Genomic DNA, 57,671 nt, shown 5'->3' on the forward strand with positions numbered 1-57,671 from the left:
AATTCTGGTGGGTCTGGGTGGACTTGAACCACCGACCTCACCCTTATCAGGGGTGCGCTCTAACCACCTGAGCTACAGACCCGGTTTTGCTTGTCCTACAACAAGCCAAGTCGGGTCCGAAAGACCCTTTTGCTCTCTTTATTAGCCAACCAAGTAATTCGTGTGGACTCTGACCGAAGCATTCGGCTTCGTTTAAGGAGGTGATCCAGCCGCAGGTTCCCCTACGGCTACCTTGTTACGACTTCACCCCAGTCATGAACCACACCGTGGTGATCGTCCTCCCGAAGGTTAGACTAACCACTTCTGGTGCAATCCACTCCCATGGTGTGACGGGCGGTGTGTACAAGGCCCGGGAACGTATTCACCGTGACATTCTGATTCACGATTACTAGCGATTCCGACTTCACGGAGTCGAGTTGCAGACTCCGATCCGGACTACGATGCGTTTTGTGAGATTAGCTCCCCCTCGCGGGTTTGCAGCCCTCTGTGCGCACCATTGTAGCACGTGTGTAGCCCTGGCCGTAAGGGCCATGATGACCTGACGTCATCCCCACCTTCCTCCGGTTTGTCACCGGCAGTCTCCCTAGAGTTCTCAGCCGAACTGCTAGCAACTAGGGATAGGGGTTGCGCTCGTTACGGGACTTAACCCAACATCTCACGACACGAGCTGACGACGGCCATGCAGCACCTGTGTCAGAGTTCCCGAAGGCACCAATCCATCTCTGGAAAGTTCTCTGCATGTCAAGGCCAGGTAAGGTTCTTCGCGTTGCGTCGAATTAAACCACATGCTCCACCGCTTGTGCGGGCCCCCGTCAATTCATTTGAGTTTTAACCTTGCGGCCGTACTCCCCAGGCGGTCTACTTAGTGCGTTAGCTGCGCCACTAAGACTTCAAGAGTCCCAACGGCTAGTAGACATCGTTTACGGCGTGGACTACCAGGGTATCTAATCCTGTTTGCTCCCCACGCTTTCGCACCTCAGTGTCAGTGTTGGTCCAGGTAGCCGCCTTCGCCACTGGTGTTCCTTCCTATATCTACGCATTTCACCGCTACACAGGAAATTCCACTACCCTCTACCACACTCGAGCCTGACAGTTCGAAATGCCGTTCCCAGGTTAAGCCCGGGGCTTTCACATCTCGCTTATCAAACCACCTACGCGCGCTTTACGCCCAGTAATTCCGATTAACGCTTGCACCCTCCGTATTACCGCGGCTGCTGGCACGGAGTTAGCCGGTGCTTCTTCTGTGAGTAACGTCAAGCCTCATGGGTATTAGCCATAAGGTTTTCCTCCTCACTGAAAGTGCTTTACAACCCGAAAGCCTTCTTCACACACGCGGCATGGCTGGATCAGGGTTGCCCCCATTGTCCAATATTCCCCACTGCTGCCTCCCGTAGGAGTTCGGGCCGTGTCTCAGTCCCGATGTGGCTGATCATCCTCTCAGACCAGCTACGGATCGTCGCCTTGGTAGGCTCTTACCCCACCAACTAGCTAATCCGACTTAGGCACATCCAATAGCGCAAGGTCCGAAGATCCCCTGCTTTCCCCCGAAGGGCGTACGCGGTATTAATCCGGGTTTCCCCGGGCTATCCCCCACTACTGGGCAGTTTCCTAAGCATTACTCACCCGTCCGCCGCTCGTCAGCGGGGAGCAAGCTCCCCCTGTTACCGCTCGACTTGCATGTGTTAAGCCTGCCGCCAGCGTTCAATCTGAGCCATGATCAAACTCTTCAGTTTAAATCATACAAGAATCCGAAGATTCTCTATTCTTGCTCAAGACAAAACTCAATTTCGACGAGTCACTGTCCTGATATTTCGTATCCGAAATACCTCGGCCAGCGCCCACACGAATTACTTGGTTAACTTTTTAAAGAGCGTTCGGGGCTTGCCCGATCAAGGTGGCGTATTCTACATCGCTCCGCCGCCTTGTCAACCGTTTATTTCTCGTTGTCTCCGTCTCCGGAAACCGCCGAAAAATGAACCGGCTTACTGCTGTATCGAGGCGCGCATTCTACACTGAACCGCCACCTTGTCAACTGCTTTCTGAAGAAATTTGAAACTCGCTTTCTTCAATACTTTCAAACAGTTGCCTTCCGAATCCGGAGCCGCCTAAGTGGCTTACCCCTCGAAAGAGATGCGCATTCTACAGAGCTCAGGCGAGGTGTCAACGAGCTTTTCAAACTATTTGGGAGATATTTCGGTTTCCCCCTACCCACTTGCTCAGAATACGCCCAAACTGATCAATCAACCAACAGAACAGGCCGTATCCCCGGGATTTCCGGCCCGATCACTCGGGCCAGAAGATGCCCACTCAGGCGGCGCCGCCTGACTTTCGGCGGGCTTTGCGCGTCAGCGCCAGAAAGGGACCGGACAACCCATAAACCAGGAACCCGGTAAAGAGTACGGTGGCAGGATCCAGAGCGACCACCACAAAGATCAGCACTACCAGCAAGATCGCCGCGAAAGGCACCCGACCCCGCAGGTCCAGATCCTTGAAGCTGCGATACAGGATATTGCTGACCATCAGCACACCACTGCCGCCGACTACTACGATCGTCATGAGCGTCAGCCACGTGGCCGGATCCACATCATGGAAGCACCACACCAGCCCGGCCAAACACGCCGCAGCAGCCGGACTCGGCAACCCGACAAAGAACTTCTTGTCTACGGAACCAATCTGCGTGTTGAACCGCGCCAGGCGCAGAGCAGCCCCGGCCACGTAGATAAAGGTTATTGCCCAACCGACCTGACCCAACTCATTAAGCGACCAAAAGAACGCGACCAGTCCGGGCGCCACGCCAAAGGCCACCATATCCGCCAGGCTGTCGTACTCCTCACCAAACTTGCTCTGGGTGTTGGTCATTCTGGCAACCCGACCGTCCAGACCGTCCAGTATCATGGAGACGAAAATCGCAATCGCGGCATTATCGAACATGCCATTGGCAGCGGACACAATCGCATAGAAACCCGAAAACAATGACGCAGTCGTCAACGCATTCGGCAATAGATAAATGCCTTTGCGCCTCACCGGTGCGCCCTCCACAAGCTCTTCCTCTACAACCTCACCCGGCTCGAACTCATTCACCGAGGAGGCATTGGAAGGTTTGCCGGCCTTTTCGGATTCTTTCGATTCCGGGATTTTCCTGTCTTCAGTCATTCCACTCACTCCGGAAAGCATTTATGCGGAGTATATACGAAAAACGCGGCCACCCGGGCCGCGTTTTCAGAACTTACCGGAAACCCGATTTAGTTCTTGTCCTTGTCCACGATCTTGTTCGCGGTGATCCACGGCATCATACCGCGCAACTTCTCACCAACGGTTTCAATCTCATGGGCCGCATTCTGACGACGACGGGCCGTCATGGACGGGTAGTTCAGAGCCCCTTCGGAGATGAACATCTTCGCGTACTCACCACTCTGGATGCGCTTCAGTGCGTTGCGCATGGCTTCGCGGGACTGCTCGTTGATTACTTCTGGCCCGGTCACGTACTCACCATACTCCGCGTTGTTGGAGATGGAGTAGTTCATGTTGGCGATGCCGCCTTCGTACATCAGGTCAACGATCAACTTGAGCTCATGCAGACACTCGAAGTAGGCCATTTCCGGCGCGTAACCGGCTTCAGTCAGAGTCTCGAAGCCCGCTTTAACCAGCTCAACTGCACCGCCACACAGAACTGCCTGCTCACCGAACAGATCGGTTTCAGTCTCATCCTTGAAGGTGGTTTCGATGATGCCGGTACGACCGCCGCCGATTCCGCTGGCGTAGGACAGGGCCAGGTTCTTGGCGGTACCGGAAGCGTCCTGGAAGATCGCGATCAGGTCAGGAATGCCGCCGCCACGGGTGAACTCGGTGCGAACGGTGTGGCCCGGCGCTTTAGGAGCGACCATGATGACGTCCAGATCCTTGCGCGGAACAATCTGGTTATAGTGGATAGCGAAGCCATGAGCAAATGCCAGGGTAGCGCCCTGCTTCAGGTTCGGCTCGATTTCCGCGGCGTACAGCTGAGCCTGGAACTCGTCAGGAGTCAGGACCATCACCACGTCAGCGGCGGCAACGGCAGACGGTACATCGCTGGTCTTCAGGCCGTAGGCTTCCGCCTTGGCAATGGAAGAAGAACCGGGGCGCAGACCAACGGTGACGTCAACGCCGGACTCTTTCAGGTTGCACGCGTGGGCATGGCCCTGGGAACCGAAACCGATGATGGCCACTTTCTTGCCCTGGATGAGAGAAAGATCGCAATCCTTATCGTAATAAACCTGCATGGGATAACCTCTGTATTGTAACGACCCCGCTTCCGGGGTCATGATTTAAAAATGAACGGGTACCGGTCAGAGACTCAGCACCTTTTCGCCGCGGGCGATACCGGATACACCGGTACGAACAACCTCAAGCACGCCTGACGTGCCCACCGCCTGAATGAAACCATCCAGCTTCTCGCTGTCACCCGCCAGCTGAACCGTATAGACCGAACTGGTCACGTCCACGATCTGACCACGGAAAATATCAACGGTGCGCTTGATCTCAGCACGCTGGGATCCCGTGGCCTTGAGCTTGACCAACATCAACTCGCGCTCAATGTGAGAGCCTTCAGTCAGGTCCACCAGCTTTACCACCTCGATCAGCTTGTTCAACTGTTTGGTGATCTGCTCGATAACCTTGTCCGACCCCGTGGTGGTGACGGTCAGACGAGACAGGGTCTCGTCCTCGGTCGGGGCCACCGTAAGGGTCTCGATGTTGTAGTTGCGCTGGGAAAACAGACCCACAACCCGCGACAGCGCCCCTGGCTCGTTCTCAAGCAAAACAGAAATGATTCGACGCATGATCACACCCTCTCCGTCTTGCTGAGCCACATGTCTTTCATGGAACCACGAGCCACCTGCATCGGATACACGTGCTCAAACCGATCCACGTAAATATCCACGAATACCAGCTTGTCCTTCATGGCCAACACTTCTTTCAGCTTGGTTTCCAGGTCTTCCTTACGGTCGATCCGGACTCCCACGTGGCCATAGGCTTCCGCCAGCTTGACGAAGTCCGGCAGGGATTCCATGTAGGACTGGGAATGGCGGGACTCGTAGTTCATGTCCTGCCATTGCTTGACCATGCCCAGGGCCTGGTTGTTGAGGTTAATGATCTTCACCGGCAGATTGTACTGATTACAGGTGGACAGCTCCTGAATGTTCATCTGGATACTGCCTTCACCGGTGATACAGAGCACCTCGTCGTCCGGATGAGTCAGCTTGACCCCCATAGCCGCCGGCAAGCCAAAGCCCATGGTCCCCAGGCCACCGGAGTTGATCCAGCGGTTGGGCTTGTCAAACTTGTAGTACTGGGCCGCGAACATCTGGTGCTGCCCCACGTCGGAGGTGACAAACGCTTCACCCTTGGTCAGCCGGCACAACGTTTCAATCACTTCCTGCGGCTTGATCACGTCCGGACTGGTTTCATAACGCATGCCATGGAAGGCGCGCCACTCTTCAATCTGCTTCCACCAGGACGCAAGGGCATCCGCATCGGGCTTTTCCTTGCTTTCCTTGACGAGCGAGATCATCTCTTTGAGCACCGCATCGACCGGCCCCACGATAGGCACATCCGCATCAATGGTCTTGGAGATGGAAGCCGGATCAATGTCGATGTGGACAATCCGCGCCCCGGGACAGAATTTCTCGGTGGCGTTGGTAACACGGTCATCGAAGCGCGCACCCACACAGAGGATCAGATCCGAATGGTGCATCGCCATATTGGACTCATAGGTGCCATGCATACCCAACCAGCCCAGATGCTGCTTGTCAGAGGCCGGGTAACACCCGATACCCATCAGGGTGTTGGTGATGGGATGACCCAGCATGCGCACCAGCTCGGTCAACTGACCAGAGGCCTTGCCCAGAATAACGCCGCCACCCGCATAGATGATCGGACGCTTGGCCGCCAGCAGCATGTCCACAGCCTTCTTGATCTGCCCGGCATGGCCACGGATCGCAGGATTGTAGGAACGCAGCTTGACCTTCTTGGGGAAAACGTACTCGTAACGCTCATTCGGCGTGGTCATATCCTTGGGGATATCCACCACAACCGGACCGGGACGGCCAGTCGAAGCAATGTAGTATGCCTTGCGAATCACCTCGGGAATTTCCTCGGGGTGACGTACGCTCAGGTTGTGTTTTACCACAGGACGGGAGACACCGATCATATCGGTTTCCTGGAATGCATCCTCACCTATCAGGGTGGATGCAACCTGACCGCACAGAACCACCATGGGGATGGAATCCATGAACGCAGTGGCAATGCCGGTAATAGTGTTGGTGGCTCCAGGACCCGAGGTCACCAGTACGGTACCTGGTTTTCCGGTTGCGCGAGCATAACCGTCGGCCATATGGACCGCGGCCTGTTCGTGCCGAACCAGAATATGCTTGACTTTGTCCTGCCTGAACAGCGCATCATAAATATGAAGGGCTGCACCACCCGGATAGCCGTATATGTATTCGATACCCTCATCTTGAAGGGACCGGATCAGCATATCGGCGCCAGACAATAACTCCACGATTTTCTACCCTCTTCTACGAGTGAATGAGCCGGGAAAAATCCCGGTTGCCTGGATACCCGGCCTGCCTGCTTCTTGTGAAAGCGGCACCGGCTGCTCCTCCACACTACCTTTAAGAGGTTGTCTCCTGGCCAGCCGCCCTCCTGAGGGTTGCGGAGAACGGCCAATCGACGGTTGCAAATGAGCAACAACCATCCCGCGACCTGTGCGCGGCGCGTTCAGTGTGGTGATTAACGGGGGATACTCGCTCGGGATTGCCTGCCGTATTGACCCCTGTCTTCAGGCAATCGGTAATTTTGACAGCGGGAAACTCCCTGTCAATAGCATCGCGTTGATTCTATACCCATACTGGCAACAGGTCTGCCATACTTTGTTCGAGTATTTGAACCAGGCGAGAGAAAAACCGGCCAGCGGATGGCATGATAAAACCACCGAAATACAATGGAGCAGCCCCAGTTCTGCCCCGAAACGGCTAATGCGAGATGAGTATAGCAATGAACAAAAGAATCCTGACACTGGCCATCATTCTGGCCGTTGCCCCATTTGCCGCCACCGGCGCTTCCGTCTACAAGTGGACCGACGAAAATGGCGTAACCCACTTTGGCGACCGACAACCAACCGGCAAGCAGTCAGAGCGGGTCAGCGTTCGCACCGGGAAATCCTCGGGCGGCCAACAACGCCAGAGCCCCCAGGAACAACTGGATGAGCTTGAAGCACGTGAAGCGGATGAAGCCGGTAAGCGTGAAGAATCCGCCGTGGAGGAAGCCCGCCGCAAACAACGGGAAGCCAATTGCTCGACAGCCCGCAACAACCTGGACCTCCTTGATCGCAACAGCCGGATTCGCATTGAAGAGGACGGAGAGCAACGCTACCTGTCTCCGGAAGAAATAGAGGAGCAACGCGAGAAGTTCCAGGAAATCGCGGACGAGAATTGCGGAGCCGAGGGCGAAGACCAAGGCGAACGTTAAACAAAGAGAATAAAAAGGGGCGATCAAACTGACCGCCCCCTTTCTGATTTCAGGACTGCACAACGATCAGGCTTTGGCAAAAACCAGTTTGTGCTCCTGCACGGTTCCCCGGATGGTATCCCCGGGCAAAAACTCTCCCTGCAGCAAGCGCTGCGCCAACGGATTCTCGATCATCCGCTGAATCGCCCGCTTCAGTGGCCGCGCACCGTAGACCGGGTCGTAGCCCACTTCCGCCAGCAGCTCCATGGCGGCATCGTCCAGCTCCAGCTTCATATCCTGATCCTTCAGGCGCTGGCTGAGCGATTCGACCTGGATCCTGGCAATCCCCTGAATCTGGCTCTCCGCCAGCGGATGGAAGACCACGACTTCGTCCACGCGGTTGATGAACTCGGGACGGAAATGCGTGCCCACAACTTCCATCACCGCATTCTTCATGGATTCATAGTTTTCCTCACCCGCTTTCTGCTGGATGATGTCGGACCCCAGGTTCGACGTCATCACGATAACGGTGTTGCGAAAATCCACCGTTCTGCCCTGGCCATCGGTCAGGCGACCGTCCTCCAGTACCTGCAACAGGATGTTGAACACATCCGGATGAGCTTTCTCAACCTCATCGAGCAGCAGCACCGAATAAGGACGACGACGGACCGCTTCGGTCAGGTAACCGCCCTCTTCGTAGCCGACATAGCCCGGAGGCGCGCCAATCAGCCGGGCCACGGAGTGCTTCTCCATGAATTCCGACATGTCGATGCGCACCATCGCCTCTTCGGTATCGAACAGGAACGAGGCCAGCGCCTTGCACAGCTCCGTCTTACCGACACCGGTCGGACCTAGAAACAGAAACGAACCATTGGGCCGGTTAGGATCCGACAGCCCCGCGCGGGAACGGCGTACCGCGTTGGATACCGCTTCCACTGCCTCTTCCTGACCAATCACCCGGCCATGGAGCGCCTCTTCCATGCGCATCAGCTTGTCGCGCTCGCCTTCCAGCATCTTGGAAACGGGAATGCCCGTCCACTTGGAGACAATCTCGGCAATTTCCTCGTCCGTCACACGGTTGCGCAGCAGTTTCATCTCCATCATCTCGGCCTGGCTGGCCATATCCAGCTGGCGCTCCAGTTCCGGAATCCTGCCGTATTGCAGTTCGGACATGCGCCCCAGATCACCGCTGCGGCGGGCGTTTTCCAGATCAATCCGGGCCTGCTCCAGCTGGCTCTTGATCTTCTGGGAACCGTGCAACGCAGCCTTTTCGGTGTTCCACACCTCTTCCAGATCGGCGTATTCACGCTCAACCTTTGAAATCACATCCGACAACTCTTCCAGACGTTTTTTCGAGGCGGCATCGGTTTCTTTTTTCAGCGCCTCCCGCTCGATCTTGAGCTGAATCAGGCGGCGTTCCAGGCGGTCCAGCGCTTCCGGTTTGGAATCCATTTCCATACGGATCTGGCTCGCCGCCTCGTCCACCAGATCAATCGCCTTGTCCGGCAACTGACGATCGGCGATATAACGATGGGACAGCTTGGCAGCGGCAATAATCGCCCCGTCGGTCACCTCGACCCCGTGGTGAACTTCGTAACGTTCCTTCAGACCACGCAGGATGGCGATGGTATCTTCTTCGTTCGGCTCGCTGACCAGTACTTTCTGGAAACGGCGCTCCAGGGCAGCATCTTTCTCGATATTCTCGCGATACTCGTCCAGGGTTGTGGCGCCCACGCAGTGCAGCTCGCCCCGGGCCAACGCCGGCTTGAGCATATTGCCCGCATCCATGGAACCTTCCGCCTTGCCGGCGCCCACCACGGTATGGATCTCATCGATGAACAGAATGATCTGGCCTTCCTGCTTCGACAGCTCATTCAGCACCGCCTTCAGGCGTTCCTCGAACTCACCCCGGAACTTAGCGCCGGCAATCAGTGAGCCCATATCCAGGGACAGTACCTTTTTGTCCTTCAGGCCATCCGGAACTTCGCCATTCACAATTCGCTGGGCCAGGCCCTCGACAATGGCGGTCTTACCTACGCCAGGTTCGCCGATCAGCACCGGGTTGTTCTTGCGACGACGCTGCAGGACCTGAATGGTGCGGCGAATCTCGTCGTCACGACCAATCACCGGGTCCAGTTTGCCCGCTTCGGCGCGTTCAGTAAGGTCAATGGTGTACTTTGACAGCGCCTGCCGGCTCTCCTCGGCGGCCGCGTCGTCCACCGGCTCGCCACCGCGAACCTCATCAATGGCCTTTTCCAGGGCGGCCTTGTCCACGCCCTGCTCCCGCAGAATCCGTCCGAGGGTGCCGCGGTCTTCCAGGGCGGCCAGCAACATCAGCTCGCTGGAGATGAACTGGTCCTTGCGTTTTTGCGCCAGCTTGTCGGCGATGTTGAACAGTCGCCCCATGTCATTGGACATGGAGACGTCACCAGCAGAACCCTGAACCTCCGGCAGGTGCTCAATCTCCCGGGCAATGGCCTGGCGAACCCGGCCCGGCTCCACGCCAACCTGCTTCAACAGCGGCTTGATCGAGCTGGAGTCCTGATCCAGCAGCGCCTGCATCAGGTGAACGGGCTCGATAAAATTGTGATCCTTGCCGACCGCAAGTGACTGCGCATCCGCAAGAGCGGTCTGCAGCCGGCTGGTGAGTTTGTCGATTCGCATAATCTGTTTTCCCCGATTCGGTATCTGGATGCCCGGGCGTTTTGCCGACATCCTGTTTGCTTTGACATTAAATGTAGGGGCAACCGGGGGGACTTCAAGCGGCGACAGGCAGAAACTGTCAGAAAATTGACGGGCGTCAGCTATTATCGGTTATCCAGATCAGGCTGGCCATGCGGCCGGTCTGTCCATCGCGACGATAGGAAAAGAAGCGTTGTGGCTCTGACACGGTGCAAAAATCTCCACCGTAGACCTGACGAACCCCACATTCAGCGAGACGCTGCCGGGCCAGAAGATAGATGTCCGCCATAAAGTGCCCCGCCCGTGCGCCTTCCTCCGAGAATGCGCTGGCCGCTGCCGGATCATGGCACAGGAAAGCTTCCCGCACTTCGGGGCCAACCTCAAAGTGTTCCGGGCCGATGGCGGGGCCAAGCCAGGCCATCAATTCTGTCGGCTTGCCGCCCATGTCATCCACCAGCGCTTCAAGCACGCCACCACACAGGCTGCGCCAACCGGCGTGGGCAGCACCCACCCGTGTGCCGGATTCATCGCACAGCAATACCGGCAGGCAATCCGCCGTCATGATCACACAGGCCTGGCCAGCCTGAAGCGTATAACTGGCATCGGCCCGGGGAACACCGTTAACCGGCAGGGAAGCCACCTCTGTGCCGTGAACCTGCTCAAGCCAACCAATGTCACCGGGCCCGATCCCCGCCATGGTCGCCAGACGCTGTCGGTTTTCCTGGACCCGGGCAGGATCGTCACCCACATGGGAACCGAGATTGAAGGAATCCCAGGGCGCCTCACTCACTCCCCCGAGGCGCGTGGAATACACCGCCCGGACTCGCCCGGGCGCGGGCCAGTCCGGCTTGATCAGAGGCATATCAGAATTCATCGCTCTCCAGATCCTTAACGTGCTGGCGCAGCGCGGCCAGCAGATGCTCCATATCCTCAGGCAAAGGCACTTCCCAGGTCAGAATCTCTCCGGTTTCCGGATGCTCCAGGGTCAACTGGCGCGCATGCAGCGCCTGACGCTGAAATGCCGCCAGCACCTCCCGCAATTCTTCAGTGGTGCCTTTCGGCAATCGCAGCCGGCCGCCGTAGAGCGGATCACCGATCAACGGATGCTTCACATGGGCCATATGGACACGAATCTGGTGGGTACGACCACTCTCCAGTTTGCAGCGAACATGGGTGTGGGCAGCAAATCGCTCCACCAGCCGGTAGTGAGTAACCGCCGGTTTGCCCGTCGGCACTACGGCCATCTTCTTACGCTCGCGGGGGTGACGACCAATAGGCGCATCCACGGTGGCACCGCCAGTCAAGGTGCCCACCACCACGGCTTCGTATTCACGCCCCATGGTGCGACTCTGCAGCTGGCCCACCAGGGAGGTGTGGGCAATCAGGCTGCGAGCCACCACCATGATGCCGGAGGTATCCTTGTCGAGACGGTGAACGATGCCCGCCCGGGGCAGGTTTTCCACTTCCGGCGCGTAATTAAGCAGTGCATTGACCAGTGTTCCGTCTGCATGCCCCGCGGCAGGATGCACCACCAGCCCGGCCGGTTTGTTGATGACCAGCAGATGCTCATCCTCGTAGACCACATCGAGGGTGATCGATTCCGCCTGCCAGCTCACCTGCGCCTCCGGCTCGGCATCCAGCTCCAGGCGATCATCGAGCATCACCTTGTCCCGTGGCTTGCGATTTTCTCCGTTGACGGTCAAGGCGCCGCTTTTGATCCAGCCCTGAAGACGCGAGCGGGAATGCTCCGGCATCAGCTCCGCCGCGGCCTGGTCCAAGCGGCGGTCACTCAATTCCGGCGGAACGGAAAAAGCAGCGGTAATACGGTTTTCAGCAGACATTAAGCCCCCGGGGCCATTGGTGTTGTGTTACGTTTCAGTCAGAAATTTTCAATCAGATTGGCCAGCCACTGCACAAGTCAAAGGTTCCCCGTTACAATGGCCGATCATTCGCTTTCAGTCATTATACGGGATTCCGGCATGAGATCAGTTGTTCGATTATTGCTACTGACCACCACAGCGCTGTTGATCAGTGCCTGTGCTTCCAACAAACAGGAAGAAGTGCTGCCGGAAGAAACCTATTACGAGAACGCCCGCCAGGCCATGAACTCCGGCAATTTCAACGAGGCAGAACGGAATCTCGATTTTCTGGAAACCTACTACCCATTCGGCCGCTATGCCGAGCAGGCCCAGATGGACCTGATCTATGCACGCTACCAGAATCTGGATCTTGAGGGTGCGCGAGCCGCAGCTGACCGGTTCCTGCGCCTGAACCCGCAGAGCGAACACGCGGACTATGCCATGTACATGCGGGGCCTGGCCTCCTACAACCTGGATATCGGCCTGGCCGCACGCTACTTCCCGATCGATGTTGCCGCACGTGATCCGGGCGAGCAACGCCAGGCGTTCCGTGATTTTTCTGATCTGCTGAACCGTTATCCGAACAGCGAATACGCACCGGATGCACGTCAGCGCATGATCGCCATCCGCAACCGCATGGCCGAACTGGAAATCCATGCGGCCCGTTACTACATCAAGCGGGAAGCCTACATTGCCGCCAACAACCGCGCCCGCTACGTGGTGGAAAACTATTCCACATCGCCGTCCGTTGAGGAGGCACTGGTTATCCTGGCAGAGACCTTCCGCTTCATGGATCTGAACAAGGCCGCCGACGATGCCATCGCCCTGCTTTCGCAGAATTACCCGGACAGCAATGCGTTTGACGACAACGGTGAATTTGTACCCAGCCTGCTGAAGCGAGAGGACCGCTCTCTCTCAAGCGTTGTGACCTTCGGCCTGATGGGAGACGAGTAATCCCGGCCGGGAAATAGGGCCTGCGTCCCTATTTCCCGCTGCGCCACCCGTTGGTGATCGGATAACGACGATCCTTGCCAAATCCCCGCTCGGTAATGCGAACCCCGATGGGCGCCTGACGCCGCTTGTATTCGTTGATGTCCACCAGGCGGATGATCCGCTCCACATCGGTGCGGTCAAAGCCCTCCGCGACAATCGCGTCCGCACTGAAGTCCCGTTCCACATACAGATTCAGGATCTGATCCAGCACATCGTAGCCCGGCAGGCTATCCTCGTCCTTCTGGTCCGGCGCCAGTTCCGCGGACGGCGGGCGCGTGATCACGCGTTCCGGGATGACGGATGACACGGTATTACGGTACCTGGCAAGCCTGAACACCAGGGTTTTGGGCACATCCTTCAGCACGTCAAAACCACCCGCCATATCGCCGTAGAGCGTGGAATAGCCAACGGCCATCTCGCTCTTGTTACCCGTTGTCAGCACCAATGACCCGAACTTGTTGGACAGGGACATCAGCAACACGCCCCTCAACCGAGCCTGGAGGTTCTCTTCGGTGGTATCCGGCCTTGTGCCTTCAAACGGTTTCTCCAGAGTCGCCATGAACGCGTCGTACATGGGCTCGATAGAGAACACGTCATACTGAACTCCAAGGGCAACCGCTTCCGCTTCGGCGTCTTCGAGACTCATTCCCGAGGTGTAGCGGAACGGCATCATCACCGCCCGGACCCGCTCGGGCCCCAGGGCATCAGCCGCAACCGCCAGCGTCACCGCGGAATCGATCCCACCGGATAACCCGAGGACAACGGATTTAAAGCCATTCTTGTTGACGTAATCCCGCACCCCAAGCACGAGAGCGTTGTACACATTCGCCTCCAGCGACGGCTCCTCAGGCAGGGGTTGGGAGACTGGCTGGCACGGATGTTCACACAGGAAATCCACCGGGAACAGGCCCTCTACAAACTGCGGCGCTTCCACATCCAGCCGGCCGGAATGATCAAACACCATGGAGCCGCCATCGAAGACCAGTTCATCCTGCCCGCCGACCAGGTTCACGTATACAATGCTCACCCGGTTTTCCCGGGACTTGCGCTCCAGCAACGCTTTGCGGCGTACCTGCTTGTCAATATCATAGGGAGACGCGTTAAGGTTCAGGATCAACTGCGCTCCGGCAGCGGCGGCGTCTTCCACCGGCCCGTCACTCCAGAGATCCTCGCAGACGGTGATCCCCACCTGTATGCCATGGATAGGCACGACCAGTGTTTCCTGTCCTTCGGCAAAATACCGCTTCTCGTCGAAGACCTGGTAATTCGGCGGGAACCGTTTGAAATAGCGTCCCGAGACATCCCCCCTTTCAATGACGACCGCCGAGTTGTAGAGCAGACCGCCCTGGCGCATCGGCGCCCCGATCACAATGGCAGGCTCGAGATTCGCCTGACAGAGAGCATCCAGAGCCTCACCCACCCGCACTTCCAGGCTGGGCCTCAGCAGCAGGTCTTCTGGCGGGTAGCCCGTCAGGCACAGCTCCGGAAACACCACAATATCGGCCTGGTGTTCTTTCTGGGCCTTCTTTGTTGCCTCGATCACAGCCCGGGTGTTGCCCGGAATATCCCCCACCAGGAAATCCAGTTGCGCCATCACCACACGCAGTTTTCGGGGTTCCGTGCCAGCGGAGGACGGTTGCTGTGAGACGGACATAGAGACAGCTCCTGTAACTTATTGCCATGAAAAGGCTATTATAACCCTTCAAGGCAACGGAATTCTCCCGGGAACCCCAACCAATTATGGTAAAAACGGCAACCAGCCCCGAACAAAGCTGGCCAGACAGTCCCCCAGTGACGCAGCGGGTCAAGCTGTTCCGCATCTACAATCACTACCGCGTGGTCATCAGCCTGATGCTGGTCGCCTTGCTGTTTGTGGATCCAGTGAACTTCGATACCCGCTTCCGCATGCAGGATTACTATCAGGCCGGGGTCGTCAGTTACTTCGCCCTGAACTGCTTCATTGCCCTCATCATGTTGCCGGGCTTCCAGCCCAGCCAGCGGCACATAACGCTCTCGGTTCTGCTGGACATTCTGATCATGCACGGCCTGCTGCTGACCAGCACAGGCATCACCAGCGGCCTGGCGAACCTAGTGATTGTGTCGGTAGCGGCGGGCAACATCCTGACGCCCAGTCGCATGGGAACCTTCTACGCGGCCCTGGCGGCCATTTGCTCGCTGGGTATTTCCAGTTGGGCCACGCTTGTGTTGGACCATTCCGCAGATGACATTGTTCGTGCGGGCTCCCTGGGGATTCTCTATTTTGCGGCTGCCTTCATCCTTCAGAACATCTCCAGGCGCATGGTACGCAGCGAGGCCCTGGCCACCTCCAGGGCCCGCAGCATAGCGGAACTGGAACAAATCAACCGCCAGATCATCCAGCGCATGCGCACCGGTATACTGGTGCTTGACCGGTTCGGCCAGATCCGCCTGGCCAACGCCGCAGCCGAGGAACTGTTGTTCGGCGCCCAGACCGAAAAATCCGACAATGGCAACCGGGGACGCCATCTGCCCCAGCCACTTGGCCTCGGCCTGGAGGCCTGGCTCAAGGATCCCTCTCGCAAGACGGAGCCCTTCCAGGCATCACCGACGTCACCGCTGCTGCAGGTAAACTTTACCCGGCTTGACCAGGAACGTGGTGATCACATCCTCGTGTTTATTGAGGACATGAGCAAAGTCACCCAGCAGGCGCAGCAAATGAAGCTGGCGTCCCTGGGCCGGCTGACCGCGGGTATTGCCCATGAGATCCGCAACCCGCTGGGGGCGATCAGCCACGCGGCGCAGCTGATGGAAGAATCCCCCCATCTGGACAAGGGTGATCAACAGATGCTCGACATCATCCAGCGCCATTCCAGGCGGGTAAACGGTATCATCGAAAACGTGTTGGATCTTTCCCGGCGACGAGTGGCCAATAGTGAGCTCTTTGATGTAACCGCATGGCTTCGCGAGTTCAGGGATGAGTACCTGCAAACACAGAACAACGAAAGGCAACCGCCCACCGAGATCAAACTGATTCTGGATTCAGGCATTCCACCGGCCCGGTTCGATAAGAGCCAGATCGAACAGGTGCTGGTGAATCTCTGCGATAATGGATTGCGGTATAGTGAGCAGCGCACCGGCAAGCGATACATCGAACTGCATGCCGGCCCCACGGCAGATGGTGAACGGGCCTACCTGGACGTTCGGGATATTGGTGCCGGTATCGCACCGGATCAGCGGGCATCGGTTTTTGAGCCATTCTTCACAACCGATAAAAGCGGCACGGGCCTCGGACTTTATCTGGCCCGGGAACTGTGCGAGGCTAACCAGGCCCATCTTTCCCTGGTGGAAGACGATAAATCCGGCTGCTGTTTTCGCATTACCTTCGCTCACCCGGGGCGAATGATTTAACGCCAGCGGATCAAAGTATAACGATAGAGAACCAATACCTGACAATGACCACTCACACTGCGCTGATCGTAGACGACGAACCGGACATCCGGGACCTTCTGGAAATTACTCTGACCCGCATGGGCATCAAAACCCTGACCGCGCCGGATATCACCAGCGCCAGGCAGCTCCTGGAAGAGCATCGACCTCACCTCTGCCTGACCGACATGAACCTGCCGGACGGCAATGGCATCGACCTGGTGCACTGGATTCAACAACATACGCCCTGCACCCCGGTAGCCGTCATTACCGCCTACGGCAATATGGACACGGCGATTGAATCCCTGAAAGCCGGCGCCTTCGATTTTGTTTCCAAGCCTGTGGAACTGCCGCGCCTGCGGGAACTGGTCAACAGCGCGCTCAAACTCTCCGAACCGAAACCGGAGTCCGACGACGCTGCGCCGGATGAACCCGGCCTGCTTCTGGGCAAGTCAGCAGAAATCAAACGGCTGCGCACTCAGGTCCGCAAACTGGCGAGAAGCCAGGCGCCGGTGTTTATCAGCGGCGAATCCGGCAGCGGCAAGGAACTGGTTGCACGGATGATTCATTTGCAGGGCCCCAGAAGGGAAGGCCCTTTCATCGCCGTTAACTGTGGCGCCATTCCTTCCGAGTTAATGGAAAGCGAGTTCTTCGGCCACAAAAAAGGAAGTTTCACCGGTGCGGTGGATAACAAGGACGGCCTGTTCCGCACAGCCGATGGCGGCACCCTGTTCCTCGACGAAGTCGCAGACCTGCCCATCGCCATGCAGGTAAAACTGCTCAGGGCCATCCAGGAAAAGGCCGTACGGCCAGTGGGAGACACCAGGGAAATCCCCGTGGACATCCGCGTGCTAAGCGCTACCCACAAAAACCTGCCGGAACTGGTGCAGGAAGGTACGTTCCGCCAGGATCTGTTCTACCGGATCAATGTCATTGAGCTTGCCGTCCCCCCCTTGCGGGAACGCCCCGATGACATTGCGTTGCTCGCCAACCACATCCTGGAACGCATTGCCCGGGAATATGAGTGCGAGCCCGCAACCCTGACATCCGATGCCATCGAACGCCTCAAGGATTATGACTTTCCCGGGAACGTCCGCGAACTTGAGAACATCCTGGAACGGGCATTCACCCTGTGCGACAACGACCGGATCGGCGCCTCCGATCTCCATTTGGGCAACGCCCCCACGCCGCCAGGATTGGGTGGCGCGGCAACAAGAGAAATCACCCGTAATGCCGAGCAGGCTGATGTGCCCGATGGTGAGATAGACCTGGAAGGTTACCTCGAAACCATTGAACGCCAGGCGATCGAGAAGGCGCTGGAGGCGACCCGCTGGAATAAGACTGCGGCGGCCAAGCGGCTGGGGATCAGTTTCAGGGCGTTGCGGTATCGGTTGAAGAAGTTGGGGATGGAGTGAAACCAAAGCACAGAGACCAGATACAGATCACATAACTCAGAGCAGTCTTCCTTAAACTGATCTCCGGGCTCATGCAGGATGCAAGAGCCCTCGACAATGCACGATAACAGGGAATGTTTCTATGCGTACTGCCACCACTTCGGCGGGGTTTACCCTGCTGGAACTGCTTGTAACGATCACCATACTTTCAGTGCTGCTTGGCTTCGCCAATTACAGCTGGAACGCGTGGGCTGACAGGGGAAGGTTGCGCGCCAGCCTTGAGAACTATCATTCCCTCTTTGCCTACGCGCGTTGGGCTGCAGCGAGCCACAGACAACTGGTGACCGTGTGCCCTCTCTCAGCGGATAATCAATGTACCGATGACTGGCAGCGGCCGATCTCCGTATTCATCGACCATAATAACGACAAGCAACCCGATGACAACAGCATACTCCGACAGCTCACTGCTGGCTCGGGATCATTCGACATCCGGTCAAGAACGGGTGGACGCGGTTACTTCCAGTTCAACAGCGAGGGGATGATTCACGGCGCGACCGGCAGCCTGGTGTTATGCCCGGGCCGCCGGACCACAGCCACAATGGTCTATATGGCGCTCAACAAGGGCGGGAGATTCAGAGTTCAGTACGACGAAGACGGTGACAATAAGATTCGCCTGAGCTGGGGAGCCACCATCACCTGTTAGGAAGGGCCGCCATAGCTGGCGGCCCCGTTAGCTTATTTGTCCCAGGTATTTTCACCGGCCTCAAATCCACTGACATTGTTTCTGTCCCAGCGGCGCGCGCCGGTTGAATCCAGCTCCAGCATTCCGTCTCCGGCCTGGCCTCCCTTGGGAGTAGCTCTGACCGTGAACGAGTTAGCATCTGCACTCTGTATCGTCAGATCATAGAACTTGGTACTACCATCCAGCGGTGCTTCGGTGGCATAGATCGCGGGAGAGCCGGTGTCGCTACCGCCGGCTGCAGCCCCCTCATATGAGTTGTTCACTGAATAATGCCGCTCCATAGCGCTCGCCAACCCCATTAGCGCACCCTGAGCATCGACACGGCGGGTTCGCTCCGTGTATTCCTGGTAGCTGGGGTAGGCGATCGCCGCGATGATTCCGATGATCGCCACCACGATCATCAACTCAATCAGGGTAACCCCTCTGGATGTCGATATAATCGGTTTCAACAGTTAGTCCTCGTACCAATAGGTTTCTACAACACCGGTCAGACTATCTACCGGGAAGCACTCCGCACCGACACAAACTACATCCTTGCCATCGACCCGCATCCTCTGGGGATCTGGCGGGAGCCCAAGCGTATTGAGAGTCACTTCACGGTCCGGCACGGTCAGTTCCGTATCGGAGCCCAGGCCATCGTAATTCACCACTGGCTGGCCGTCCGCGACGTATATGTGATACAGGCGTGACGTACCCGATGACGGAACACACGGATTGGCGTTGGGCTTTGGTTCGAACGTTGTAAAGAACAGCTCTCCATTGACCGTCTGGCTGGTTGAGAGAACTTTCTCACCTGCCCTGACCATCCGGATATACCAGCCATCAGCGGCAGCCAGCTCGGTTTGCGCCTGCGCCTGCTCTGTTTCATCCCCCTGACCGATCAGGTTGTCGGTGGTGTCAAACAGGTCCGCTTCGGTTACTTTGGCAAGCGAATAGTCTATTTCGCCCACTGTCTCGGGCGGCTCAGGAGGATGGGCGGGGGGATCCACAACATCAACGATTTGCAGCTTGTAGATTCTGTCCTCGACAACATTATCCAGCGGGTGTGCCTGCCACCCCGAACCGATCACAAGCCCCAGGTGACGGACACCGCCGATTTTCTCACCAAACAGGTCCGGAGCGTGGTAGAACCGACGATTGCTCGCGGAATCAGCGCCTGCCAGATCGGCGATCACACCGCCGGTCGCAATGTCGCTGGCTTTCTCGCCATCCATGATATCGAAGCGCCATACCTGCCCGCCCATATCACCGACATAAATCTGGTCAGTACCACCATCACCGGTGACATCAATGGCCTTCACGGCGGATGGGATCGAGTATTTCAGTTCTGCCAACTCCAGATTGGCACCGCTATCCGTGGGGCCGGCCCACCACAGCCGCGCCCCGGTCTCCGCATCCACGATATAGAGCGCCCGACCAACCGAATCCTCGGTTCGCTCGGTGACCGTATCCTGCTGGGTGTCATAGCCACCCGCGAAGATCAACACATCCTCCAGAGTTTTGCCAATCCGAATCTTGGTTTTTACCGGCACTGACCACGATTGCCCGAGTTCCGCGAAGTCTCCGGTGCCGCCTTCGATGGTCCAGAGCATTTTCGGGACATCCCTGTTAGTCACATCCAGGGCATAGTAATTCCGCCCTCCACGGCGCATTCCCGCGTAGATATAAACGTGGTCTCCATCTGTACCATCAATCTGACCATCACGGTTATCATCGTGCTGCCAACTGATAACAGAGCTGTCCATACCATAGATCTTGCCAGATTCAATCGTGTTGTCATCCATCAGGTCACGTTGATTATCCAGAAGCTCTTCTGGAATGAAGGAGAAATAGGTATCTCCGGAATCCCCATTAATTGCATGGATATAACCCTGGTTGTCCCCGAAGAAGATCGTAGTATCCGGCGATTCAGAGGAGCCGCCGTAGATGACCAGGTGAGGCACTGAATGCAGCGGGTCCGCAATGTACTCTCGACTGTCTGCCGTCTGCCCATCCCGATCCTCATCGAACACATCAGCGCCTCGCGCCCAGTTAATAATCTGGTCGCGAACGTCATCGGACATACTCTCGTCCCCCAACAAAGCCTTGGTGAGGTTCGTATTCGATGCTTCGACACTGTTGGCTGATACTGTCAGATCTGTGTTGCCTGTCGCAGACAGATAGGTGTACACGTCACGCAAGCTGTTGGTTGCGGGGTGAACAGACGCCGCCCCCCCTTTGGAGACATCCGGACCATCGTCCTCACCACTCCACCAGCTACGGGAACCGTTCCGGAAGAAGCCTGTATCCGGGTCTGTCGCGGGATCACCGTTGACATCATAAATGACACCGTCACTGCCAAGACGATAGCGCTTCAGGTTACCATCCCAGCTCTGGGAGAGCTCCGGCTGGAATACAGAGAAATACAGGGAATCAAGGTGATTCAGACGGTTAAAGGTATTTACCGCGACGCCCGGCGCCACATAAGTTGTGCTGACCGCCAGCACTGAACTCACCACATCGGTAAAGGCTGTTTCCAGGGATTCGGCGTCATTGACCAGGAAAAAATCTCCACCGCCTTTACGGGCCGCATCATCCAAAAGATCCAGGTCCAGATCGAATCCGACCGTGTAGGTCGATACGTTGACATCCATATCATCGCCGGAGGTGATGTCGCTGTTGTTCATATAGTCCGCGACTTCATCCATGCAGTTTCCTGAGCAATTCCCAACACGGGACTCCATGGCGGCTCGACTTTCCATCTCCTGCTCATGGTAACCGTCGTTGGTCGGGTCCCCGTCGTAGGTCGGCTCGCCATCGGTCAGGAATATTACGTTATTGGACTGGCACTCATACTCCACGGGGCTAATGTATTTTCCGTCGGAGACGGTGCCGGCAACAGGGTTGTCATCCAGGTACGGCTCCTCGCCTGCGAAGTAGCGCATCGAGCCAAACAAAGTCTCGGACAAAGGCGTGTTGGTGTCGTAGCCAAGACCATCCACGGCTGCCTTGAAATCGTCACGGACGTCTTCCACCTTGCCCACCGGTACATAGACGCGGCCACCCTGAGTCGGGTAATTGTCGTCCGGATTAAAGGCCATCAGTCCGACATTCACCCCGGTAAGGCTGTCAATCAGATTCTTGGCAACGCTCTTTACGATTTCCAGGCGAGTCTGCTCGGTCTCCTCCCGATGGTTGTAATACCAGTTCAGATAGTTGGCGGAATACAGGTGCTGTCGGTTAATATCCGACCAGTCAATCTCATGTCTCTCGTTGTTAGTCCACTGGTTCTTATCGTTGGCGTAGGTCTGACCACTGCCCTCCGTAGCGCCATGGGTGCCGCGATCGGAATAGCACTCCAGAACATTATCCGATTGCCGCAGTCTCCAATCAGTCGACAGGTTCCGCCACCGTTCGGAAGTGCTGCCAGCATATCGACCACGCCATGTCGCTATGCGGTAATCCAGCACGCGGCCAGAAGACGCCAGCCGGCTCTCCAGATCAGCACAGCGGTTGGCCTCCCAGAGCAAGGGAACAAAACCTGCCCGATAATCATAGTAGTAGAAATAGTCATCCGAAGCCTCGCCGCTGTAATCAACATCCGGATCGTAGGTGGACACTGTTCGCACAGTGGCATCCATGCTGCCCGAATTATCCAGGACAAACATCAGGTTGGGCCGGATGGAAGTCTCGGACCGATTGAAAAAGATCTCCGTGTCATCGGCGAAGGTCACCCCGGAATGCAACGCCATGGAGAAGAATGCAGCGAAGACTGGAACGCCAAATTTCAGTTTCATTGGTCTTCCCCTCTTTTTATGTTGCTGAGTCTGACCTTGGTCACCATATTGGAATCGGAGTTTACAAAGACGGTGCCCGGGCCATCCGGAAGGGTGCCTGCCATGTCAGCCGTAATAACCTGCCTGCCGACATAGAGCTCGATGTCCCTTGACGGCAGGTGGCGAACCATCTCGCAGCTGTGACAGGGGCGAAAATCAACCGCCAGCACATCTGAGCCGGAGACCGTCAACTCCACCCAGCCTGATTCAATAGCCCGCTCGACCAACTCTATTGGAGCGGGCTCCCTCGGTTCGTTCAGAATATCCTGTGCGAGTGCCGCATGGGCGTACAGCGCCATCAGGGTTCCGCACAACATGATTACAGGTTTCATTTACTTCCTCCCACAGCAGTGACACTGCCGCTCAGTAGTATTCAATGCCTTTATAAACAGTGCTGGCGGCGCCGGTATTATCCATTTCCGCACTTCCCCGCAACTCATAGCGATACCCCTTGAGCAGCGTTGTACTCTCATCTGCGTCCATGGAGCTGCCGCTGCTGATAATGACCTCACCGAGATAACGCGCCTGGTATTCAGTCTGAACGCCGTTGGCCGCGTCCAGCGTAACGCTGCCGGTGCTGCTCAGATCATCGGCCGCCTCCATCGCTTCTTGAAGCAGATTAAGGTTGCCTGTCATCAATATCTCGGTCAGTGCTGTTGCACTGCTTTCCGCCCCCTGGAACGCGCGATTGCTATTCTGGGCGTTTGACGCCATGCGCTCCTGCATGACCGAGGAGTTCATACCCGCCACACCAATCAGCGTCAGCACCAGCAGAATCACCAGGCTGACAATCAGCACCGCTCCCCGCTGGCTATCAATCGAATGTGTCATATCAATTCAATCCCTTATCCAAAACGTCTCGGGTCAGTCGCGGTTACGAAGCGCCACGGTATTGGAGAAGACCCGCCTTAAACGCTGATCTTCCGGATGAGTGACGGTCCCACCGCCGCTGGTAGAGGTGATGGTCTCGGAGGGCAAGGCGTAGGTCCCGGTGTCCACGGTATCCCGAACCGGCTCCGCGTCACTGATCAACAGGCCCATGCGGAGGGCGACGACTCTGGTCATTTGACCAACGTCATCCGCTGGGCGATAACGGAAACTGTTGGTTCCGATCTGCTCCCCGTATTCGATCTGAAGGCTTTCCACGCCTTCCACCAACTCCTCCACCTGGAAATCCGGTGAAGAGTCGTTTATCAGATTGTTAGTGCCCCGATAGAGCGCCCGAATCGGGTTACCCCGGGAATCGGTCCGGCCCGTGTCCGCTACGTAGTAGACTGTCGAGGAGAACCGCATAACGCTGGCGGAATCGCTATAGGCCTGCCCCAGCCGATTGTCGGTGTTCACACCCTTAGCGTGAGCCCAAGTCTCGCTGTCGGGGTTACTGGAGATACGGAAAAGATCGGCGTTTTCACAGTCCGACAGGAGCACAATATCGTTCTGGTCAAACGTACTGACTTCCGGCCCGCCTACCTGGATATTTGCGTTGGTATTATCCATGTTGCCGGTCAGTTGAACATTAACGGTCTCGCCACGCTGGATAGCAATGACATCACTGCCTACGATTGCGTCAGCCTCAATCGTGGTGTCATCAAATTCTGTGCCGCTCGCCCAGTTACTGTTTTCCACCTCCCAACCACGCAGTGTGGTGGAGAAGAAGTCACCGGTGGGCGGATTTTCCGCAATGATGTTCATGGTGATATTGTTCGGATCGGCACAGCCCTGGTAACCCACCATGCGCATGTCCCGCGCCATGATATCAATCGCAATCCGGCCGGATTCCTGGATTCGGGCCAACGCGCTACTCACCCGTGAGGTTTGGCTGGAATCAAAATACACCGTGAAGATCCCGAGGATCAGCGTTGTACTCAGCGCCAGCGCAACCATCAGTTCGACAAGTGAGAGCCCCGCCTGGCTCCGGCCCACCGGATACTGATTATTTATCATCTTCACCCGTGGCAACTGACCTCTGTTCATAGTGCGAACCTCACTGCAAACGAATCCTCGCGCACATCACCCTCGGACTCGCCATCCTTCGCGACTTCTTCCCACTGTACGGTAACCGTAAATATCCCGTTGGCGTCGTCATAAGCAATCGTGCCCTCGCCGGCCGGCAACAGGGTAACGCCGCTGCCGACCCCCTGAATCAGGCGCGTCCATTGAACAAGATCCAGCGTTGCCTGCTGGGTCGGCGAACAGCCTGTGTCCTCGGTAGCGCATCCCGGGAGGTTGGTGGAAGCATCAACCGTTGAAAAATCCTTGTAGGAACCGCCATCCTCTGCGTGCTGGCGGTTAGCCCGTATCCTGTCCGCCATGTCATAGGCCAGAATACTCGCCTGGGTTCGCAGATACGCGCCCTGGTTATTTCTCATACCATCGACCGTCAACCCTGCCAGCCCCAGCAACCCGATCGCCAGAATGAACATGGTCACCAGAATCTCAATCAGGGTGAAGCCGGATTGCCGTTTCACCGGATGCTCAACATTTTTCGACATCACCGTTCTGCCTGCTCTGCTATTTATCAGGGACATGTCACACCATTACCGTCGTGACCCTCGACAATTCCATCATTATCGTTGTCTCTGGCTATCCTGACCTGCCCCGCTACGCCCACTACGACTGCCCTGGCTTCAGACGCACCACGGGAGTCACAAACAGTCAGGGTGCCGGCCGGAGAGGCCCCGAGACTTTCAGGCAACGGGAAACCGTTCGGGGAAAACTGGATAAACGATCCATCACTGCTGCTTAGTCCTGAAACCCGCAGACTGTTTCCACCGCCCAGGGCACTCGCCACCCGATGCAACTCATCGGTACCGGAATCCACAACCCGGTCTGCATCAATATCACTGAATACGATCCATCCCTGCTCCCATGTATTAGCACCGCTGCATGATGCGCCATCCGCAGAGCTGCACACGGTGACAACACCATCCTGCATTTTGGAGGCTTCGCTGCGGGCGAACGCTACCAAGCCGGACACTTCATTGGTCTGGGAGACCAGTTGGTTATTCAGAATCATTTGACGGAAGGATGGCACAGCAAAACTCGCCACGATTCCGAGGATAATTATCGTGACGAGCAATTCCAGAAGTGTGAAACCGTGAGCTTTGTCTGTCATGGATATACTGCATCCCTTGGGCAACCACATACCCAGAGATTAATAACATGACATCTTTGATGCCAGAGCTGACACGACTAGCGGTGCTCTTTTGGCGATAAAAGGTCAGCAACAACCCTATTTTGAGAAGTGCTTCACTTACCCGGAAATAGAGGTTACGTCCACAGCATCAATCCGCAACTCTTTCGGCATGGAAAACACAATGTTCTCCTCCCTGCCTGCAATCTCCTCAGGCAGGTCGCCGCCAAGTTCGCGGAGTCGGGATATCACATCGTTCACCAGCACTTCCGGGGCGGAGGCACCAGCGGTGACGCCGACAGATTGCTTGCCATCGAGCCATTGCGGGTCAATCTGGTTGGCTTCGTCGATCAGATAGGCGGGGGTACCCATGCGCTCGGCGAGTTCCCGCAGCCGGTTGGAGTTGGAGCTGTTGGGGGAGCCGACCACCAGCATCAGGTCGCAGTCGCCCGCGAGCTGCTTGACGGCGTCCTGGCGGTTCTGGGTGGCGTAGCAAATGTCGTCTTTGCGCGGCCCCTGGATCTCCGGGAATCTGGCCCGCAGGGCATCGATGACACGGGCGGTGTCATCCATCGACAGCGTGGTCTGGGTGACGTAGGACAGCCTGGAGGCGTCCTTCACTTCCAGCTTTGCAACATCCTCCTCGTCTTCAACCAGGTAGATGTCGCCGCCGTTGCCGTGATCATACTGCCCCATGGTGCCTTCCACTTCCGGATGGCCATGGTGACCGATCAGGATGCACTCACGGCCTTCGCGGCTGTAGCGCATGACTTCCATGTGCACCTTGGTGACCAGCGGGCAGGTGGCATCAAACACTTTCAGGCCACGACTGGCGGCTTCATTCTGCACCGCCTGAGAGACGCCATGGGCGCTGAAGATGACCAGGGTATCGTCCGGCACTTCATGCAGTTCGTCCACGAAGATCGCGCCTCGATCCCGCAGGTTGTCGACTACGAACTTGTTGTGAACGACCTCATGACGCACGTATATGGGCGCCCCGAACACATCCAGGGCCCGATTAACGATTTCGATGGCACGGTCAACACCGGCACAAAAGCCACGGGGGTTCGCGAGTCGGATCTGCATATCTGCGCCTGCTGCTCTGGTTAGTGGGCCGGTCCGACCGGCTCCACATCAATGATTTCCACTTCGAAGGTCAGTGTACGCCCTGCCAGGGGATGGTTGAAGTCCACCTCCACCTCATCACCCTCCACTCGGCTGACCACGCCCGGCAGCTCCTGCTGGCGCGCATCGGCGAAGGAGATCATCACGCCCGGCTCGAGCACCATGTCAGCGCTGAACTCGTGGCGTTTGAACGTCTGCACGTTACTTGGGTTATGCTGCCCGAAGGCTTTTTCCGGCGGTACCTGCACGGTTTTGCTTTCACCGGCGGTCATGCCCAGCAAATAGGCTTCAAAATTCTCGGGCAGGTTCTCGTCACCAATCTCCAGGGTGGCGGGCTCTTTCTCGAAGGTGGAGTCCACCACTTCACCGTCCTGAAATTTCAGGGCGAAATGCAGCTTAACGCGGGTTCCCTTGTCTACAGGCAGTTCTTTCATCAGTGTTTGTCACTCCCGTCCGCGGCCTCTTCGGAGGGCTTGCGGAACATATCGATAATCATCATACCGGCACCAATGGTGATCGCGGTATCAGCCAGGTTGAAAGCGGGGAAATGCCAGTTCTGCCAGTAGAAATGCAGGAAGTCCACCACATAACCGTGCACCACGCGGTCATAGACGTTGCCCAGCGCACCACCGAGGATCAGCGCGATCGCAATAGCAGTCCAGGTCTCATGCCGCTTGAGCGACTTGAGCCAGACCACCAGCGCCACGCTGACACCGATGGCCAGCACCACAAAGAACCAGCGCTGCCAGCCATCGGCCCCCGCCAGAAAGCTGAAGGCGGCGCCGGTATTGTGCAACAACGTCAGGTTGAAGCTCGGGATTACGGGCACCGGGTTGCCGTAGGTCAGCATGGCTGTCGCCATGGCCTTGGTCCCCAGGTCCAGCGCAATCACCAGAACGGCCAACCACAGCCACTTCAGTTTGGCGCCGGGGCGTTCATCGCTCATAACCGCATCCATCAGGCAAACGAACGGGCTTCACCCGCCCCTTCCACGTTGGTGACGCAACGGCCGCAGAGGTCCGTGTAGGTCGCGTGCTGGCCAACATCTTCCCGGTGATGCCAGCAGCGTTCACACTTGGCATGGGAAGCAGGCAACACCTTCACCAGCAGTCCTTCATGAGTGGTGGGCTCGGCATCCTCCGCTTCGGACACTGGCTTAACGGTGGCTTCCGAGGTAATCAGCACAAAGCGCAGCTCTTCACCCAGATGCTTGAGATCCGCCGCCAGGTCGCCTTCGCAGTACAGGGTGACTTCCGCACTCAGGGAGCCTTTGATTTCACCTCGACCGCGCGCTTCTTCCAGGCACTTGTTCACCGCTTCCTTGACGCTGTAGATTTCACGCCAGTAGTCACGCCCCAACTCGGCACTCTCCGGCAGTGCCGTCAGGCCCTCGTACCAGGTCTCGTAGAACACGGTGTCGCCACGCTTGCCCGGCAGGGTCTGCCAGATCTCGTCAGCGGTGAAGCTCAGGATGGGCGCAATCCAGCGCACCAGGGCTTCGGCCACGTGATACAGAGCGGTCTGACAGGAACGACGCTCCCGGCTATCAGCCTGGGTGGTGTACTGGCGGTCCTTGATGATATCCAGGTAAAACCCACCCAGCGTCGCCTCGCAGAAGTTGTACACCTTCTGGTAAATGCGCAGGAAGGCGTAGTTCTGGTAATCCTCGTCGAGCTCTTTCTGCAACTGCAGGGCACGATCTACCATCCAGCGATCCAGGGCGAGCATGTCCTCAGGCGCTACCGTATGCTGGTCCGGCTCAAACCCGGTGAGGTTGCTGAGCAGGAAGCGCGCGGTGTTACGGATGCGGCGGTAACCGTCCGCCGTCTGGCGCAGGATGTCCTTGGACACCGTCATCTCGCCACTGTAATCCGTGGCCGCCACCCACAGGCGCAGAATGTCCGCACCCAACTCATTCATCACTTCCTGGGGCGCGATCACGTTGCCCATGGACTTGGACATTTTGTGGCCCTTGCCATCCACCGTGAAACCGTGGGTCAGCACCTGCTTGTAGGGCGCAACACCATTCATCGCAATGGAGGTTTTCAGGGACGACTGGAACCAGCCACGGTGCTGATCGGAGCCTTCCAGGTACATGTCGGCCGGGAACTGGCCCAGCTCGGTGCGCGGGCGCAGCACCGAATCGTGGGTCACACCGGAGTCGAACCAGACATCCAGGGTGTCCGTGACCTTCTCGTACTGGTCGGCGTCATCGCCCAGCAGGGCGCTGGTGTCGATCTCGTACCAGGCATCGATACCACCGGTTTCGATCTCTTTCGCTACGGCTTCAATCAGGTTCTGGGTATCCGGATGCAGCTCCTGGGTTTCCTTGTGGATAAACAGGGTGATCGGCACCCCCCAGGTACGCTGACGGGAGATACACCAGTCCGGGGACTGCTGGAACATGGCCTCGATACGATTCCGGCCCCAGGCCGGAACCCAGCGGATACCCTTGATGGCTTCCAGGGCATCGGCACGCAGATTCTCTTTCTCCATGCTGATGAACCACTGCGGTGTGGCGCGGTAGATCAGCGGCGTCTTGGTGCGCCAGCAATGGGGATAGCTGTGGCGGAATTTTTCAGAGAACACCAGTTTGCCTTCCCGCTCCAGCGCGGCACACACCGGCTGATCCGCCTTGTAGACGTGCACACCGGCGAACTCGCCTGCGGCGCCGGTGTAGGTACCGTCCGCCTGCACCAGATTGATGGTATCGATGCCGTAGGCCTTACCCACTTCAAAGTCTTCCATACCGTGATCGGGGGCGGTATGGACCGCACCGGTACCTGCGTCAGTGGACACATGGTCGCCAAGAACCACCGGAACCTGCTTGTCGTAAACCGGGTGATGAAGCGCGAGGTGTTCAAGGGCTGAGCCTGAACAGGTCGCCAGTACTTCAAAGGACTCCACAGACCAGCGCGCCATGATGCCTTCCACCATGTCAGCAGCGACAATGATTCGCTCAGGGCCCTGCCCGGTATCAACCTGAACCAGGGCGTAGTCCAGGTCGGCACTTAGTGACACCGCCTGGTTGGCGGGGATGGTCCAGGGGGTGGTGGTCCAGATCACCACGGACACGTCCCCTTCGCCCTGATCAGTGCCAAACAGCGACAGCGCTTTGGCCTGATCCACCGCCGTGAAACGCACATCGATCTGAGTGGAGGTCTTGTCCTGGTATTCCACTTCGGCTTCCGCCAGAGCGGACTGCCCCACCACACTCCAGTAAACCGGCTTGTAACCGCGAACCAGATGGCCTTTGGCAACGATCTTACCCAGGGCGCGAACAATACCGGCCTCAACCTTCGGGTCCATGGTCAGGTAGGGTTTGTCCCACTCTCCCATCACACCCAGGCGAATAAAGTCGGCCTTCTGTCCGGCAATCTGCTTGGTGGCGTAGTCACGACAGGCCTGGCGGAACGTTTTGTAGTCCACCTTGACACCGGCCTTGCCAATCTCCTGCTCCACCTTGTGCTCGATAGGCAGACCGTGACAGTCCCAGCCCGGCACATAGGGCGCATCATAGCCCATGAAGCTGCGGGACTTGACGATCATGTCCTTGAGAATCTTGTTCACCGCATGACCAATGTGAATACTGCCGTTGGCGTAGGGAGGGCCATCGTGAAGAATGAATTTGTCCCGACCTTCACGCTGCTTGCGCAGGTTGCCGTAAACATCAAGATCCTGCCAACGCTTGAGCATATCCGGCTCGCGCTTGGCCAGGTTACCGCGCATGGGAAAGGCGGTTTCAGGCAGATTCAGAGTGTGCTTGTAGTCGCTCATGGTCTGTGTGCGTACTCTTTCGGTCAGTTGTCATCAATAAACAGGGGGCAGATCACACCGATCGACCTTAGCGGTCATCAGCGGCAGAGCCATTGTCGGTAATCCACGCCCGGGCGTCGGCAAAGTCACGGGCGATTTGCGCTTTCAGCTCATCCACGGAGGAGAATTTGATCTCTTCCCGCAAACCGTGGCGAAACACGACATCAATATGCTGCCCATAAAGTGTGCCAGCAAAGTCAAACAGGTGCACTTCCAGCGAGGGCTGCTTGCCGTCCACGGTCGGCCTGAGCCCGATGTTGGCTACGCCATCGTGGACAGATCCGTCTTCCAGGGTGGCACTGACAACATACACGCCCTGTAGTGCAGGCATTTTTCGCAGCAGGACGTTGGCCGTCGGCGCACCCAGTTCACGGCCCAGTTGACGACCATAAACAACCCGCCCCCGGATCCGGTATGGGTGCCCAAGCAGTTTCTCGGCTTCCTCCAGACCATCCACATTTAACACGTTTCTGACCCGGGTGCTGCTCACTCGCTCACCGCCAACGGTCACCGTTTTGGTATTTTCAACGCTGAAGCCACGCTTCGCCCCAACCTGCTCCAGCAGGGCAAAGTCCCCGGCGCGGTCACAACCGAAACGGAAATCATCGCCAACCACCAGATGTCGTACCGCCAGTCCCTCGATGAGAACGTCCTCGATAAACCCCATGCTGGAGTAACTCCGGAACGTCTCGTCAAAGCGCAGGCACAACACGATATCGATGCGTTCAGCCAACAGGGCTTCGAGTTTCTGGCGAAACGCCATCAGTCGGGGCGGCGCTTCGCTGCCCTGGAAAAATTCACGGGGCTGCGGCTCAAAGATCATTACCACCGATGGCAGCCCGAAGGACCGCGCCTTTTCCTTGACCTGGTCAAGAATGGTCTTGTGGCCCAGGTGAACACCGTCAAAGTTACCAATGGTTGCGACACAACCATCGGCCAGAGGCGATTGCTCCTGCTGAGACAGAATTTTCAGGTTGGTCAGGCCCCGGATCAGACGCATGTAATGCGAACCTTCAATTGCCAGCTGTGCGTTCAGCAGATTACCGGCAGCAATCCGCTGGTGAGAAAACGCGCGATTATAACCTACCTGTGGCGGAAATGTCTTACCCGGACGCCGGTAACCGCCAGCGCGACAAAGTAAACCGCCACTCCGGCAGCCACCAGAACTCCCATATCCGCCGCTCTCTGCAGGCCGCCCGCCGCCAGCCAGTCATCCACCGGCGCCTGCAAATAGAGGATAACCCCCGCCAGCGCGGCATTGGCGAACGCAAGCTGAGCCAGGAATCGAGGCCAACCCGGCTGACTTTTCCAGGCGCCCTCCTTTCGCAACCCTCGCCACAACAGAAAACCATTCAGCCAGGCAGACAACGAGGTGGCCAAAGCCAGACCCGCGTGAGCGAGCGGAAAGACCAACACCAGGTTGAACACCATGTTCGCGACCATGGCAATCACGCCAATCTTGACCGGCGTCTTGGTATCCTGCCGGGCGAAGAAACCGGGGGCCAGCACCTTGATCAGCATAAAGACCAATAACCCGGCGGAATAGGCCCGCAGACTCATCGCTGACATGGTGACATCGCGGTCCGTCACCTCGCCATAATGGAACAGGGTGGCAATCAGAGGCTCCGCGAGCAGGGCCAGAGCCAGCGCGGCTGGCACGCCAATCAGCAGAACCGCGCGCACAGCCCAATCCAGCGTGGCCGCAAACTGGTCTGCCGATGCAGCCGCGTGTTTACGGGACAGGCTGGGCAGAATCACGGTTGCAATGGCGATACCGAATACCCCCAGGGGCAACTCGGATAGTCGGTCGGAATAATACAGCCAGGACACGCTGCCGGTCTGCAGGAACGAGGCCAGCACCGTATCCAGCAGCAGATTGATCTGACTGACCGAAACACCGAACAACGCCGGCGCCATCAGCCTCAGGATCCGGTTTACACCTTCGTGCCGGTAATCCACCCGGGGCCTTGGCAGCAAGCCCAGACGCATCAGGAACGGCAACTGGAAAAACAGTTGCAGCGCCCCGGCAATAAACACCCCCCAGGCCAGGGCCATCACCGGCGTTTGCATCAGCGGCGAGAGGAAAATCGCGGCGCCGATCATCGCCAGGTTCAGCAACACCGGCGTAAAGGCCGGTATCGCAAACCGGTCATAGCTATTGAGAATGCCGCCAGCGAATGCGGTGAGCGAAATCAGCAGCAGATAAGGAAAGGTGATCCGCAGCATGTCACTGGCCAGACCAAACTTGTAGTCGTCATCCAGGAAACCCGGTGCAAACACCGCCGTCAACAAAGGCGCACCCAGCATTGCAACAATAGTCACCCCGAGCAGCACCAGCCCCAGGGAGCCGGCAACCGCATTGACCAGCTGCCGGACCTCGGTAATATCCTGCTTTTCACGGTAGGACGACAGCACCGGCACAAATGCCTGGGCAAACGCACCTTCCGCGAACAGCCGGCGCAGGAAATTGGGGATCTTGAAGGCAACAAAGAAGGCGTCCGCACCCGCCCCGGCACCGAAATAGCGGGCAATAACCATATCCCGCACCAGCCCCAGCACACGGGACAGCATCGTCATCATGCCCACCAATCCCGACGAGCGGAGCAGGCCCGGCGCTTTCGGTGGTTCTTTTTTCTGTGGCGTATCTTCAGCTTGGGATGACATTCGGGCCCTGGTGTCTGGAATGGCTCATGGAACTCGGCAGCGGCCCGGAATCTCGGTAATTACCTGCATACTCGCGAGCGTCGCTGTCTGCTGAGCGGCGAGTTTAGCACAGCCCTTCTGTACCACGGGATGAAATGGGTTTAAGTCTTGACATTTAGAGGTATCAGCGGCATAGTTCCGCGTCATTTATTTCGACGCGCTGGTTTTGGCGCGCCCGCGAATTTTTCGAATCAATTACAGATTTTCAGGAGTTATACGGTGGCAAATTCCCCGCAAGCCAAGAAGCGCGCACGTCAGAACGAGAAGAACCGCAAGCACAACGCCAGCCTGCGTTCCATGGCTCGTACTTACATGAAAAAGGTTCAATCCAAGATTGAAGCCGGCAACTACGAAGAAGCCCAGGCTGCCTTCAAGCAGTTCCAGCCGATCATGGATAGCATGGTTAACAAGGGCGTCATCGCCAAGAACAAGGTTGCTCGTCATAAGAGCCGCCTGAGCGCCAAGATCAAAGCCCTGAAGAGCGCATAAGCGACTTTCCTTCAGAGCTGAAAAAACCGGCTTTCGAGCCGGTTTTTTTGTGCCTGACTGGGAGCCCTCCCCCTCAGACAATCACCATATTATCCCGGTGAATCATTTCTTCGTCCGAGATAAACCCCAGCACTTCTGCAATTCGGTCACTGGAGCGCCCGGCAATGGCCCTGGCCTCATCCGCATCATAATTGACCAATCCGCGAGCTACCTCTTTCCCATGCTGATCCACACAGGACACCATCTCGCCACGGCGAAACTGACCAGAAACGCCCTTGACGCCCACCGGCAGCAAACTACGACCACCTAAGCACAAGACCCTTACCGCACCATCGTCCAGGATGAGCTTGCCCCGGGTCTGTAAATGACTGGCCAGCCACTGCTTGCGCGCGGCAATGCGCCCCTGCTCCGGGAGCAACAAAGTGCCAATCACATCGCCGCCACGCAGACGCGCGATGGCATGCTCGATTCGGCCACCCACGATCACGGTGAACGCACCTGAGCGCGCCGCGAGGCGAGCCGCACGCACCTTGGTCTGCATGCCGCCACGCCCCAGCGCACCAGCACCGCCGCCCGCCATGGCATCCAGCTCATGATCACCCGCCTTCCGCTCGGTGACCAGTTGCGCATCAGCGTGCTTGCGGGGATCCTTGTCAAACAGCCCAAGCTGATCGGTAAGAATGATCAGACCATCCGCCTCAATCAGGTTGGCCACCAGGGCACCAAGGGTATCGTTATCGCCAAAGCGGATCTCATCGGTGACCACGGTGTCGTTCTCATTAACGATCGGCACCACACCAAAATCCAGTAACGCCCGCAGCGTACTGCGCCCGTTCAGGTATCGCTTGCGGTCGGACAGGTCATCGTGAGTCAGCAGAATCTGGGCGGTATGGATGTCGTGGCGTTTGAACTGAGCCTCCCAGGTCTGCACCAACCCCATCTGCCCAACCGCAGCCGCGGCCTGCAACTCATGGAGCTGCTCGGGGCGGGAGGTCCACCCCAGGCGACTCATCCCTTCGGCGACAGAGCCCGAGGAAACAATAACCACCTCAACACCGTCTTCGATCAGCTCGGCAATCTGATCCACCCACAAACCCAGGGCCGAAATATCCAGGCCCTTACCATCATTGGTCAGCAGGGCACTTCCTATTTTCACAACCAGGCGACGAGCCTGGCGTAACTGGGTGCGTTCACTCATGATTCGCCTGGGTGCTCACTGATGCGTCTATCGAATTATTCGGGGGCGTACACCACTTCGACATCGTAATCATCGTCGTCGAAGTCGTCATCATCGTCGTCTTCACGGGCAGCCCGGCGAGCCTGACGCTCCGCCGCAATGCGGGCGCGCGCCTCTTCGTCCATCTGGCGACGGCGCTCTGCCTCGCGCTCAGCAAACTCCGGGTTCTGAGCCTCTTCTTCGGCCTGCTCCTCAATCCAGCGCATCACCGCCTGAGTCAACGGCTTGGTACCCTCTCCACTCAATGCGGAAATACGGAATACAGGCCCTTCCCACTCCAGCTCATCAATAATGGCCTGGCAATGGGCATCCCGATCTTCGTCCGCCACCATGTCGACTTTATTCAGAACCAGCCAGCGCTCCCGGTTAGCCAGGGTCTCGCTGAACTTTTCAAGTTCATGTTCAATGGCGCGCGCTGACTCGGCGGGAGAGGAACCGTCATAGGGAGCCACGTCTACAAGGTGCAACAGCAGACGCGTTCGCACCAGATGCTTCAGGAAACGGATTCCGAGCCCGGCACCTTCAGCGGCACCCTCAATCAGACCGGGAATATCCGCGATCACAAAGCTCTGATGCGCCTGCACGCTGACCACGCCAAGGTTCGGCACCAGCGTGGTAAACGGATAGTCCGCAACCTTGGGCCGTGCAGCCGACACTGAACGGATAAAAGTGGACTTGCCCGCGTTGGGCATACCCAGAAGGCCCACGTCCGCCAGCACCTTGAGCTCCAGGCGCAGGTTGCGCAACTCACCCTCGGAGCCCTTGGTGGTCTGGCGCGGAGCGCGGTTGACCGAGGACTTGAAGCGGGTGTTGCCAAGACCGTGAAAACCGCACTGGGCAACCTTCAGCCGCTGTCCGGCGTGGGTCAGATCTCCGAGCACCTCATGGGTATCCATATCGACAACCGTGGTGCCCACCGGCACTGGCAGAACCAGGTCCTCACCCTTGGTGCCGGTGCAATTCCGGCCGGACCCCGGCTCACCGTTCTGCGCCTTGTGTTTGCGCTGGAAACGGTAATCAATGAGCGTATTGAGCGCGTCATCCGCCTCCAGATACACGGAACCACCATCCCCGCCATCGCCCCCATCGGGACCACCTTTGGGAACGTACTTTTCTCGCCGGAAACTGAGGCAGCCGTGACCGCCTTTGCCGGCTTCTACGATGATGGTGGCTTCGTCTACGAATTTCATGGGTCTACCCTTTGCGCTGTGCGCATAAACTAAAAAGCCCCGCAGCCTCTAGGAAGCTTTGCGGGGCTCCGGATTACCCTGATGATACCACCAGAGCAATCCAAGGTTCGACAGAACCGGATCGCCGCTGCTTACGCAGCCGAAACGATGCTCACGAACTTACGGCTCTGCGGGCCTTTGACTTCGAACTTCACCTGGCCGTCTGCTTTCGCAAACAGGGTGTGGTCCTTGCCAATGCCTACGTTGCTACCAGCGTGGAAACGAGTGCCACGCTGACGAATGATGATGCTGCCTGCAGAAACAGTCTCACCACCGAAACGCTTCACACCAAGTCGTTTCGACTCGGAATCGCGACCGTTACGGGTACTACCTGCTGCCTTTTTATGAGCCATTACAAGCCTCCTTATTTAAGGGGTTACTCGAGGGTCTTAGCCCTGGATACCCGTGATCTTGACTTCAGTGAACCACTGACGGTGGCCCTGACGCTTCATGGAATGCTTACGACGACGGAACTTGATGATCTGGATCTTGTCGTGACGGCCGTGGTTTACCACTTCCGCTGTCACCTTGGCACCATCAACAACCGGCGCGCCAACCTGAACCTTGTCACCATCGGCGATCAGCAGAACGCGGTCAAACTCGACGTTACCGCCGGTTTCCACTTCCAGCTTTTCCAGCTTCAGAGTCTCGCCTTCTTTTACACGGTGCTGCTTACCACCGCTAACAATAACTGCGTACATTAACGTTCTCCGCGATTGACCCATCCCTGCTCTTATCCACCTGGTTCTAAGGGAAGCGCTTCGGCAACCCTATAGCAGGGAGCGCAGGTTGGGATGAGTTGGGCGCGTGATTGTACGAAAACCGCCTCCGTAATACAAGCCAAGTTGACACTGAAAGCCCCAGTACCTAGCATTGCCGCTTCCTGCCCTATTTATTATCAACAAATAGTATCGACAGAAGCATCAACGAAAACACCAGAAAGGGATCCACAAGCCGCATGACAGCCCAGCGCATCTACGACACCGTGGCGGATGATTTCAGCCGCGTGAACGACCTGATCATCAAACGGCTTTCTTCCGACGTCCCGCTGGTGGAGAAAATAGCCCACTATATTATTGAAAGTGGCGGGAAAAGACTGAGACCACTCCTGGTCCTGCTATCCAGCCAGGCCGCGGGTTATGACAAGGACGACCATCTCAAACTGGCCGCCGTCATCGAATTCCTGCACACCGCCACCCTGCTCCATGATGATGTTGTAGACACATCCGACATGCGCCGGGGCCGCAGCACCGCCAACGCCCGGTGGGGAAATGCCCCCAGTGTGCTGGTAGGTGATTTCCTCTATGCCCGCGCATTCGAGATGATGGTGGAACTGCAAAGCCTGCGCATCATGGACGTGCTGTCACACGCCACAGCGGTGATTGCCGAAGGTGAGGTGATGCAATTAATGAACGTAAAGAATCCGGATCTCAGCGAAGCGCAGTATATGGAGGTCATCCACAACAAGACCGCCATGCTGTTTGAGGCTGCTTCCCACACCGGCGCCTTGCTGGCCGGCGCCGATGAACGCCAGGAAAACGCCCTGAAGGACTACGGCAAACACCTGGGACTGGCGTTCCAGCTAGTGGACGACGTGCTGGACTACCGTGGCGATGCCGAAGCCATGGGCAAGAACGTGGGCGACGACCTGGCCGAGGGCAAGACCACCCTGCCCCTGATCCACGCCATGGAAAAAGGGGTGGAGGACGAACGCCAACTGATTCGTCAGGCCATCCGCAAGGGCGGCCTGGATGACCTGCCGGCCATCCTGCAGATCGTCGACAGCTCCGGCGCCCTGGAGTACACCATGGCGAAAGCCAGGGAACAGGCCGCCCTGGCGGCGGGCTGCCTCACTATTCTTCCCGAATCCGACTATAAAGAAGCCCTGGTGCTGCTGACTGAAGTTGCGGTTGCCCGGGTCAGCTAGCCTCCCTTGAACAGAAGATTGTCGGATTACGGCTTCGCCTAATCCGACCTACTGGGGTGTGCTTTTCATCGTAGGTCGGATTAGCGCCGTCTAGCGGCGCGTAATCCGACATCCCACGCCGAATCGAAACCTCTACTTTTGGCACCAACTCTGGCGACTCACTTCAAGAGCTCTCTGCCGTGGGGCGTCTCAAAATCCAGCTGCGGCCCTACAGGGACAATCTGGGTCGGGTTGATGGTACGCTGGCTCACGTAGTAGTGCTGTTTGATCTGACCAATATCGACCGTCTCCGACACCCCCGGCACCTGGTACAGATCCCGGACATACGCGGACAGCGCCGGAAAGTCCCCGATGCGTTGCCGGTTGCACTTGAAGTGGCTGTAGTACACCGCGTCAAACCGGATCAGCGTCGTGAACAAACGCCAGTCCGCTTCGGTCAGTTGCCCACCGACCAGGTAACGCTGTTTTGCCAACCGCGCCTCCAGCCAGTCGAGTGAGTCAAACAGCGCACCATAAGCCTCTTCGTATTTATCCTGAGCGGTGGCAAACCCGGCCTTGTAGACACCATTGTTGACGGTGTCATACACCCGGGCATTCACCTCCTCTATCTCCCCTCGCAGAGGTTCAGGGTAGAAATCCAGCTCCTCACGCACGCCATCAAGACCATCAAACGCGGAATTGAACATCCGGATGATCTCGGCTGATTCGTTGCTGACAATGGTCTGCTTTTCCTTGTCCCACAATGTCGGCACCGTCACCCGCCCGGAATAATCCGGCGCTGCACGGGTGTAAACCTGACGCAGGAATTCGAAATCGTGCAGATGATCCCTGTGCTGCTCATCGCCAGGCCGGAACTCCCACCCATTCTCTACCATGTCCGGATGAACCACCGACACGGAGATATGCTTCTCCAGCCCCTTCAGCTTCCGGAAAATCAAGGTGCGATGCGCCCAGGGGCAGGCCATGGATACGTACAGGTGGTATCGACCCGACTCCGCCCTGAAACCACCCTCACCTTCCGGACCGGGCAATCCATCCGCCGTTACCCAGTTGCGAAACCGGGCGGCCTCCCGCTCAAACTTGCCACCGGTCTTGCCGGTGTCATACCACTGATCGTGCCATTTGCCGTCAACCAAAAGACCCATAATATTTACCTCTCCAGAACCCGATAATATTTGAAGAAGAATAACGGTCAGCCTGCTACCCTCTCAAACAAGCATTTCTGGCCAACTACCTCAGATAATTCGAACATGCATACAGCCATCACCATAGACGCACTCAAAGTCCTCGATGCCATCGACCGCAAAGGCAGTTTCGCCGGCGCTGCCGGGGAACTGTTCCGGGTTCCCTCCGCCATCAGTTACACGGTGCAAAAGCTCGAGGAAGACCTGAACATTGCCATCTACGACCGTAGCGGCCATCGCGCTACCCTGACGCCGGCGGGACGCTACCTGCTGGAAGAAGGTCGAACCCTCCTGGAGGCGGCAGAGAACCTGGCGCACACCACCAAACAGGTGGCCCAGGGCTGGGAGACCCGGCTGCGCATCGGCTTCAACTCCCTGCTCCCGGCGGAATGCCTGTTTCCAGCCATAAAGACATTCAACGACCTCGACATTCCCGTGGAAGTGCAGATCATTGAGGAAGTCTTTGCCGGCTCCTGGGACGCACTGCAAAGCCGCCGCGTCGACCTGATTGTGGGTGCCGACCAGCTCAGCAAACCAGCCGGCACCTTTACTACCAAGGCACTCGGCAGGATGAACTTTGTGTACGCCGTTGCCCCCGACCACCCACTCGCATCCGTACCCCAACCGTTGACCGAAGAGGACATTGCCCACTACCCGGCTGCGGTCGCGGCGGACACCTCCCGCTCGCTGCCACCGGGGCATGCAGGCATCTTCCGGCGACAGCGCACCATCACAGTGGCCAACATTGACCAGAAGATCGCTGTGCAGCAAGCGGGCCTGGGGGTCGGCTGGCTTCCTGAATCGAGGATTCGCTCGCAACTAAGGGAAGGCCAGCTTATTGCACTTGATGTCCACGACGTTCGCCAACCCATCATGCTCCACCTGGCACGACACGCGGAAGATCAGGGCAAGGCCCTGATGTGGTTCTGGGACTACCTGAGCCAGTCAGAGGAGCTGACCTCCTGGCTTGAAACCTAGCCGGGAGTTCAACGTGGCCGCCGAGGCGTGGGCGGAACAGGCAAAACAGCCAACGGAATCCCGCGCAACTCGTTTATACTGCCGGCAAACCAACGCCGAACGGAGTTCAAACATGCGGCAGCTGTCGGAACTGGATGCCTCTTTTCTTTACCTGGAGTCGGAAACGGCGCCCATGCACATCGGAGGCATCTATCTGTTCGATGGTCGCGGTAGCGACACCCCCCTGGCCTTCAGTACCTTTGTTGCCTATCTCCGCAGCCGCCTCCATGTTGTCCCGGTATTTCGCCAGCGCCTGAAGAAAATTCCATTTCGTCTCGGTCGTCCCTACTGGATTGACGATCCCGATTTCAGCATTGAGCGTCACCTCGCTTACGTAAACCTGGGTGAGCACGGGCGTGCTCATGGCCTGATGGAGCTGGCCTCCAAGATCCTTGAGGAACCGCTGAAACGGGATCGTCCACTTTGGCACATCACCTTCGTGGACGGCTTTCCAGCCGCTGAGGATGACGACGGCCTCAACGGGTTCGCCCTGATCGTCAAACTCCATCACGCGGCGATTGACGCCTTCAGTGGCGAGGAAATCATGGGCAAGCTACTGGAATATACGCCGCAGGCGAGACCTATCCCACAGCCCAGGCCCTGGCACCCAAAACCGGCGCCATCTGAGGAAAGAATCATTGTGCAGACGGGCGCCAACCTGCTGCGCAAACCCCTGCAGGTCACGTCACTGGCCATCAGCGCGGCAGAAGTTACCGCGCGGGGGCTGATTCACAACCAGATGCGCAAACTGCCACTGCCATTCCCCCTGTTTTCGGCACCCCACAGCGCCTTCAATCGCCAGATCACAGCCAACCGGCAGATCGTGGCCGCCGATCTCGATCTGTCACGCCTCAAGGCTATCAAGGCCAGCCTGGGTAACGTCACTCTGAACGACGTGGTGCTGGGGTTGTGCGCGGAAGCGCTCCGGCGCTATCAGGTCAACCACGATGGCGACCCGGACAAATCCCTGGTCGCCATGACGCCGATCTCCGTTCGCTCGAACAGCTTGCGCATGGCAACGGGCAACCAGATGTCGGCCATGCTGCTGGACCTGGCCACCAACGAACCCAACCCCGCGCGCCGAATCCGCAAGATCCATCGGAACGCGGTCGCATCGGAGCCATACCGGGAGGCCATTGCTGCAGACCGGCTCACCGAGTTACTGCCATCCACCATGTTGGCCCTGTCTGCCAGGCTATATTCCGAGTTACAGATTGCACAACGCTATCAACCGGTCTTCAACCTGCCCATCACCAACGTACCCGGACCACAGGTGCCGCTGTATCTTCAGGGGGCTCGCCTGGTCCGGCAGTACAACACCTCCCCCCTGTTTGACAGCATGGGACTGGTGATTGTAGCGGTCAGCTATGAGGGACGACTGACCATCAACTTCACTCTGTGCCCGGATGTGGTCGCTGACGGTGAGTCCCTGAAACCGTTACTGGAGGACAGCCTGACTGCCATCGAGAACGCAGCGGCCACGCTGACCGAATCGGAAGAGGAACTGGACGATCAGGCAGAGAACGGTCAGACCCTCACCGATGAGGCCCTGACCCTGCTGGAAGGATTACTGAAAAAAACACTTCACCGCTTCCGGCGCTGACGGAAGCGGTTGGCCTCAGAGCTTATTCAAACGCCCACCGCAGGAAGGTACGTTTTTCTTCTTCACTGGCCTTGTGCCAAAGCGCTTTCAGTTGCTCGAGAGTATTGCCATCGACTGCGTCGGCCGTTGCAGAGGCATCACCGGAAACAGGCGTGCGTGCCGGTGAAGCGGCAACGACAGATTCACCATCCCACGGCTCAAAGCGCGCCACTTCTTCGCCAGCCTCGTTCACAATGGCACCGGAGAAATCTTCACGTAATGCCTCCGCCTCCTGGCGGGAATCCGGCTTATCAAAATCGAAACGGTAGGTTTCACCAGCCTGGGCGGTGAAAGTGACTGCGTGAGGCTCTGTCTGTACGACGTGAACCTTTGACTCGCCATTTCGCACGACACCCGCCTTGGCCCAGATGGTCTTGTAACTGAACACCACCTGGTTTTCGCCGGGCAGAAGATCGTAATTCAGTGCCAGATCATCCATGAGGAAGTTACCCATGTTGCGACCGTTGACCTTGGCCACCCGGATGTCACCAGGCGCTTCCAACAGGGCCGTGCCGCCCTCAGCAGCGTCCCCGTCCCAGGTCTGAACGCGGGTCATGGTTGAGCTACACCCTGCCAGGAATACAGCCGCAACAATGAACGCAAAAAAGCGCCCGATGGATGTCGGAGACACAGCCATCTTGAAAACTCGCAAAACGTGATAAATACTCATGTAAAGTCCTTGTGGTTAAGAGTTCAATCTGCTGGCATTCTGACGAGTGCAAATGACAAGGGCAAGACGGTAAAGCCAGGTTTCCTGCTCCCATTCCCGCAGCGGAGACCCCTGAATGAGACTCAGGACGTACAACCCGTAAAAAACGGTTGAATTCGTCCAGAATTGATTTAATTTTAAACAACCGACCAATGGAATACGAAGCCCGAAAACCAGAAAAAAGACAGGGCACAGGAGACACCATGGACACTCAACGTCGGATCGGAGAAGAAGGGCCTGCACCGTTTCGCAGCAGCCGCTTTTTCTGTGTGGGAAGCAAATGGTACTTCACTACCAGGGAAGGTTTCGACAGTGGCCCGTTCGCCACCCGCGACCGCGCGGAGATCGGCCTGAAGCGTTTCCTGCACGTGGTCCGTTTGCTGCCTGAAGAGCAACAGAAGCAGATACACTGACTCACAGAAAGTGGGCTTCCGGGCTCATCCGCTGAGCGGTTCAGACAATGATCGGCATCAACCACCGGTCAATGGCAAACAGGCACCCCAGCGCCATAAACCCCGCCACCACGTCATCCACCATGATGCCCAGGCCGCCAGGCGCTCGCTGGTCAATCCAGCTAATGGGCCAGGGCTTGACCACATCAAACAACCGGAACAACGCAAAGGCCATCAACACCCCGTATATATTGTCAGGGATCAACGCCAGGGCGATCCACATGCCGACAAATTCATCCCAGACAATGCCGCCATGATCGTGCACTTTAAGGTCACGGGCTGTCTTGCCACACAGCCAGATACCCACAATAAAGGCGATCGCAACCACAACCCAATATGCCGTGAGCGGCAGCCAGGCAATGGCAAACCACAGCGGGATTGCCGCAAGGCTGCCCCAGGTCCCGGGCGCCCGTGGCGCCGCCCCACTACCAAAACCAAAAGCCAGCAGGTGCACCGGATCACGCAGAAAACCGGGAGGTAGCAGCGCCCCGGCAAACTCAGGCTCCTGCAGATCGTCATCACTACTCATTACTTACTCCCGAAATGGTCGTATCCGCCAGCCACCGGGGCAGCCTCAATACCGGTAATGCCACTCCCGGGCACTACCCTACCAATTATGGTCAATTGCGTCCGTACCGTGTCTGGCAGGCTGTCCCACGCGCCCCGGGGAACAGCGACGCAAAGCTCATAGTCATCACCGGCTTCCAGGGCGAGCCTGAGCGCTTCTTCCTCGCCTTTCAGGCGAGTCACCGCAGAGGACACAGGCACAGACTGAGAATCCAGCTGCGCCCCGACACCGGAGGCCTTCAGGATATGGCCAAGGTCGGCCAACAGGCCATCCGAGATATCGATGGCGGCGCTGGCCACCCCTTGCAACGCCATCCCCAGATCCAGCCTGGGTACCGGAGCGTGGTATCGCTCCAGCACCGTCTGCTCATCCTCGGACGGGGACACCGTATCGAGATAGTCCAGTGCAGCGCCCGCTTCCCCAAGGGCTCCCGACACACACAGATAGTCATCCTCGGCGGCACCGGAACGCAATATCGCGCCGCCTGCAGGCACTTCACCGTGCACCTGCAGGGTGAGCGTCAGCGGTCCCCGGGTCGTATCGCCTCCCGCCAACTCCAGGCCAAAGGCCCGGGACGCCCGGGAAAGCCCGCGGGAAAAGCGCTCCAGCCATTCCGGCGAGGCTTCCGGCAACGTCAGTGCCAGGGTAAAGCAAACAGGTTGTGCGCCCATGGCCGCCAGATCGCTGGCAGCCACAGCCAGCGATCGCCAACCAAGATGTTCGGGGTTATAACCCGCAGGAAAGTGAACCCCCTCAACCAGAGTGTCCACGGAAAAAACGAGCTCGTTACCAGAGGCGACACGCTCGATGGCACAGTCATCCCCCGGACCAAGCACCAACGAGGCTGCGCGACTCTGCCCGGTGAGAGGGCTGAAATAGCGGCGTATCAGCTCGAATTCACCCATTCGTTAGCGCGGGCGGGTCTCAGCCAGCCGCAGGCGACGACTGAGTTTGTCGAGGATGCTGTTTACAAACTTGTGCCCTTCCGTGCCACCGAAGCGCTTGGCCATTTCAATGCCTTCGTTGATGACCACCTTATAGGGCACATCGAGGCGATGCTTCAGCTCATAGGCACCAAGGCGGACAATGGCCAATTCCACCGGGTCCACTTCGTTGAGGGGACGGTCGAGGAACGGCTCCAGCAACCGGTCAAGTTCGGCCTGCTCACGGTGAACCCCGCGCAACAAGTCCCGGAAATAAAGGGTATCCACCTTGGTCATGTCGTTGTCGACCAGGAACTCGGATTCGATATCCGATATCGCGCTCTTGCTGAAATGGCGCTGATAAAGTCCCTGCATGGCCAGGGCACGGGCACGGCGACGGTCACCGGCTTTCGGTTGCCCCGATGCGCCCGGCTGCGGGGAGGTGTCTTCAGTTGCGCTCATCACTCACCCAGCTTCTTGAACAGGCTAACCATTTCCAGAGCCGTAATAGCGGCTTCCGCGCCCTTGTTTCCAGCTTTGGTGCCGGAGCGCTCAATGGCCTGCTCAATAGAATCCACCGTTAACACACCGAAGGTTACCGGTACATCGGTTTCCAGGCTGACCGCACCCAGACCGCTGGAAGCTTCGCCAGCAACATAATCAAAGTGCGGGGTGCCACCACGGATGACCGCGCCGAGGGCAATGATCGCGTCGTGATCACCGGTTTCGGCCACCCGCTTGACGGCCAGCGGCATTTCGTAGGCACCGGGAACACGGACGATGGTAATGTCGGTGTCAGCGATGCCGTGACGACGCAGGGTATCAACAGCGCCCTCCACCAGGCTTTCCACCACAAATCCGTTAAAGCGACCAACCACCAGGGCATACCGGCCGCTGCAGTGGGTGAAGTCGCCTTCAATTACTTTGATATCTGCCATGAAAGGCTCCTTAACGGGCAACGCTGAACATCAGCGCTGCCGGGTTCATCATTCGGGGGTATAAGGTACGTACTCTTCCACTTCCAGGTCGAATCCGGAAATCGCGGAAAACTTGATCGGCGGACTCAGCAGGCGCATTTTTCCCACGCCAATGTCTTTGAGGATCTGGGAACCGGTACCCACTGTGAAGTAAACGCCGGAACTGCCCTTTGCGGCAGCGGCCTGCTCCTCCCCGAAGAACTCGTGAATCCGGTCTTCCAGGTTATAGCTGTCCTCGGCGCTGTTCAGCAGAACCACCACACCCCGGCCGTCCTCGGCCACTTTTTCCAGGGCGTGATGCAGCGGCCAGCTGCGGGAATCGGCACGACGGGCACCCAACAGGTCCCGCAGCGTGTCGGTAATGTGTACGCGTACCAGCACAGGCTCATCAGGTTTAATATCCCCCATGACCATAGCCAGGTGTGTCGAGCCCTGGATATTGTCCCGATAAGTCCGCAAGTTGAATACACCGTATTCCGTGTCCAGATCGTATTTCTCAACACACTCGATCGTGCGCTCGTTCAACGTACGGTAGTGAATCAGATCGGCAATGGTGCCAATCTTCAGATCATGCTGTTCCGCGAATCTTTCGAGATCTTCACGGCGGGCCATGGAGCCATCGTCGTTCATAATCTCGCAGATCACACCCGCCGGCTCGCAATCGGCCAGCGAAGCGAGGTCACAGGACGCCTCGGTATGGCCGGCGCGGCTCAGCACACCGCCGGGGTCTGCCATCAGCGGGAAGATATGGCCTGGCTGAACGAGATCGGACGCCTTGGCATTCTTCGCCACCGCGGCCTGTACGGTACGCGCCCGGTCCGCAGCGGAAATACCGGTAGTCACGCCCTCGGTCGCCTCAATGGACAGGGTAAATTTGGTTCCGAACCCGGAAGCATTCCGCTGAACCATCAACGGCAGCCCGAGCTGCTCGCAGCGGGTACGAGTCATCGGCATGCAGATGAGACCGCGACCAAAACGGGCCATGAAGTTAATGGCTTCCGGCGTGCAATGCTCAGCCGCCATCACCAGGTCGCCTTCATTTTCGCGGTCCTCATCGTCCATCAGGATCACCATTTTGCCCTGACGAATATCTTCAATGATCTCTTCTATGCTGTTCAGTGCCATAGGTATTTTGCACCCTTTCAGTTTGCCGAAGCTGAGCCCTCAACCAACGAGAGCTCTCAACCAACAAACCGTGAATTGTATGAGTTACCGTGGCGCCAGGATCAGACGCTGATCCTCACCCACCTGACGGCGATCCAGCACCTTCCATTGTACTTTATCCGCCATGGAGTCCAGTGGCAGGTGGGCTGTTGGCCGCCCCGTGCTGCCCAAAAACACCGGAGCCTGGTACAGCCAGAGCTCATCCACCAGGCGTTCGTCAATAAAGGTACCGGCCAGGGTTGGCCCGGCTTCCACCAGTAATTCGTTGATCCCCAACTCGCCGAGGGAATCGAGCAGCTCACCAACATCGACGCCATTATCCTTCCAGGCAACCCCGGTCAGACTAACTCCCAGCGCGGCAAGATCCTGGGCCGGCGCGGTCGCCAACGTGGGGGACGCACAGTACACTTGAACATTCCCGCCCTGAAGAATGTTTGCGCCACATGGTGTGCGGGCATCACGGTCTGCGATCACCCTCAGCGGCATACGGGATGGTTCGGTGGCATCGCCAATGTCCCCCAGCTCCTCGCGCCGGACCGTCAGTGATGGATCGTCGGCGAGCACCGTACCAACACCGGTCAGCACTGCATCGCTGATGGCACGCAGACGCTGTACGTCCCGGCGCGCGTCCGGGCCGGTAATCCACTGGCTTTCACCCGAAGCCATCGCCGTACGCCCATCCAGGCTGGCCGCCATCTTCAACCGCACAAAAGGCCGGCCGGAATTCATTCGTTTCATAAAGCCGGGGTTAAGCCGGGCCGCTTCGTCCGCCATCATCCCTTCGGTGACCCGGATACCGGCCTCCCGAAGCATGTCCAGCCCCCGGCCGGACACGGAAGGATTGGGATCCTTGGTGGCCGCAAATACGTGAGCGACACCGGCCTCAATCAACGCCTTGGCACAGGGAGGCGTTCGGCCGAAGTGACTACACGGCTCCAGAGTCACATAGGCCGTTGCGCCCCGCGCCGCCGGGCCCGCCTGACTCAGCGCGCGAATTTCAGCGTGGGCCTCGCCGGCTCGCTCATGCCAGCCTTCCCCCAGGATCTTGCCGCCCCGGGCAATAACACAGCCCACCCGTGGATTCGGATGTGTCGAATAGCGCCCACGCCAGGCCAGTTGCACCGCCCGGGCCATGAACGCAATATCCTGGGCGTCTATCATGCCTTGCCCTTGGAGGAGTGGTTACCGGCCAGAACCTTGGCCACATCCACCGGATCCTCGCCGGAATTGGCGGACAGCCGCTCGATCTCTTCCTTGAATTCGTTAATATCCTGGAAGCTCCGGTAAACCGACGCAAACCGAACGTAAGCTACCTTGTCCAGTTGGCGAAGCTCGGTCATGACTTCCTCGCCGAGCTGCATGGATTTAACTTCACGCTCGCCGGTGGCGCGCAACCGGAACTTGATGCGATTCAACGCGGCATCGATTTCTTCAATACTGACCGGGCGCTTTTCCAGCGCTTTCATCAGGCCGGAACGCAGTTTTTCCTCGTCAAACGGCTGGCGCGTGCCATCCTGTTTGACCACCCTTGGCATCACCAGTTCGGCGGACTCAAAGGTTGTGAACCGCTCACGGCAGGACAGACACTCCCTGCGACGACGCACCTGATCCCCCTCGGCCACCAGCCGTGAGTCAATCACCTTGGTATCTGCTTCACCACAGAACGGACAGTGCATAATCGGGAGCTCCGGAAAATAGCCGGGTTAAGAGTCACCGGTTAAAGAATAGCCGGGCCGTCGACGGGACGGCCCGGCCTGCCTAGCCTGAAGTTTAGCCCGCGTACACCGGGAAGCGAGCACACACGGCTTCAACCTGTTCGCGCACACGGCTATTCACGGCGTCGTCTTCCAGGTTGTCGAGGATGTCACACATCCAGCCCGCCAGGTCGCGACACTCGGTCTCGCCGAAACCACGGGTGGTCACCGCCGGCGTGCCGATACGCAGACCGGAAGTCACAAACGGAGAGCGAGGATCATTGGGAACCGCGTTCTTGTTGACGGTGATGTGGGCACGGCCCAGGGCTGCATCCGCATCCTTACCGGTAATGTCCTGCTTGATCAGGCTGACCAGGAACAGGTGGTTTTTAGTGCCACCGGACACCACATCGTAACCGCGCTCAATAAATACTTCCGCCATGGCCGATGCGTTCTTCACAACTTGTTGCTGATACGCCTTGAACTCGTCGCTCATGGCTTCTTTAAAGCACACAGCCTTGCCAGCGATCACATGCATCAGCGGGCCGCCCTGGCCGCCCGGGAAAACCGCGGAGTTCAGTTTTTTCTGCAGATCGGCATCGTCGCAGGCCAGAATCAGGCCACCGCGTGGGCCGCGCAGGGTCTTGTGGGTAGTCGTTGCAACCACGTGGGCGTGGGGAACCGGGTCCGGGTAGACGCCAGCAGCCACCAGACCGGCAACGTGAGCCATGTCGACAAACAGGTAAGCACCCACTTTGTCCGCAATCTCGCGGAAACGGGCAAAATCCAGTTCCTGGGAGTAAGCAGAAAAGCCTGCAATGATCATCTTCGGCTTGTGCTCAACCGCCAGGGCTTCAACCTCATCGTAGTCGATCAGGCCGGTATCGTTGTTGATACCATACTGGACGGCATTGTAGATCTTGCCGGAGAAGTTCACGCTGGCGCCATGAGTCAGGTGACCGCCGTGGGCGAGGCTCATGCCCAGCACAGTGTCGCCGGGCTTCAGCAGCGCCATGAATACTGCGGAATTGGCCTGGGAACCCGAATGCGGCTGCACGTTGGCGTAGGCAGCGCCGAACAACTCCTTGGCGCGGTTAATTGCCAGGTCTTCAGCAATGTCGACAAACTCACAGCCACCGTAGTAGCGCTTGCCGGGGTAGCCCTCGGCGTACTTGTTGGTGAGCACACTGCCCTGAGCTTCCATCACCCGGGGGCTGGTGTAGTTTTCTGACGCAATCAGCTCGATGTGAGCTTCCTGACGCTTTTCTTCCGCCTGCATGGCGTTCCAGAGTTCGTCGTCAAAGCCGGCGATTTTCATATCACGATTAAACATGGATGCGCTGCCCCTGTGTGCTTAGCTGCCCGAAAAATTTGGGCGGCTATTCTATCTTACAAATGGGTAAAAAATCATCCTTTATAGCGCCTGCCGCCCCTCCGCAGAAACCGTCACACCGCAATTTTCGCCCCCTTCCCGCTTCCGGCCATCGATTTCCCGCAATTGCCATAGCCTGCGGGTTTCGCTACCTTACGGGGCTAATCTGATCATTCCCTTTATTTACCTCCGAATACAACAGAGGACACAGCCAGTTATGGCCCAGTACGTATACACCATGAACCGCGTGGGCAAGGTGGTTCCGCCCAAGCGTGAAATCCTCAAGGACATTTCCCTGAGCTTCTTCCCGGGCGCCAAGATTGGCGTACTCGGTCTCAACGGTGCCGGTAAGTCCACCCTGCTCCGCATTATGGCGGGCATCGACCAGGATTACATCGGCGAGGCCCGCCCCCAACCCGGCATCAATGTGGGCTACCTGCCCCAGGAGCCGGAGCTGGACGAAGAGAAAACCGTCAAGGAAATCGTCGATGAGTCAGTCTCTGGCGTCCACGACGCATTGGCAGAACTGGATCAGGTTTACGCCGCCTATGCCGAACCGGATGCGGATTTTGATGCCCTCGCCAAGAAGCAGGGCGAACTGGAAGCCTACATTCAGGCCACCGACGGCCATGACATCGAACGCAAGATGGAAGTCGCCGCCGACGCATTGCGCCTCCCGCCGTGGGATCAGAAAGTAAGCGTGCTGTCCGGCGGTGAACGCCGCCGGGTGGCCCTGTGCCGCCTGCTGCTGTCCGGCCCGGACATGTTGCTGCTGGATGAGCCCACCAACCACCTGGATGCGGAATCCGTGGCCTGGCTCGAGCGCTTCCTGCACGACTACGAAGGCACCGTGGTTGCCATCACCCACGATCGCTACTTCCTCGACAACGTCGCCGGCTGGATCCTGGAACTAGACCGTGGCCAGGGCATTCCGTTTGAAGGCAACTACAGTCAGTGGCTGGAGAACAAGGAAAAGCGTCTGGAGATGGAGTCCAAGCAGGAAGCCTCCCACCAGAAAGCCATCAAGCAGGAACTGGAATGGGTGCGCAGCAACGCCAAGGGCCGTCAGTCCAAGAGCAAGGCCCGCCTGGCCCGCTTTGAAGAGATGAGCTCCCAGGAATTCCAGAAGCGCAATGAAACCAACGAGCTGTACATTCCGCCGGGACCACGCCTGGGCAACAAGGTGATCGAAGTGGACGGCATCAGCAAGTCCTTCGGTGACCGCCTGCTGTACGAAGACGTGTCCTTCAGCGTACCGCCCGGAGCCATTGTGGGTATTATCGGTGGCAACGGCGCCGGCAAATCCACACTGTTCAAGATGGTTGCGGGCTACGACAAGCCCGACTCCGGCGACATTACCTTGGGCGAGACCGTGGAACTGGCCTACGTGGACCAGATGCGCGACCTGGATGGCAGCAAAACCGTGTGGGAAGAGCTTTCCGACGGCAACGATATTATCAAGGTTGGCAACTACGAGACCCCGTCCCGGGCTTACGTGGGGCGCTTCAACTTCAAGGGCAGTGACCAGCAGAAACGGGTTGGCGACCTGTCCGGTGGTGAGCGTAACCGCCTGCACCTGGCCAAGCTCCTCAAAGAAGGCGGCAACGTGCTGCTGCTTGACGAACCGACCAACGACCTGGATGTGGAAACCCTGCGCGCCCTGGAGGAAGCCCTGCTCAACTTCCCGGGCTCTGCCTTGGTGATCTCGCACGATCGCTGGTTCCTGGACCGTGTAGCCAGCCACATCCTGGCGTTCGAGGACGACGGAGAAGTGGTGTACTTCGAAGGTAACTTCACGGAGTACGATGAGGACTTCAAGAAGCGTAAGGGGGATTCCGCCATGCAGCCCCAGCGCATGAAGTACAAGAAGCTGGCCTGATGGCAAAACCCAAAACCGCCTACGTCTGCACCGAATGCGGTGCAGACTATTCCAAATGGCAGGGCCAGTGCACGGCCTGCCAGGCCTGGAACACCATCAGCGAAGTACGCGGCGTCAGCAGCAATGCCAAAGGCGCCCGCGGTGCCCGCTTCGAGGGCTTTGCCGGCAGTCTGTCAGAAGTCCAGAGCCTGGACGATGTCAGCCTGGCCGAACAGCCACGCATCAGCTCCGGCATGCAGGAGTTTGACCGGGTGCTGGGTGGCGGCCTGGTAGCGGGCTCTGCCGTTCTGATGGGCGGTCACCCCGGCGCCGGCAAGAGCACCCTACTGCTTCAGGCCGTCTGCCATCTGGCCGCAAGCGTTCCCGCTCTGTATGTAACGGGTGAGGAATCCCTGCAACAGGTGGCCATGCGTGCCAAACGCCTGGGCTTGCCCACCAAGGACCTGAAAATGCTGTCGGAAACCAGCGTCGAGCGGGTGATGCAGGTGGCGGAAGCGGAAAAACCCCGGATTCTGGTGGTGGACAGTATTCAGGTAATGCATGTCGCCGAAACCGAATCCGCCCCCGGCAGTGTCTCCCAGGTCCGCGAAAGCGCCGCCTATCTGACCCGATTCGCCAAACAGACCGGTACAATCCTGTTCCTGGTCGGCCACGTCACCAAGGACGGCAGCCTCGCCGGCCCGAAAGTACTGGAGCACATGATCGACTGCTCCATCCTGCTGGAAGGCTCCAGCGACAGCCGCTACCGCACGTTACGGGGCATCAAGAACCGCTTTGGCGCGGTGAATGAGCTGGGCGTATTTGCCATGCTGGAACAGGGCCTGAAGGAAGTGAAGAACCCCAGCGCAATTTTCCTCAATCGTGGTGAGGAGGCTGCACCCGGCAGTGTGGTGATGGTGGTCTGGGAAGGCACCCGGCCCATGCTGGTGGAAATCCAGGCGCTGGTGGACATGGCCCAGGGCGGCTATCCGCGGCGCGTCGCCGTTGGTCTGGACCAGAATCGACTGGCGATGCTGCTGGCGGTGCTGCATCGCCACGGCGGGATGCATGTGTCGGATCAGGATGTCTTCGTCAACGTGGTCGGCGGCGTCAAGGTCAACGAGACCAGCGCTGACCTGGCCCTGCTGGCGGCGATCGTCTCGTCCTTCCGCGACCGCGCCCTGCCCCAGGATCTGGTGATTTTCGGGGAAGTCGGCCTGTCCGGGGAGATTCGCCCGGTGCCGAGCGGTCAGGAGCGGATCTACGAGGCCTCCAAGCACGGCTTTACCCGAGCACTGGTACCCAAGGCCAACGTGCCTCGCAAGCCTGTCGAGGGGATGACGGTGATGCCGGTGACCAAGCTTAGTGAGGCGCTTTTGGCTTTGGAGGAGGTTTGACTTTGGCCCCCTAGCCTTCCCGTGTTGTTGCAAGGGAGGGGTTGGGACTCCTTTCCAAAAACCGCTACGAGCACCCCTCTGGGGTCCAGCCAGCAATCACAGATTGCTGTCGTTCAGCTGTCGCATGAAGCTTCGCTTCATAAACGCTCGGCTTCACCCATGTGCGCTTCTCTCAGGCCATCCTTGGCCTTCGAAATTTTTGGAAAGGAGTCCCACCCCCTCCCCTCGAATTCAGGAGATAACGCCAACGGTGCAAAGTCTGAATACGAGATAAGTAGATTGAGCAGGACGAATCGGTGCGGTGACGTAGGTCGGATTAGGCAAAGCCGTAATCCGACAAAAACAGACAACCTAATCAATCAGATGCGCAAACTCCCTTTCCAGCAACGCCTGATCACCCAGATTAAGCTCAACAAGCCGCTTTAAATGAGTCGCACTTTCCAGGTCGATGTACTGACACTTGAAGCCCAACCGCTGCGACTCCACGTGGCGGAGTTCCACCGCCATGACAATGGCCGTTTCATTGTCGTCCAGATGAATGATCACCTCGCACGGCTCGTTTAGCGGCACGTTCCAATCACTCGGTCTTTTCACCAGAACGCCTTTCAGGGAAATATCCAACACTTCCGTCAACCAGACGCTGTCCTGGCAGTGAAGCTCACATGGGGCGTCAAATTCGATACGATGGAATCGTCGTTTTTCAGGCGGTTGAGTCGGCAAGTGGGTACTCCTGTTTACTGCTTTTGTTCCATATGACTATAGACCCGACAGGAGGATGCATCCAGAGGAGTTTTTTGGGGTGGTGTTTGGTGGCAGGTGTCGGATTACGGCACGCGTTGCGTGCCTAATCCGACCTACAAGGCTGACGGAAGATACCCCAGAAGCCGGATCGCAGAGGTTGGGAGAGGGTTTCCAAAAATTTCGAAGGCCATGGATGGCCTGAGAGAAGCGCACATGGATGTGCTCGTAGCGGTTTTTGGAAACCCTCTCCCAACCTCTGCCACCCCGTCACTCGAAGGCTAGTGCATGCCTGACGGCCAAACTAACGGTGATACTCAGGACTGAGTTCAACCACCGCCTCAATAAATGCCTTGGCGTGTTCCGGATCCACATCCGGGGTGATGCCGTGCCCCAGGTTGAAAATATGCCCCGGGCCGGTACCGAAGCGGCGCAAAATATCGGCCACTTCCTGGCGAATCCGCTCAGGCGGTGCATACAGCATGGCCGGGTCCATATTGCCCTGCAGGGCTACCCGATCGCCGATGCGGGCGCGGGCGTTGCCGATGTCGGTGGTCCAGTCCAGACCCACGGCGTCGGCACCGGAGTCGGCGATGGATTCCAGCCACTGGCCGCCGTTCTTGGTGAACAGGATGACCGGAACCCGACGACCTTCGCTCTCGCGAATCAGGCCATCCACGATTTTCCTCATATAACGCAGCGAAAACTCTTCATACGCCCAGCTGCTCAGCACCCCGCCCCAGGTATCAAAGATCTGGACTGCCTGGGCACCGGCCCGGATCTGGCCGTTCAGATAATCGATGACGCAGTCCGCCAGGTGATCCAGCAGGCGGTGCATCACCTCCGGCTGGCCGTACATCAGTTTCTTGGCTTCGCGGAAATCCTTGGAGGAGCCGCCCTCGATCATGTAAGTGGCCAGCGTCCAGGGACTGCCGGAGAAACCGATCAGCGGAACACTGCCGTTGAGGGCGCCACGGATGGTGGACACCGCGTTCATCACGTAATCCAGGTCCACCTCGGCCTTCACGGTCGGCAAGGCTGCAACGTCGGCCTCAGAGCGGATCGTATGCTTGAACTTGGGACCTTCACCGGTCTCGAAATACAAGCCAAGCCCGAGAGCATCCGGGATGGTCAGGATGTCGGAGAACAGGATGGCGGCATCCAGGGGATACCGCTTCAGGGGCTGCAGCGTGACTTCACAGGCCAGAGGCGTGTTCTTGCAGAGACTGAGAAAATCCCCCGCCTGGGCGCGGGTCGCACGGTACTCTGGCAGGTAACGGCCGGCCTGACGCATCATCCACACCGGTGTGCGATCAACGGGCTGGCGCATCAATGCGCGCAGGAAGCGGTCATTTTTCAGCTCGGTCATAGGATTTCCAGTCTGCTCTCGGTCTGTGAAATGTGGGCTGCAATGATACCCCGTTTACAACAATAAAAAAGGGCGGCTTACCCGTAGCAAGCCGCCCTTCTGATCTGAATCAGGTCCGTCCTCAGATATCCAGGTAATCCAGGATGCCTTCAGCGGCCTGACGGCCTTCCCAGATAGCGGTTACGACCAGATCGGAGCCGCGGACCATGTCACCGCCGGCAAAAATCTTCTGGTTGCTGGTCTGGAACGCAAACTCAGACTCTTCCGGCGCCGCCACACGACCGGAATCATCGGTGTTGATGCTCTGCGCATCAAACCAGTCTGCCGGGCTTGGACGGAAACCGAAGGCCACCAGCACGACGTCGGCCGGGATCACCTCTTCACTGCCCGGAATCACTTCCGGACGGCGGCGACCGTTCTCGTCAGGCTCACCCAACTGGGTCTGAACCACCTTCACCCCTTCCACCTTGTCTTCACCAATGATGGCAATGGGCTGACGGTTGAACATGAACTTGACGCCCTCTTCCTTGGCGTTTGCCACTTCCTTGCGGGACCCCGGCATGTTCGCCTCATCCCGGCGATAGGCACACGTGACGCTCTCTGCCTGCTGGCGAATGGACGTACGGTTGCAGTCCATTGCAGTGTCACCACCACCCAGGACCACTACACGCTTGCCTTTCATGTCGATGAAATCATCCGCATTTTCCTCGTAGCCGAGGCGGCGGTTGACGTTGGAGACCAGGAACGGCAGGGCGTCATACACACCCGACAGATCCTCCCCGGGGAAGCCGCCTTTCATGTAGGTGTAGGTACCCATTCCCATGAACACGGCGTCGTATTCCTCAAGGATGTCTTCCATCATCACATCCTTGCCTACCTCCGTGGACAGGCGGAATTCCACACCCATTTCCTCGAACACCTGGCGACGGCGGGTCATGACGGACTTTTCCAACTTGAACTCGGGAATACCGAAGGTCAGCAGGCCACCAATTTCCGGGTAAATATCGAATACCACCGGTTTCACACCGTTGCGCACCAGAACGTCCGCACAACCCAGACCCGCAGGGCCGGCACCAATCACGGCGACCTTCTTTTCGGTCCACTTCACGGCGGACATGTCCGGCTTCCAGCCCAGAGCGAACGCGGTATCGGTAATGTACTTCTCGACAGAACCGATGGTAACCGCGCCATAACCGTCATTCAGGGTACAGGCACCCTCACAAAGACGGTCCTGCGGGCAGACCCGGCCACAGACTTCCGGCAGGGAGTTGGTCTGGTGACACAGCTCCACCGCCCTCATGATGTTGCCTTCGGAAACCAGCTTCAGCCAGTTAGGAATGTAGTTGTGTACCGGACACTTCCACTCACAGTATGGGTTACCACACTCCAGGCAGCGGTGCGCCTGCGGCGCTGCCTCTTCCTGGGTGAACGGGTGGTAGATTTCCCCGAATTCCTTCTTCCGCTTCTTTGCGGGTACCTTTTTCGGGTCTACGCGCCCTACTTCGACAAACTGGAAGTCGTTATTCAGTCGTTCTTTCATCATGATGCTCTCATCAACTCGATTTCGACAGGGGCAGCGCTCCCTGGCGGATACCCCAAACCCTGATCCTTCCGGCGCTTATTCCGGGCGCGCGCGGGTGCTCGCCAGCAGGCTGCGCAGGTTGGCAGCCTTGGGTTTCACCAGCCAGAAACGGCCGATGTAGTCGTCGAAATCTTCAAGAATGTGCTCTGCCCACTGACTGCCGGTCTCCGAGATATGCTCACGGATAACACCACGCAGGTGATTACGGTAGGACTCCATGTCCTCACGGGAGATGCGCTGGATTTCCACCAGTTCGTGGTTGTACTTGTCCACGAAAGTGTTATCCATATCCAGCACATAGGCAAAGCCACCGGTCATACCGGCACCGAAGTTGTATCCGGTAGAGCCGAGAACCGTCACCAGCCCGCCGGTCATGTATTCACAGCAGTGGTCGCCGGTGCCCTCGACAACCGCGTGGGTGCCGGAGTTACGTACCGCGAAACGCTCGCCTGCGGTACCTGCGGCAAACAATTTGCCGCCGGTCGCACCGTACAGACAGGTGTTGCCAACGATAGAAGTTTCATTGGTCTTGAAGCTGCTGCCACGGGGCGGTTTGACCACCAGCTTGCCGCCGGTCATCCCTTTGCCCACGTAATCGTTGGCATCGCCTTCCAGAATCAGGTTGAGACCGCTGACGTTCCAGACACCGAAACTCTGCCCGGCAGTACCGGTCAGGTCGAGGGTAATCGGTGCGTCGATCATACCCTGGTTGCCATGCTTCGCGGCAATTTCACCAGACAGGCGCGCACCGATGGAGCGGTCGCAGTTGGTCACACGGTAGGACCATGCGCCGCCAGACTTCTCTTCGATAGCCCCGGTAATATCTTTCACCATCTGCTCGGCAAGCACGCCTTCATCAAACGGATGGTTGCGCTCTACCTGACAGGTCTGTGGCTTGTCCGCAGGGATGTGATCGTTGGCCAGCAGGCGGCTCAGGTCCAGCTTCTTCTGGCGTTCTGTATCACCCGGCAGGCGCTCAAGCAGGTCTACC

At 58.0% G+C, this 57,671-nt stretch carries 51 protein-coding genes, 1 tRNA gene and 1 rRNA gene (1 of these 53 running past the window's edge); 12 read left to right on the plus strand and 41 right to left on the minus strand.

Annotated elements, in window-relative coordinates:
- Positions 1–5 precede the first annotated feature (5 nt).
- From ACJO3M_RS09685 to ACJO3M_RS09710, 6 genes are all read right to left on the minus strand, one after another.
- Positions 6–82, minus strand: a tRNA-Ile gene (locus ACJO3M_RS09685).
- A 111-nt stretch (positions 83–193) separates the two neighbouring features.
- A 16S ribosomal RNA gene (locus ACJO3M_RS09690) occupies positions 194–1,733 on the minus strand.
- Positions 1,734–2,307: 574 nt separating this feature from the next.
- Entirely contained in the window at positions 2,308–3,153 is an 846-nt protein-coding gene (pssA, locus tag ACJO3M_RS09695; protein WP_407001194.1) for a CDP-diacylglycerol--serine O-phosphatidyltransferase, read from the minus strand.
- 89 nt (positions 3,154–3,242) lie between these two features.
- Positions 3,243–4,259, minus strand: a complete 1,017-nt coding sequence (gene ilvC / locus ACJO3M_RS09700; protein WP_407001196.1) for a ketol-acid reductoisomerase — start codon at positions 4,257–4,259, stop codon at positions 3,243–3,245.
- Between the two features lie 66 nt (positions 4,260–4,325).
- Positions 4,326–4,817 (minus strand): acetolactate synthase small subunit, encoded by a 492-nt coding sequence (gene ilvN, locus ACJO3M_RS09705; protein ID WP_070970156.1) that lies wholly within the window; start codon positions 4,815–4,817, stop codon positions 4,326–4,328.
- A gap of 2 nt (positions 4,818–4,819) precedes the next feature.
- Complete coding sequence (locus ACJO3M_RS09710) at positions 4,820–6,538, minus strand: acetolactate synthase 3 large subunit (RefSeq protein ID WP_406988062.1); 1,719 nt, start codon at positions 6,536–6,538, stop codon at positions 4,820–4,822.
- A gap of 494 nt (positions 6,539–7,032) precedes the next feature.
- On the opposite strand from ACJO3M_RS09710, the gene ACJO3M_RS09715 reads away from it, so the two are divergent.
- Positions 7,033–7,506: a DUF4124 domain-containing protein gene (locus ACJO3M_RS09715; RefSeq protein ID WP_407001198.1), complete on the plus strand. Its 474-nt coding sequence runs from the start codon at positions 7,033–7,035 to the stop codon at positions 7,504–7,506.
- A 66-nt stretch (positions 7,507–7,572) separates the two neighbouring features.
- On the opposite strand, the gene clpB is transcribed toward ACJO3M_RS09715, so the two are convergent.
- The 3 genes from clpB to rluD form a co-directional block, all read right to left on the minus strand.
- On the minus strand, positions 7,573–10,149 hold the full coding sequence (clpB, locus tag ACJO3M_RS09720) for an ATP-dependent chaperone ClpB (protein ID WP_407001199.1): 2,577 nt from the start codon (positions 10,147–10,149) through the stop codon (positions 7,573–7,575).
- Positions 10,150–10,285: 136 nt separating this feature from the next.
- Complete coding sequence (gene pgeF / locus ACJO3M_RS09725; protein WP_407001200.1) at positions 10,286–11,041, minus strand: peptidoglycan editing factor PgeF; 756 nt, start codon at positions 11,039–11,041, stop codon at positions 10,286–10,288.
- Positions 11,031–12,008, minus strand: a complete 978-nt coding sequence (rluD, locus tag ACJO3M_RS09730; RefSeq protein WP_407001201.1) for a 23S rRNA pseudouridine(1911/1915/1917) synthase RluD — start codon at positions 12,006–12,008, stop codon at positions 11,031–11,033. The genes pgeF and rluD overlap by 11 nt, the downstream gene beginning before the upstream one ends.
- A 138-nt stretch (positions 12,009–12,146) precedes the next feature.
- On the opposite strand from rluD, the gene ACJO3M_RS09735 reads away from it, so the two are divergent.
- On the plus strand, positions 12,147–12,980 hold the full coding sequence (locus ACJO3M_RS09735; RefSeq protein ID WP_406988068.1) for an outer membrane protein assembly factor BamD: 834 nt from the start codon (positions 12,147–12,149) through the stop codon (positions 12,978–12,980).
- A 28-nt stretch (positions 12,981–13,008) separates the two neighbouring features.
- On the opposite strand, the gene ACJO3M_RS09740 is transcribed toward ACJO3M_RS09735, so the two are convergent.
- Entirely contained in the window at positions 13,009–14,673 is a 1,665-nt protein-coding gene (locus ACJO3M_RS09740; RefSeq protein WP_407001202.1) for an NAD+ synthase, read from the minus strand.
- Between the two features lie 86 nt (positions 14,674–14,759).
- Between ACJO3M_RS09740 and ACJO3M_RS09745 the strand changes: the two genes are divergently transcribed.
- From ACJO3M_RS09745 to ACJO3M_RS09755, 3 genes are all read left to right on the plus strand, one after another.
- The gene (locus tag ACJO3M_RS09745) at positions 14,760–16,406 is read left to right on the plus strand and encodes a sensor histidine kinase (protein WP_407001203.1); all 1,647 of its coding nucleotides are present in this window, start codon (positions 14,760–14,762) and stop codon (positions 16,404–16,406) included.
- 44 nt (positions 16,407–16,450) lie between these two features.
- On the plus strand, positions 16,451–17,839 hold the full coding sequence (locus ACJO3M_RS09750) for a sigma-54-dependent transcriptional regulator (RefSeq protein WP_407001204.1): 1,389 nt from the start codon (positions 16,451–16,453) through the stop codon (positions 17,837–17,839).
- Between the two features lie 121 nt (positions 17,840–17,960).
- The gene (locus tag ACJO3M_RS09755) at positions 17,961–18,521 is read left to right on the plus strand and encodes a GspH/FimT family pseudopilin (protein WP_407001205.1); all 561 of its coding nucleotides are present in this window, start codon (positions 17,961–17,963) and stop codon (positions 18,519–18,521) included.
- Between the two features lie 32 nt (positions 18,522–18,553).
- On the opposite strand, the gene ACJO3M_RS09760 is transcribed toward ACJO3M_RS09755, so the two are convergent.
- The 13 genes from ACJO3M_RS09760 to murJ all read right to left on the minus strand — a co-directional run bounded on the left by ACJO3M_RS09760 (position 18,554) and on the right by murJ (position 33,113).
- Positions 18,554–19,009: a type IV pilin protein gene (locus ACJO3M_RS09760; protein WP_407001206.1), complete on the minus strand. Its 456-nt coding sequence runs from the start codon at positions 19,007–19,009 to the stop codon at positions 18,554–18,556.
- A 3-nt stretch (positions 19,010–19,012) separates the two neighbouring features.
- Entirely contained in the window at positions 19,013–22,336 is a 3,324-nt protein-coding gene (locus tag ACJO3M_RS09765) for a pilus assembly protein (protein ID WP_407001207.1), read from the minus strand.
- Positions 22,333–22,707, minus strand: a complete 375-nt coding sequence (locus tag ACJO3M_RS09770) for a hypothetical protein (protein ID WP_407001208.1) — start codon at positions 22,705–22,707, stop codon at positions 22,333–22,335. Before ACJO3M_RS09770 ends, ACJO3M_RS09765 begins: the two co-directional genes overlap by 4 nt.
- A gap of 31 nt (positions 22,708–22,738) precedes the next feature.
- Entirely contained in the window at positions 22,739–23,206 is a 468-nt protein-coding gene (locus ACJO3M_RS09775) for a PilX N-terminal domain-containing pilus assembly protein (RefSeq protein ID WP_407001209.1), read from the minus strand.
- A gap of 33 nt (positions 23,207–23,239) precedes the next feature.
- Entirely contained in the window at positions 23,240–24,349 is a 1,110-nt protein-coding gene (locus tag ACJO3M_RS09780) for a PilW family protein (RefSeq protein WP_407001210.1), read from the minus strand.
- Positions 24,346–24,867, minus strand: a complete 522-nt coding sequence (gene pilV, locus ACJO3M_RS09785; RefSeq protein ID WP_407001211.1) for a type IV pilus modification protein PilV — start codon at positions 24,865–24,867, stop codon at positions 24,346–24,348. Before pilV ends, ACJO3M_RS09780 begins: the two co-directional genes overlap by 4 nt.
- 26 nt (positions 24,868–24,893) lie before the next feature.
- Positions 24,894–25,490, minus strand: coding sequence for a GspH/FimT family pseudopilin (locus ACJO3M_RS09790; protein ID WP_407001212.1), 597 nt, complete (start codon positions 25,488–25,490; stop codon positions 24,894–24,896).
- A gap of 138 nt (positions 25,491–25,628) precedes the next feature.
- Positions 25,629–26,594 carry a 4-hydroxy-3-methylbut-2-enyl diphosphate reductase gene (ispH, locus tag ACJO3M_RS09795; protein WP_407001213.1) on the minus strand — a complete coding sequence of 322 codons (966 nt, stop codon included), beginning with the start codon at positions 26,592–26,594 and terminating at the stop codon, positions 25,629–25,631.
- A gap of 20 nt (positions 26,595–26,614) precedes the next feature.
- Positions 26,615–27,067, minus strand: coding sequence for an FKBP-type peptidyl-prolyl cis-trans isomerase (fkpB, locus tag ACJO3M_RS09800; RefSeq protein ID WP_406988087.1), 453 nt, complete (start codon positions 27,065–27,067; stop codon positions 26,615–26,617).
- Positions 27,067–27,591 carry a signal peptidase II gene (lspA, locus tag ACJO3M_RS09805; protein ID WP_407001214.1) on the minus strand — a complete coding sequence of 175 codons (525 nt, stop codon included), beginning with the start codon at positions 27,589–27,591 and terminating at the stop codon, positions 27,067–27,069. The genes fkpB and lspA overlap by 1 nt, the downstream gene beginning before the upstream one ends.
- Positions 27,591–30,410, minus strand: a complete 2,820-nt coding sequence (gene ileS / locus ACJO3M_RS09810; protein WP_407001215.1) for an isoleucine--tRNA ligase — start codon at positions 30,408–30,410, stop codon at positions 27,591–27,593. Before ileS ends, lspA begins: the two co-directional genes overlap by 1 nt.
- A 67-nt stretch (positions 30,411–30,477) precedes the next feature.
- A complete protein-coding gene (ribF, locus tag ACJO3M_RS09815) occupies positions 30,478–31,449 on the minus strand; it encodes a bifunctional riboflavin kinase/FAD synthetase (protein ID WP_407001216.1) in 972 nt (323 codons plus the stop codon).
- Between the two features lie 83 nt (positions 31,450–31,532).
- Positions 31,533–33,113, minus strand: coding sequence for a murein biosynthesis integral membrane protein MurJ (gene murJ, locus ACJO3M_RS09820; RefSeq protein WP_407001217.1), 1,581 nt, complete (start codon positions 33,111–33,113; stop codon positions 31,533–31,535).
- A gap of 258 nt (positions 33,114–33,371) precedes the next feature.
- Here murJ and rpsT point away from each other — a divergent pair, with 258 nt between their 5' ends.
- Positions 33,372–33,641, plus strand: coding sequence for a 30S ribosomal protein S20 (gene rpsT, locus ACJO3M_RS09825; RefSeq protein WP_406988094.1), 270 nt, complete (start codon positions 33,372–33,374; stop codon positions 33,639–33,641).
- 73 nt (positions 33,642–33,714) lie between these two features.
- Here the strand turns inward: rpsT and proB are convergent, their stop codons facing one another.
- The 4 genes from proB to rplU form a co-directional block, all read right to left on the minus strand.
- Complete coding sequence (gene proB, locus ACJO3M_RS09830) at positions 33,715–34,839, minus strand: glutamate 5-kinase (RefSeq protein ID WP_407001218.1); 1,125 nt, start codon at positions 34,837–34,839, stop codon at positions 33,715–33,717.
- A 35-nt stretch (positions 34,840–34,874) separates the two neighbouring features.
- On the minus strand, positions 34,875–36,068 hold the full coding sequence (gene cgtA, locus ACJO3M_RS09835; RefSeq protein ID WP_406988096.1) for an Obg family GTPase CgtA: 1,194 nt from the start codon (positions 36,066–36,068) through the stop codon (positions 34,875–34,877).
- Positions 36,069–36,199: 131 nt separating this feature from the next.
- The gene (gene rpmA / locus ACJO3M_RS09840) at positions 36,200–36,460 is read right to left on the minus strand and encodes a 50S ribosomal protein L27 (RefSeq protein ID WP_407001219.1); all 261 of its coding nucleotides are present in this window, start codon (positions 36,458–36,460) and stop codon (positions 36,200–36,202) included.
- Positions 36,461–36,496: 36 nt separating this feature from the next.
- Positions 36,497–36,808: a 50S ribosomal protein L21 gene (rplU, locus tag ACJO3M_RS09845; protein WP_348296915.1), complete on the minus strand. Its 312-nt coding sequence runs from the start codon at positions 36,806–36,808 to the stop codon at positions 36,497–36,499.
- A 257-nt stretch (positions 36,809–37,065) separates the two neighbouring features.
- Here rplU and ispB point away from each other — a divergent pair, with 257 nt between their 5' ends.
- Positions 37,066–38,034, plus strand: coding sequence for an octaprenyl diphosphate synthase (gene ispB, locus ACJO3M_RS09850; protein WP_407001220.1), 969 nt, complete (start codon positions 37,066–37,068; stop codon positions 38,032–38,034).
- A gap of 158 nt (positions 38,035–38,192) precedes the next feature.
- Here ispB and ACJO3M_RS09855 read toward each other — a convergent pair whose 3' ends face one another.
- The gene (locus tag ACJO3M_RS09855) at positions 38,193–39,179 is read right to left on the minus strand and encodes a glutathione S-transferase family protein (RefSeq protein WP_407001221.1); all 987 of its coding nucleotides are present in this window, start codon (positions 39,177–39,179) and stop codon (positions 38,193–38,195) included.
- A gap of 105 nt (positions 39,180–39,284) precedes the next feature.
- Here ACJO3M_RS09855 and ACJO3M_RS09860 point away from each other — a divergent pair, with 105 nt between their 5' ends.
- A complete protein-coding gene (locus ACJO3M_RS09860) occupies positions 39,285–40,196 on the plus strand; it encodes a LysR substrate-binding domain-containing protein (protein WP_407001222.1) in 912 nt (303 codons plus the stop codon).
- 112 nt (positions 40,197–40,308) lie between these two features.
- Entirely contained in the window at positions 40,309–41,838 is a 1,530-nt protein-coding gene (locus ACJO3M_RS09865) for a WS/DGAT/MGAT family O-acyltransferase (RefSeq protein ID WP_407001223.1), read from the plus strand.
- Between the two features lie 22 nt (positions 41,839–41,860).
- Here the strand turns inward: ACJO3M_RS09865 and ACJO3M_RS09870 are convergent, their stop codons facing one another.
- The gene (locus ACJO3M_RS09870) at positions 41,861–42,547 is read right to left on the minus strand and encodes a DUF2057 family protein (protein ID WP_407001224.1); all 687 of its coding nucleotides are present in this window, start codon (positions 42,545–42,547) and stop codon (positions 41,861–41,863) included.
- A gap of 242 nt (positions 42,548–42,789) precedes the next feature.
- On the opposite strand from ACJO3M_RS09870, the gene ACJO3M_RS09875 reads away from it, so the two are divergent.
- Positions 42,790–42,999: a DUF6316 family protein gene (locus ACJO3M_RS09875; protein WP_406988107.1), complete on the plus strand. Its 210-nt coding sequence runs from the start codon at positions 42,790–42,792 to the stop codon at positions 42,997–42,999.
- A gap of 40 nt (positions 43,000–43,039) precedes the next feature.
- On the opposite strand, the gene ACJO3M_RS09880 is transcribed toward ACJO3M_RS09875, so the two are convergent.
- From ACJO3M_RS09880 to glyA, 8 genes are all read right to left on the minus strand, one after another.
- Positions 43,040–43,567: a phosphatidylglycerophosphatase A family protein gene (locus tag ACJO3M_RS09880; RefSeq protein WP_407001225.1), complete on the minus strand. Its 528-nt coding sequence runs from the start codon at positions 43,565–43,567 to the stop codon at positions 43,040–43,042.
- The gene (gene thiL / locus ACJO3M_RS09885; protein WP_407001226.1) at positions 43,567–44,511 is read right to left on the minus strand and encodes a thiamine-phosphate kinase; all 945 of its coding nucleotides are present in this window, start codon (positions 44,509–44,511) and stop codon (positions 43,567–43,569) included. Before thiL ends, ACJO3M_RS09880 begins: the two co-directional genes overlap by 1 nt.
- 3 nt (positions 44,512–44,514) lie before the next feature.
- The gene (nusB, locus tag ACJO3M_RS09890) at positions 44,515–44,991 is read right to left on the minus strand and encodes a transcription antitermination factor NusB (RefSeq protein WP_407001227.1); all 477 of its coding nucleotides are present in this window, start codon (positions 44,989–44,991) and stop codon (positions 44,515–44,517) included.
- Positions 44,991–45,467, minus strand: coding sequence for a 6,7-dimethyl-8-ribityllumazine synthase (gene ribH, locus ACJO3M_RS09895; RefSeq protein WP_407001228.1), 477 nt, complete (start codon positions 45,465–45,467; stop codon positions 44,991–44,993). Before ribH ends, nusB begins: the two co-directional genes overlap by 1 nt.
- Positions 45,468–45,515: 48 nt before the next feature.
- Positions 45,516–46,631 (minus strand): bifunctional 3,4-dihydroxy-2-butanone-4-phosphate synthase/GTP cyclohydrolase II, encoded by a 1,116-nt coding sequence (ribBA, locus tag ACJO3M_RS09900; RefSeq protein WP_407001229.1) that lies wholly within the window; start codon positions 46,629–46,631, stop codon positions 45,516–45,518.
- A gap of 84 nt (positions 46,632–46,715) precedes the next feature.
- Positions 46,716–47,831: a bifunctional diaminohydroxyphosphoribosylaminopyrimidine deaminase/5-amino-6-(5-phosphoribosylamino)uracil reductase RibD gene (gene ribD, locus ACJO3M_RS09905; RefSeq protein ID WP_407001230.1), complete on the minus strand. Its 1,116-nt coding sequence runs from the start codon at positions 47,829–47,831 to the stop codon at positions 46,716–46,718.
- The gene (gene nrdR, locus ACJO3M_RS09910) at positions 47,828–48,346 is read right to left on the minus strand and encodes a transcriptional regulator NrdR (protein ID WP_012139711.1); all 519 of its coding nucleotides are present in this window, start codon (positions 48,344–48,346) and stop codon (positions 47,828–47,830) included. Before nrdR ends, ribD begins: the two co-directional genes overlap by 4 nt.
- 94 nt (positions 48,347–48,440) lie before the next feature.
- The gene (glyA, locus tag ACJO3M_RS09915; protein ID WP_407001231.1) at positions 48,441–49,697 is read right to left on the minus strand and encodes a serine hydroxymethyltransferase; all 1,257 of its coding nucleotides are present in this window, start codon (positions 49,695–49,697) and stop codon (positions 48,441–48,443) included.
- Positions 49,698–49,953: 256 nt separating this feature from the next.
- On the opposite strand from glyA, the gene ettA reads away from it, so the two are divergent.
- Positions 49,954–51,615 carry an energy-dependent translational throttle protein EttA gene (gene ettA, locus ACJO3M_RS09920; protein WP_407001232.1) on the plus strand — a complete coding sequence of 554 codons (1,662 nt, stop codon included), beginning with the start codon at positions 49,954–49,956 and terminating at the stop codon, positions 51,613–51,615.
- The gene (radA, locus tag ACJO3M_RS09925; protein ID WP_407001233.1) at positions 51,615–52,991 is read left to right on the plus strand and encodes a DNA repair protein RadA; all 1,377 of its coding nucleotides are present in this window, start codon (positions 51,615–51,617) and stop codon (positions 52,989–52,991) included. The genes ettA and radA overlap by 1 nt, the downstream gene beginning before the upstream one ends.
- 351 nt (positions 52,992–53,342) lie before the next feature.
- Here radA and ACJO3M_RS09930 read toward each other — a convergent pair whose 3' ends face one another.
- From ACJO3M_RS09930 to gltB, 4 genes are all read right to left on the minus strand, one after another.
- On the minus strand, positions 53,343–53,711 hold the full coding sequence (locus ACJO3M_RS09930; RefSeq protein ID WP_407001234.1) for a PilZ domain-containing protein: 369 nt from the start codon (positions 53,709–53,711) through the stop codon (positions 53,343–53,345).
- A gap of 322 nt (positions 53,712–54,033) precedes the next feature.
- Positions 54,034–55,098, minus strand: a complete 1,065-nt coding sequence (hemE, locus tag ACJO3M_RS09935) for a uroporphyrinogen decarboxylase (RefSeq protein WP_407001235.1) — start codon at positions 55,096–55,098, stop codon at positions 54,034–54,036.
- 121 nt (positions 55,099–55,219) lie between these two features.
- On the minus strand, positions 55,220–56,638 hold the full coding sequence (locus ACJO3M_RS09940; protein WP_407001312.1) for a glutamate synthase small subunit GltD family protein: 1,419 nt from the start codon (positions 56,636–56,638) through the stop codon (positions 55,220–55,222).
- 78 nt (positions 56,639–56,716) lie between these two features.
- A protein-coding gene (gltB, locus tag ACJO3M_RS09945; protein WP_407001236.1) for a glutamate synthase large subunit crosses the window boundary here: on the minus strand, positions 56,717–57,671 show its end. The gene runs 3,494 nt beyond the window's last position; only the last 955 of its 4,449 coding nucleotides appear in the window; its start codon lies off the right edge, out of view; it ends in the stop codon at positions 56,717–56,719.

Source organism: Marinobacter alkalisoli (assembly GCF_045449795.1).
In the GTDB taxonomy this organism is placed as follows: Bacteria; Pseudomonadota; Gammaproteobacteria; order Pseudomonadales; family Oleiphilaceae; genus Marinobacter.

What these genes read in the sequence shown, in the direction of transcription:
- ACJO3M_RS09865 (WP_407001223.1), top strand. Translation starts at nt 40,309, where the DNA reads ATGCGGCAGCTGTCGGAACTGGATGCCTCTTTTCTTTACCTGGAGTCG.
- ileS (WP_407001215.1), bottom strand. Translation starts at nt 30,410, where the DNA reads ATGAGCGACTACAAGCACACTCTGAATCTGCCTGAAACCGCCTTTCCC.
- thiL (WP_407001226.1), bottom strand. Translation starts at nt 44,511, where the DNA reads ATGGGTGAATTCGAGCTGATACGCCGCTATTTCAGCCCTCTCACCGGG.
- ACJO3M_RS09770 (WP_407001208.1), bottom strand. Translation starts at nt 22,707, where the DNA reads ATGAAACCTGTAATCATGTTGTGCGGAACCCTGATGGCGCTGTACGCC.
- ACJO3M_RS09745 (WP_407001203.1), top strand. Translation starts at nt 14,760, where the DNA reads ATGGTAAAAACGGCAACCAGCCCCGAACAAAGCTGGCCAGACAGTCCC.
- clpB (WP_407001199.1), bottom strand. Translation starts at nt 10,149, where the DNA reads ATGCGAATCGACAAACTCACCAGCCGGCTGCAGACCGCTCTTGCGGAT.
- ACJO3M_RS09860 (WP_407001222.1), top strand. Translation starts at nt 39,285, where the DNA reads ATGCATACAGCCATCACCATAGACGCACTCAAAGTCCTCGATGCCATC.
- ACJO3M_RS09735 (WP_406988068.1), top strand. Translation starts at nt 12,147, where the DNA reads ATGAGATCAGTTGTTCGATTATTGCTACTGACCACCACAGCGCTGTTG.
- hemE (WP_407001235.1), bottom strand. Translation starts at nt 55,098, where the DNA reads ATGACCGAGCTGAAAAATGACCGCTTCCTGCGCGCATTGATGCGCCAG.
- ACJO3M_RS09870 (WP_407001224.1), bottom strand. Translation starts at nt 42,547, where the DNA reads ATGAGTATTTATCACGTTTTGCGAGTTTTCAAGATGGCTGTGTCTCCG.
- proB (WP_407001218.1), bottom strand. Translation starts at nt 34,839, where the DNA reads ATGAGTGAACGCACCCAGTTACGCCAGGCTCGTCGCCTGGTTGTGAAA.
- nusB (WP_407001227.1), bottom strand. Translation starts at nt 44,991, where the DNA reads ATGAGCGCAACTGAAGACACCTCCCCGCAGCCGGGCGCATCGGGGCAA.
- rplU (WP_348296915.1), bottom strand. Translation starts at nt 36,808, where the DNA reads ATGTACGCAGTTATTGTTAGCGGTGGTAAGCAGCACCGTGTAAAAGAA.
- ACJO3M_RS09740 (WP_407001202.1), bottom strand. Translation starts at nt 14,673, where the DNA reads ATGTCCGTCTCACAGCAACCGTCCTCCGCTGGCACGGAACCCCGAAAA.
- ACJO3M_RS09875 (WP_406988107.1), top strand. Translation starts at nt 42,790, where the DNA reads ATGGACACTCAACGTCGGATCGGAGAAGAAGGGCCTGCACCGTTTCGC.
- ACJO3M_RS09940 (WP_407001312.1), bottom strand. Translation starts at nt 56,638, where the DNA reads ATGAAAGAACGACTGAATAACGACTTCCAGTTTGTCGAAGTAGGGCGC.
- murJ (WP_407001217.1), bottom strand. Translation starts at nt 33,113, where the DNA reads ATGTCATCCCAAGCTGAAGATACGCCACAGAAAAAAGAACCACCGAAA.
- fkpB (WP_406988087.1), bottom strand. Translation starts at nt 27,067, where the DNA reads ATGAAAGAACTGCCTGTAGACAAGGGAACCCGCGTTAAGCTGCATTTC.
- lspA (WP_407001214.1), bottom strand. Translation starts at nt 27,591, where the DNA reads ATGGATGCGGTTATGAGCGATGAACGCCCCGGCGCCAAACTGAAGTGG.
- pssA (WP_407001194.1), bottom strand. Translation starts at nt 3,153, where the DNA reads ATGACTGAAGACAGGAAAATCCCGGAATCGAAAGAATCCGAAAAGGCC.
- ilvC (WP_407001196.1), bottom strand. Translation starts at nt 4,259, where the DNA reads ATGCAGGTTTATTACGATAAGGATTGCGATCTTTCTCTCATCCAGGGC.
- ribBA (WP_407001229.1), bottom strand. Translation starts at nt 46,631, where the DNA reads ATGGCACTGAACAGCATAGAAGAGATCATTGAAGATATTCGTCAGGGC.
- ettA (WP_407001232.1), top strand. Translation starts at nt 49,954, where the DNA reads ATGGCCCAGTACGTATACACCATGAACCGCGTGGGCAAGGTGGTTCCG.
- ACJO3M_RS09855 (WP_407001221.1), bottom strand. Translation starts at nt 39,179, where the DNA reads ATGGGTCTTTTGGTTGACGGCAAATGGCACGATCAGTGGTATGACACC.
- rpmA (WP_407001219.1), bottom strand. Translation starts at nt 36,460, where the DNA reads ATGGCTCATAAAAAGGCAGCAGGTAGTACCCGTAACGGTCGCGATTCC.
- ACJO3M_RS09790 (WP_407001212.1), bottom strand. Translation starts at nt 25,490, where the DNA reads ATGACAGACAAAGCTCACGGTTTCACACTTCTGGAATTGCTCGTCACG.
- ACJO3M_RS09780 (WP_407001210.1), bottom strand. Translation starts at nt 24,349, where the DNA reads ATGAACAGAGGTCAGTTGCCACGGGTGAAGATGATAAATAATCAGTAT.
- rluD (WP_407001201.1), bottom strand. Translation starts at nt 12,008, where the DNA reads ATGTCTGCTGAAAACCGTATTACCGCTGCTTTTTCCGTTCCGCCGGAA.
- ACJO3M_RS09775 (WP_407001209.1), bottom strand. Translation starts at nt 23,206, where the DNA reads ATGACACATTCGATTGATAGCCAGCGGGGAGCGGTGCTGATTGTCAGC.
- ACJO3M_RS09765 (WP_407001207.1), bottom strand. Translation starts at nt 22,336, where the DNA reads ATGAAACTGAAATTTGGCGTTCCAGTCTTCGCTGCATTCTTCTCCATG.
- pgeF (WP_407001200.1), bottom strand. Translation starts at nt 11,041, where the DNA reads ATGAATTCTGATATGCCTCTGATCAAGCCGGACTGGCCCGCGCCCGGG.
- ACJO3M_RS09880 (WP_407001225.1), bottom strand. Translation starts at nt 43,567, where the DNA reads ATGAGTAGTGATGACGATCTGCAGGAGCCTGAGTTTGCCGGGGCGCTG.
- ribF (WP_407001216.1), bottom strand. Translation starts at nt 31,449, where the DNA reads ATGCGTCTGATCCGGGGCCTGACCAACCTGAAAATTCTGTCTCAGCAG.
- nrdR (WP_012139711.1), bottom strand. Translation starts at nt 48,346, where the DNA reads ATGCACTGTCCGTTCTGTGGTGAAGCAGATACCAAGGTGATTGACTCA.
- ispH (WP_407001213.1), bottom strand. Translation starts at nt 26,594, where the DNA reads ATGCAGATCCGACTCGCGAACCCCCGTGGCTTTTGTGCCGGTGTTGAC.
- glyA (WP_407001231.1), bottom strand. Translation starts at nt 49,697, where the DNA reads ATGTTTAATCGTGATATGAAAATCGCCGGCTTTGACGACGAACTCTGG.
- pilV (WP_407001211.1), bottom strand. Translation starts at nt 24,867, where the DNA reads ATGTCGAAAAATGTTGAGCATCCGGTGAAACGGCAATCCGGCTTCACC.
- radA (WP_407001233.1), top strand. Translation starts at nt 51,615, where the DNA reads ATGGCAAAACCCAAAACCGCCTACGTCTGCACCGAATGCGGTGCAGAC.
- ACJO3M_RS09715 (WP_407001198.1), top strand. Translation starts at nt 7,033, where the DNA reads ATGAACAAAAGAATCCTGACACTGGCCATCATTCTGGCCGTTGCCCCA.
- ribD (WP_407001230.1), bottom strand. Translation starts at nt 47,831, where the DNA reads ATGATAGACGCCCAGGATATTGCGTTCATGGCCCGGGCGGTGCAACTG.
- ACJO3M_RS09750 (WP_407001204.1), top strand. Translation starts at nt 16,451, where the DNA reads ATGACCACTCACACTGCGCTGATCGTAGACGACGAACCGGACATCCGG.
- cgtA (WP_406988096.1), bottom strand. Translation starts at nt 36,068, where the DNA reads ATGAAATTCGTAGACGAAGCCACCATCATCGTAGAAGCCGGCAAAGGC.
- ilvN (WP_070970156.1), bottom strand. Translation starts at nt 4,817, where the DNA reads ATGCGTCGAATCATTTCTGTTTTGCTTGAGAACGAGCCAGGGGCGCTG.
- ACJO3M_RS09755 (WP_407001205.1), top strand. Translation starts at nt 17,961, where the DNA reads ATGCGTACTGCCACCACTTCGGCGGGGTTTACCCTGCTGGAACTGCTT.
- ribH (WP_407001228.1), bottom strand. Translation starts at nt 45,467, where the DNA reads ATGGCAGATATCAAAGTAATTGAAGGCGACTTCACCCACTGCAGCGGC.
- ispB (WP_407001220.1), top strand. Translation starts at nt 37,066, where the DNA reads ATGACAGCCCAGCGCATCTACGACACCGTGGCGGATGATTTCAGCCGC.